Consider the following 57,671-nt stretch of genomic DNA (forward strand, 5'->3'; position numbering starts at 1 on the left):
CACCAGAGACTCTCTGGGGCTTTCCTCCGGGCGCTTCCCTTCGGTGTTTCCAACCTTACCAGATTCTTTTTCCGTTCCGTTTCCGGTTCGGATTCCGTTTCCAGTGGCCGTTGGAGGGCCTTTGCCTTTCGGCTGCCTTTCGACCGGACCGACTTTATCAGAGATTCTGAGTCGGTATTTCCGGTCCTCCGAGGACCCTCGTTGGCACACGGATGTGCCGGGTTCCCGGTCAGGCGGAGCCGTAAACGTACTGGAGCGGGGCGCCCCGATGCAAATCGAGGTGCCCCGCTCCAGGTCGGGCCCGACGGAGCGTCAGACCTCGACGACCACAGGCAGGATCATCGGGCGACGGCGGTAGGTGTCGGAGACCCACTTGCCGACGGTGCGGCGGATCAGCTGCTGGAGCTGGTGGGGCTCGGCGACGCCGTCGGCGGCCGAACGGGCCAGGGCTTCGGCGATCTTGGGGATCACCGCGTCGAACGCGTTGTCCTCGATGCCCGAGCCGCGGGCGTGGATGTTCGGTCCGCCGGTGATCTTGCCGGTGGTGGAGTCGACCACCACGAAGACCGAGATGATGCCCTCTTCGCCGAGGATCCGACGGTCCTTGAGGTGGACCTCGGTGACGTCGCCGACCGACAGCCCGTCGACGTACACGTAACCCGCCTGGACCTTGCCGACGATCCGGGCGCGGCCCTCGACCAGGTCGACCACGACGCCGTCCTCGGCGATGACGATGTGGTCCTTGGGGACACCCGTCAGCGCGCCGAGCTCGGCGTTGGCGCGCAGGTGGCGCCATTCGCCGTGGACCGGCATCAGGTTGCGCGGCTTGCAGATGTTGTAGAAGTACAGCAGCTCGCCGGCCGAGGCGTGGCCCGAGACGTGGACCTTGGCGTTGCCCTTGTGGACGACGTTGGCGCCCCAGCGGGTGAGGCCGTTGATCACGCGGTAGACCGCGTTCTCGTTGCCCGGGATGAGGGACGACGCCAGGATCACCGTGTCGCCCTGGACGATGCGGATCTGGTGGTCCCGGTTGGCCATGCGGGACAGGGCCGCCATCGGCTCGCCCTGGGAACCCGTACACACCAGCACGACCTCGTGGTCGGGGAGGTCGTCGAGGGTCCTGACGTCGACGACCAGACCCGGCGGGACGCGCAGGTAGCCCAGGTCGCGGGCGATGCCCATGTTGCGGACCATCGACCGGCCGACGAAGGCGACGCGGCGGCCGTACTCGTGGGCCGCGTCGAGGATCTGCTGGATGCGGTGGACGTGGCTGGCGAAGCTCGCCACGATGATGCGCTTCTGGGCGCCCGCGAAGACCGAGCGCATGACATTGGAGATGTCGCGCTCGGGCGGGACGAAGCCCGGGACCTCGGCATTCGTGGAGTCCGACAGCAGGAGGTCGATGCCCTCCTCGCTAAGCCGGGCGAAGGCGTGCAGGTCCGTGAGGCGGTTGTCCAGCGGGAGCTGGTCCATCTTGAAGTCGCCGGTGTGCACCACCATGCCCGCGGGGGTGCGGATGGCGACGGCCAGGGCGTCCGGGATGGAGTGGTTGACCGCGATGAACTCGCAGTCGAACGGGCCCAGCCGCTCGCGGTTCCCCTCGACGACCTCGAGGGTGTACGGGCGGATGCGGTGCTCCTGGAGCTTGGCCTCGATCAGGGCGAGGGTCAGCTTGGAGCCGATCAGCGGGATGTCCGGCTTCAGCCGGAGCAGGAAGGGGACGCCACCGATGTGGTCCTCGTGGCCGTGCGTGAGGACGATGCCCTCGATGTCGTCGAGGCGGTCCCGGATGGTGGTGAAGTCCGGCAGGATCAGGTCGATGCCGGGCTGCTCCTCCTCGGGGAACAGGACACCGCAGTCGACGATCAGCAGCCGGCCGTCGTACTCGAACACGGTCATGTTCCGGCCGATCTCACCGAGACCGCCGAGCGGGGTGACGCGCAGGCCGCCCTTGGGCAGCTTCGGGGGCGCGCCCAGTTCAGGATGCGGATGACTCAAAAGACTCTCCTCACCACACGCGCCACGTACCGCTTGGGCACGTGGCGCGCGTGACATTCGTGCACTTGCTGTTGTCTGTTATTGATCTTGTGTTCAGTTGTTGGGCTATTCGGTTATGAAGTCTGTTGCTACAGCTGTACCCCGCCGGCAGCGAGATCGATCTTGAGCTGGGCGGTTTCCTCCGGGCTGAGCTCCACGAGCGGCAGGCGCAGCGGACCGGCCGGAAGGCCCTGGAGGGCGAGGGCGGCCTTGGTGGTGATCACGCCCTGCGTACGGAACATGCCGGTGAAGACCGGGAGCAGCTGCTGGTGGACCTCGGTCGCCTTCTGGACGTCACCGGTGAGGTACGCGTCGAGGAGGGCGCGGAGCTCCGGGGTGACGACGTGGCTGACGACGGAGACGAAGCCGCAGGCGCCGACGGAGAGCAGCGGGAGGTTGAGCATGTCGTCGCCGGAGTACCAGGCGAGGCCGGAGCGGGCGATGGCCCAGCTGGCGCGCCCGAGGTCGCCCTTGGCGTCCTTGTTGGCGACGATGCGCGGGTGGTCGGCGAGGCGGACGATCGTCTCGGTGTCGATCGGGACGCCGCTGCGGCCGGGGATGTCGTACAGCATCACCGGGAGGCCGGTGGCATCCGCGATGGCGGTGAAGTGGCGGAAGAGGCCCTCTTGCGGGGGCTTGTTGTAGTACGGGGTGACGGCGAGCAGGCCGTGTGCGCCGGCGCGCTCGGCGGCACGGGCGAGCTCGATGGAGTGGTGGGTGTCGTTGGTGCCGACGCCGGCGACGACGTGGGCGCGGTCTCCGACTGCTTCGAGCACGGCCCGTACGAGCTGCTCTTTCTCCGCGTCGCTGGTGGTCGGGGACTCACCGGTGGTGCCGCTGATGACCAGGCCGTCGTTGCCTGCGTCCACCAGGTGGGTGGCGAGCCGCTGTGCGCCTTCGAGGTCGAGTGCGCCGTCCGCCGTGAAGGGCGTGACCATAGCGGTGAGGACCCGCCCGAAGGGGGTCTGCGGAGTCGAGATCGGAGCCATGGGTAACACGCTACTCGTTGCTCAGCGCGTGGGGTCCCCTCGGGGGACGCTTGCGGAGGTGGAGCCCGGCACTGCCTGCTCGGGGGTTCAAGCAGTGCCGGGTCCGTTTGATCAGCCTAGATGAACTTCTCGGAACGCCGCAATACGGACACTTCGGGCGCCCTGTGCGCGGCTTCCCGGCCGGGGTACCCGCCCGCGGGCTCCGGGCCGCCGTTTACGGGGCGACGCGGCCGTTGGCGTTGAAGGCGGCGTACGTGAGCGGCATCAGGCGCGCCCAGTGCTCCTCCATCTTCTCGCCGACCATCTCGATCTCCCGCTGCGGGAAGGACGGCACCTTGGCCAGCTCGTGCTGGGTGCGCAGGCCGAGGAAGTGCATCAGCGAGCGGGCGTTGCAGGTGGCGTACATGGAGGAGAAGAGGCCGACCGGCAGGACCGAGCGGGCGACCTCGCGGGCGACGCCCGCCGCGAGCATCTCCTGGTACGCCTCGTACGCCTGGACGTAGGAGGACTCCATCGTGCGCTCGACGAGCGCCTGCTGCTCCTCGGTGCCCTCGACGAAGACGTACTTGCCCGGGCGGCCCTGCTGGACCAGCTTGCGCGAGGTGTCGGGGACGTAGAAGACCGGCTGGAGCTCGCGGTAGCGGCCGGACTCCTCGTTGTAGGACCAGCCGACGCGGTGGCGCATGAACTCGCGGAAGACGAAGATCGGGGCGCTGATGAAGAACGTCATCGAGTTGTGCTCGAAGGGGCTGCCGTGCCGGTCCCGCATCAGGTAGTTGATCAGACCCTTGGAGCGCTCCGGGTCCTTCTGCAGCTCGTCCAGGGACTGCTCGCCGGCCGTGGAGACGCGGGCCGCCCACAGGACGTCGGAGTCGGCGGCGCTGTGCTTGACCAGCTCGACGGTCACATCGCTGCGGAAGCTGGGCTTGAGGTCTTCGGCGGGGGTGTCGCTCACCGGCGGGGGTCCTTCCAATCGCGTCGCTCGGGCGGCGCCCACTCTACGTCGCGGCACCGACAGCACATGAATCCCTGGAATTCGGGCACCGAAAGGGGCACCAAACCGCTGCCTCGTGCGTCTGACCCGGTAGCAGTGTCCGTCACGAGTTTCAAGGAGGGTTCTCACACATGTTCGGCCGGCGTGAGGCAGTCCCGTTCGCCTTCGTCGCGGAGGCCGAGCGCTTCCGCAGTAACGTCACTCCTCCGCCCCGCGAGCGTCCCAGCCTGTCCGAGGTCGCCGGTCGTACGCTGATCGGGCTGACCGTCGCGGCCGGGCTGATGGGATCGCTCCTCTTCGGGATGCCCGCACTGGAGAGCGGCCCCTCGGCGGGTCACACGCAGCAGTCCGAGGCCTCCCAGGGCCGGTGAATCCCTGCGGCCACCCTGCGGTGGCCGGTCCGGAAGGTGCTGGGTAGCCTCACCGGGCACAGCCCCATCGAGCGTGTGTATGAGTGAGGATCCGTCGTGCCCCTGCCCTTCCTGACGGCCGACCGTGCTTTCGACACCGGCGAGGACGTCGCCCTTCCCTACGAGGACCACGACCAGTGGCGCCGTCCGTACCGGCCGGGGCCCTGGCGGGTGGGGGCCGCGGCACTGGCGCTGCTGCTCGCCTCGTTCGTCCTGCTGGCGTCGATGATCATCGCCTTCGCCGGGGCGCTGCCCGGGGCGGCGGTCTGCCTGGGGATGGCCGTGCTGGTGATCGGCGCCGCGCTGCGGCTGCTGCGCATGGGTACGTGGGTGAGCCCCGCGGGCGTGCGCCGGGTGGGGTTCTTCCGGACGGTGACCGTGCCGTGGGGACGGATCTCCGCGGTGCGGACGGTGCAGCAGCCCGTGCGGTGGCTCGGGCTGCCGCGCACCGTGCAGGGGCAGGTCCTCGTGCTCGTACGGCAGGGAGGTGAGCAGCTGGCGCTGCTCACCGACCACAACGCGGACTTCCTGGCGCGGGTGGAGGCGTACGACCGGGCGGCGGCCCGGGTCATGGCGTGGAGCTCGGAGTACGCGCTCAGCGACTGACCGGGCGCCGGCCCTCGTGGAGGGCGATCGCGTGCTGCATCGCCTTGCGGGCGCGCGGGGTGTCGCGGGCGTCGTGGTAGGCGACCGCGAGGCGGAACCAGCAGCGCCAGTCGTCCGGGGAGTCCTCGGTCTCGGCACGGCGCCGCGCGAAGACGGCGTCGGCGGCGTCGCGGTCGACGCGGCCGCTCGGGGTGCGCTTGAGCTCGTCGGCCGGGAGGCCGCCCTCGGCTTCCAGTTCGGCGGCGAGGCGGTTGGCCTTGGTGACGAATCGGGTGTTCTTCCAGAGGAACCAGACGCCGATGACCGGCAGGATGAGCACCGCGCAGCCGAAGGTGACGGTGAGCGCGGTGCCCTGCTGGATCAGCATCACGCCACGGCTGCCGACCAGGACGAAGTAGACGACCAGGACGGCAGCCGTGAGGAAGTACGTGAGCTTGGCGCGCATCAGCCCAGGTCCAGGAAGTTTTCCAGGCCGAAGGTGAGGCCCGGGGTGGTGACCACGCGGCGGGCGCCGAGCAGGATGCCGGGCATGAAGCTGCTGTGGTGCAGCGAGTCGTGCCGGACCGTCAGCGTCTCGCCCTCGCCGCCGAGCAGCACCTCCTGGTGGGCCAGCAGGCCCCGCAGGCGTACCGCGTGGACGGGGACGCCGTCGACGTCCGCGCCGCGCGCGCCGTCCAGGGCCGTCGCGGTCGCGTCGGGCTGCGGGGCGCAGCCGGCCTCGGCGCGGGCGGCGGCGATCAGCTGGGCGGTGCGGGTGGCGGTGCCGCTGGGGGCGTCCACCTTGTTGGGGTGGTGGAGCTCGACGACCTCGACGGACTCGAAGTAGGGCGCCGCGATCTGCGCGAACTTCATGGTGAGGACCGCGCCGATGGAGAAGTTCGGGGCGATGAGGACGCCCGTGTCGGGCGACTCCTCCAGCCAGCCGGACAGCCGGGCGAGGCGCTCCTCGGTCCAGCCGGTGGTGCCGACGACGGCGTGGATGCCGTGGCGTACGCAGAAGTCGAGGTTGTCCATGACCGAGTCGGGGGTGGTGAGCTCCACCGCCACCTGGGTGCCGGTCTCGGCGAGGGTCTCCAGCTTGTCGCCCCGGCCGAGGGCCGCGACCAGCTCCATGTCCTCGGCGGCCTCGACGGCGCGTACGGCCTCGGAGCCGATGCGGCCCTTGGCGCCGATGACCGCGACGCGCAGCTTGCTGCTCATGCTCGTACTTCTTCCTTCGGTTCCATGGCGGATGTGCGGTTACGCGACCACGTCGTGGAGGCGGTCGGCCTGCTTGTCCTTCAGGGGGCCGATCACGGACAGCGACGGGCGCTGTCCGAGGAGCTCGGCGGCCACGTCCCGTACGTCGTCGGGGGTGACGGCGGCCATCTGGGCGAGCATGTCGTCGACCGACATCTGGTCGCCCCAGCACAGCTCGCTCTTGCCGATGCGGTTCATCAGGGCGCCGGTGTCCTCCAGGCCGAGGACGGTGGAGCCCTTGAGCTGGCCGATGGCGCGCTCGATCTCGTCGTCGCTCAGACCCTCGTGCGCGACCCGGTCGAGCTCGTCCCGGCAGATCCTGAGGACGTCGTGGACCTGGCTGGGGCGGCAGCCCGCGTACACGCCGAACAGGCCGCAGTCGGCGAAGGCCGAGGTGTACGAGTAGACGCTGTAGGCCAGGCCGCGCTTCTCCCGGACCTCCTGGAAGAGGCGCGAGGACATGCCGCCGCCGAGAGCGGTGTTCAGGACGCCCAGGGCCCAGCGACGGTCGTCGGTGCGGGCGATGCCCGGCATGCCGAGGACGACGTGGGCCTGCTCGGTGCGGCGGCTGACGACGTCGACGCGGCCCGCGGTGCGGATGGCCCGCCGGCCGTCACGGGGGGCGACGGGGGCGGCGTCGGTGCGGGTGAGGGCGCCGGCCTTCTCGAAGGCGCGGCGGACCTGGCGTACGACCGTGGCGTGGTCGACGTTGCCCGCGGCGGCGACGACCAGGTGGGTGGGGTCGTAGTGCTTCTTGTAGAAGCGGCGGATGCGGTCCGCGGTGAGCGCCTCGATGGTGTCGACGGTGCCGAGGACCGGGCGGCCCAGCGGGGTCTCGCCGAACATCGTCTTGGCGAACAGGTCGTGGACGACGTCGCCCGGGTCGTCCTCGGTCATGGCGATCTCTTCGAGGATCACGCCGCGCTCCGCGTCGACGTCGTCCTGGAGGATCAGCGAGCCGGTGAGCATGTCGCACACCACGTCGATGGCGAGCGGCAGGTCGGTGTCGAGCACGCGCGCGTAGTAGCAGGTGTACTCCTTCGCCGTGAAGGCGTTCATCTCGCCGCCGACCGCGTCGATGGCGGAGGAGATGTCGAGGGCGGACCGCGTGCGGGTGCCCTTGAAGAGGAGGTGCTCCAGGTAGTGCGTGGCGCCGTTGAGGGCGGGCGTCTCGTCGCGGGAGCCGACGTGCGCCCAGATGCCGAAGGTGGCGGAGCGTACGGAGGGCAGGGTCTCGGTGACGATGCGCAGGCCGCCGGGGAGGGTGGTGCGGCGGACGGTGCCGATGCCGTCCTTGCCCGGCAGAAGCGTTTGGGTACGGGCGACGGCCCGCGCCTCCGAGGAGGTGCGGGCCGTCGTCTTCGGACTACGGGACGTCACTGGTCGGTGTCGTCCTTCGTCTCGCCCTCGGAGGCGGCGTCCTCGTCCGCCATCACGGGGACCAGGGAGAGCTTGCCGCGCTGGTCGATCTCGGCGATCTCGACCTGCACCTTGGCGCCGACCGCGAGCACGTCCTCGACGTTCTCCACGCGCTTGCCACCGGCGAGCTTGCGGATCTGCGAGATGTGCAGCAGGCCGTCCTTGCCGGGCATCAGGGAGACGAACGCGCCGAAGGTGGTGGTCTTGACGACCGTACCCAGGTAGCGCTCGCCGACCTCCGGCATGGTCGGGTTGGCGATGCCGTTGATCGTGGCACGGGCGGCCTCGGCCTGCGAACCGACCTGGGCACCGATGTAGATGGTGCCGTCGTCCTCGATCGTGATCTCGGCGCCGGTGTCCTCCTGGATCTGGTTGATCATCTTGCCCTTGGGGCCGATGACCTCGCCGATCTTGTCCACGGGGATCTTGACGGTGATGATCCGCGGGGCGTTGGGGGACATCTCGTCCGGGCGGTCGATCGCTTCCATCATCACGTCGAGGATATGGAGGCGGGCGTCGCGGGCCTGCTTGAGGGCCGCGGCCAGGACGGAGGCCGGGATGCCGTCCAGCTTGGTGTCAAGCTGGAGGGCGGTGACGAACTCCTTCGTACCGGCGACCTTGAAGTCCATGTCGCCGAAGGCGTCCTCCGCACCGAGGATGTCGGTGAGGGCGACGTAGTGCGTCTCGCCGTCGATCTCCTGGGAGATCAGACCCATGGCGATGCCGGCGACGGGGGCCTTGAGCGGCACACCGGCGTTCAGCAGCGACATGGTGGAGGCGCAGACCGAGCCCATGGACGTCGAGCCGTTGGAGCCGAGGGCCTCGGACACCTGGCGGATCGCGTAGGGGAACTCCTCGCGCGACGGGAGCACCGGCACGATCGCGCGCTCGGCGAGCGCGCCGTGGCCGATCTCGCGGCGCTTCGGGGAGCCGACGCGGCCGGTCTCGCCGACGGAGTACGGCGGGAAGTTGTAGTTGTGCATGTAGCGCTTGCGGGTCACCGGGGAGAGGGTGTCCAGCTGCTGCTCCATGCGGAGCATGTTGAGGGTGGTGACGCCCAGGATCTGGGTCTCGCCACGCTCGAACAGCGCGGAGCCGTGCACGCGCGGGATGGCCTCGACCTCGGCGGCGAGGGTACGGATGTCCGTGATCCCGCGGCCGTCGATGCGGACCTTGTCCTTGATGACGCGCTCGCGGACCAGCTTCTTGGTCAGCGCGCGGTACGCGGCGGAGATCTCCTTCTCGCGGCCCTCGAACTGCGGGAGCAGCTTCTCGGCGGCGATCTCCTTGACGCGGTCCAGCTCGTTCTCGCGCTCCTGCTTGCCGGCGATGGTGAGCGCCTGGGAGAGCTCGGTCTTGACCGCGGCGGTGAGCGCCTCCAGGACGTCGTCCTGGTACTCGAGGAAGACCGGGAACTCGCCGACCGGCTTGGCGGCCTTGGCGGCCAGGTCGGCCTGGGCCTTGCAGAGGACCTTGATGAACGGCTTCGCGGCCTCGAGACCGGCGGCGACGACCTCCTCGGTGGGGGCCTCGGCACCGCCCTTGACGAGCTCGATCGTCTTCTCGGTGGCCTCGGCCTCGACCATCATGATCGCGACGTCGCCGTCCTCCAGGACGCGGCCCGCGACGACCATGTCGAAGACGGCGTCCTCGAGCTCGGTGTGCGTCGGGAAGGCGACCCACTGGCCCTTGATCAGGGCGACACGGGTGCCGCCGATCGGGCCGGAGAAGGGCAGGCCGGCCAGCTGCGTGGAGCAGGAGGCGGCGTTGATCGCGACCACGTCGTACAGGTGGTCGGGGTTGAGCGCCATGATCGTCTCGACGATCTGGATCTCGTTGCGCAGGCCCTTCTTGAAGGAGGGGCGCAGCGGCCGGTCGATCAGGCGGCAGGTGAGGATGGCGTCCTCGGAGGGGCGGCCCTCCCGGCGGAAGAAGGAGCCGGGGATCTTGCCGGCCGCGTACATCCGCTCCTCGACGTCGACCGTCAGGGGGAAGAAGTCGAGCTGGTCCTTGGGCTTCTTGGAGGCCGTGGTGGCCGACAGCACCATGGTGTCGTCGTCCAGGTACGCCACGGCGGAGCCGGCGGCCTGCTTGGCCAGGCGGCCCGTCTCGAAGCGGATGGTGCGGGTGCCGAAGGTGCCGTTGTCGATGACGGCCTCGGCGTAGTGGGTCTCGTTCTCCACTAGCGATTTCTCCGTTTGCTTGTCGTCTTTGCGTCCCCGGAACGCCCGTGTGGCGGGGGACGGGGCGGAGATGCGCGCCTTGTGTGCGGGCCGGTCTTCGATCGAAGCACCCGGGATGTCCCTCCCGGGGGCCACTACCGAGGACCGGCGACGGCGAGGGGCGCCTCTCCCAGCCAGCCTTGGTGGCTCTTATGGCGTTTTCGTTATTGCGTTGTGCGACCAGATTACTGAGCTTTGGCTCAGGTTGGCATTCCCACTCACAGCGCGTACAGGCCTGGGAGGCCGTACGCCGCTTACAGCAACAGCAAAGGGAGCGGCCCCATCAGCGTGGGAACCGCTCCCTTCACGGCGACTTACTTGGCGCCGCCGGCCGCACCGCGGCGGATGCCCAGGCGGTCGACCAGCGCACGGAAGCGCTGGATGTCCTTCTTGGCCAGGTACTGCAGCAGGCGGCGGCGCTGGCCGACCAGGATCAGCAGACCCCGGCGGGAGTGGTGGTCGTGCTTGTGGGTCTTGAGGTGCTCGGTCAGGTCCGAGATGCGGCGGGAGAGCATCGCGACCTGGACCTCGGGGGAGCCGGTGTCGCCCTCCTTGGTGCCGAACTCGGCCATGATCTGCTTCTTCGTAGCGGCGTCGAGAGACACTCGGTACTCCTCATTGGTGTTCGATGCGCCTGCGAGTGCCCCTGGTCTTGGTCTCAGGGGAGCTTCCGTGACTCGGAGGCGAAGGCACGATGGGCGCTGCACTCCAGAGAGAGCGGGCTCTCCGGGTGCGCGTACACAAACGGCCGTTACACAGCGTACCAGGCCCGGTCAGGACGTCAGCGCACGGATGGAGTGGTAGACGTCGAAGACCGCCAGGCACAGCGGTACGAGGGTGAGGAGCACGAAGGACTCCGCGATCTCCAGGAACCGGCCCCAGAAGGGCGTGACGCCCTTGCGCGGCACGATCAGCCCGATCGAGACGATCAGCGCGGCCACGGCGGCGACCGCCGCGGTGAGCCAGATCGTACGGATGTCCAGCGCGGTGCCGTCGCCCCGCAGGGCGTCGCGGATCAGGGTCGCCGGCGGGTTGAGGCACAGCCCCAGGCCCAGCAGTACGAGTGAGCCGAGGCCGGCGGCGAGCGCGCAGCCGACCTGGGCGGTGTACCGGAAGAGGTGGGCGCGCATCAGCATCGCGACGCCCGTGGCGAGGGCCAGCAGCTGCCCCCACACGTTGTCCGAGAAGCCGAGGACCGCCGAGGCGCCGACGGCCAGCAGCGCGCAGCCGCCGACGAGCCCGACCAGCAGCTCGTGGCCGCGCCGGGCCTGGGCGGCGATGCGCTCGGCGTCGACGGGGCCCTGGTTCTCCGGCTCGGCCCCGTAACCGCCGACGGAGGTGCGGGGCGGGTCGAAGCCGATGGGGAGGCGGGCGAAGCGGGTGGACAGCCCCGGCAGGAAGGCGAGCGCGCCCACGGCGAGCGGGGCGCAGACGGCGGCGGTCTCGGCGGGCGTGATTTCGGTGGTGATGGCGACGAAGGTCACCAGCAGGCCGACGGCCGAGGCGAAGACGAACGCGACGAAGGGGCCGTCGCCGCCGGGGGCCACGATCGTCAGGATCACGGAGACGACCAGGACGGCGGCGCAGGCCAGCAGGAACTGCAGTTTGCCGATGCCCTGCCCGGCGGCGAGCGGCAGCAGGCCGGCTCCGCCGACCGCGGCGTTCGCCATGGCGCCGATGCCCAGCGCGATGGCCGAGCCGCGGTCGTCGTAGACCCGGGCGCGCACGCCGGCGAGCGCGAGCAGCAGGACGCCGGTGATGCCGGCGAGGATGCCCGGCAGGCCGTTCATGTCGTGCCGCGGGTCGGCCGTCCACAGGACGAAGGCGACCAGCACCAGCAGCACCGAGCCGCCGAAGAGGCCGGCGCCGCGCATCAGGGCGTCGGACCACAGGGTGCGGTCGCGGGCCACCGCGGAGGCGACCGCGTCGGCGACGTCGTCGAAGACCGCCGGGGGCAGCGACTCGGCGAAGGGGCGCAGCGAGAGCAGCTCCCCGTCGAGGATGCGCTGCGCGGCCAGCGAGCGCGCGCTGTCGAGCACGGTGCCGTCGCGGCGCACCAGGTGGTAGCCGACGGGGGCTCCGGGCGCGGGGCTCTGGCCGGACAGCCTGAGGACCTCGGGGTAGAGGTCGGCGACCGGGATGTCCTCGGGCAGTGCCACGTCGACGCGGCCGTCGGGCGCGACGACCGTGACGCGGCAGAATCCCGTTCCGCCGCCGGACGGTGTCGCGGGAGCCGGGTGACCCGTTCCGGTGGCCGCGGCTGGGGCCGTCATACTCACCTGCTGCTTCCCCTCGTGGATGTCGTGCGTCGATCGTCGTCGAGGCGTCGGAGACGACCTCGGGCGTCGAGGCGTCGGGAACGGCCTCGGACGTCGAGGCGTCCGAAACGACCTCGGACGCCGAGGTGTCGGAGACGACCCCGGACGTCGAGCGTCGCCCAAGTCGTCGAAGTCCTGCCGTGGCGCTCCGAATGACCCATTTGTTTGCGGAGGTTCACGGGTGCGCCACCATTTCGCGCCACCCTACCGCCCGCCCGTAACCCCCCTCACAAGTAGGATCCCTCCCCGCGGACGGAACCCGTCGCCACGGGGGCGCCGATAGGAACGTTTCCGTCCGCCAAGGGAATTGGTGAGCTGTGAGTCAAATCATCGTCAAGCGCCCACCACGGGCCCTGCCGTCCGAAGTACCCGGCGAGCAGGTGCAACTGCAACCCCCTCCCGAGCTGCCCAGAGGGCAGCAGGAGGGCGTGCTCATGCAGTTGCTGCCAACGCTCGGCATGGGTGGTTCGGTCGTCTTCTTCTTCATGACCCCGAACCCGGTCATGCGGATCATGGGCATGGTGATGATCGCCTCGACGGTCGCCATGGCCATCGCGATGATGGTGCGCTACCGGCGCGGCACCCAGGGGCAGCTCGCCGACCTGCGCCGTGACTACCTCAAGTACCTGACGCAGACCCGCCGTGCGGTGCTGCGGACCGCGCGCCTCCAGCGCGACGCCCAGTTCTACCTGCACCCCTCCCCCGAGCAGCTGTGGGCGCTGGTCGCCGAGGGCAGCCGCGTGTGGGAGCGGCGCGTCGCGGACGACGACTTCGCGCAGGTGCGCATCGGGCTGGGCAGCCAGCAGCTCGCCACCCCGCTCATCGCCCCGGACACGGCGCCCGTCGACGAGCTGGAGCCGCTCACGGCCGGCGCGATGCAGCAGTTCATCAACGCCCACAGCACCCTGGAGGGCCTGCCCATCGCCGTGTCGCTGCGCGCCTTCTACCACCTGACGGTGAGCGGCGAGGCGGAGTCGGCGCGGTCGGCGGCGCGCGCGATGGTCGGCTCGCTGGCCTCGCTGCACTCCCCCGAGGACCTGGTCATCGCCCTCGCCGTGGGCCGCGAGAGCGCCGGCCACTGGGAGTTCGCCAAGTGGTTCCCGCACGTCCAGGCTCCCGGGGCCGGTGACGGCGCGGGCTCGCGGCGGCTGATCACCACCGACGCGCGCGAGCTCGACGAGCTGCTCGGCGCGCGGCTGGAGGGCCGTCCGCGCTTCGGCGGCAACCCGCTGCTGGACCAGCCGCACGTCGTGGTCGTCCTCGACGGCCAGTCCATCCCCTCCGTGTCGGCGCTCGCCACGCCGGAGGGCCTGCAGGGCGTGACGATCATCGAGGTCGTGGCCGGTGAGATCACCGGTCCCCGCGGTGGCCTGTCGGTCGTGGTGCACCCGGACTCGCTGCGCCTGGAGTCGGCGCACGGCATGGTGTATGAGGGCGCCCCGGACCGGCTGAGCCTGGAGGCCGCCGAGACGCTGGCGCGCCAGCTCGCGCCGCTGCGGGTCGGCTCCGGGTCGGACGACGACGAGCCGCTGCTGGCGAACCTGGACTTCACGGACCTGCTGAACCTCGGCGACGCGGCGTCCGTCGACGTCAGCCGCACCTGGCGGCCGCGCTCGCAGTCGGAGCGGCTGCGCGTGCCGATCGGTGTGGGCGAGGACGGCACGCCGGTCATGCTGGACCTGAAGGAGGCGGCCCAGGAGGGCATGGGCCCGCACGGCCTGTGCGTGGGCGCCACCGGTTCCGGAAAGTCGGAGCTGCTGCGTACGCTCGTACTCGGTCTGGCCGTGACGCACTCCTCGGAGACGCTGAACTTCGTCCTCGCGGACTTCAAGGGCGGCGCCACCTTCGCCGGCATGTCGCAGATGCCGCACGTGGCGGCCGTCATCACCAACCTGGCGGACGACCTGACGCTGGTGGACCGCATGGGCGACTCCATCCGCGGTGAGCTCAACCGCCGCCAGGAGATGCTGCGCGACGCGGGCAACTACGCCAACATCCACGACTACGAGAAGGCGCGTGCCGCCGGAGCCCCGCTCCAGCCCATCCCCTCCCTCGTGCTCGTCATCGACGAGTTCAGCGAGCTGCTCTCCGCCAAGCCGGACTTCATCGAGATGTTCGTGCAGATCGGCCGTATCGGCCGGTCGCTCGGTGTGCACCTGCTGCTCGCCTCGCAGCGCCTGGAGGAGGGCCGGCTGCGCGGCCTGGAGACGTACCTGTCGTACCGGATCGGTCTGCGGACCTTCTCGGCGGCCGAGTCTCGCGCGGCGCTCGGTGTGCCCGACGCCTACGAGCTGCCGAACGTGCCCGGCTCCGGCTTCCTGAAGTTCGGTACGGACGAGATGGTCCGGTTCAAGGCGGCGTACGTCTCCGGTGTGTACCGCGAGAACGCGCACGCCGCCGTGCCGGGCGGGCCCCTGCCGGTGGACCGCCGTCCGGCGCTGTTCACGGCCGCGCCGGTGCCGGTGCACTACGTCCAGCCGACCGCGCAGGCGCAGGTGCCCGAGCAGCGCGCGGCCGAGGACGACGCGCTCGCCGACTCCGTACTCGACGTGATCGTGCGGCGCCTGGAGGGGCGGGGCGCGGAGGCGCACCAGGTGTGGCTGCCGCCGCTGGACAACCCGCCGCCGCTGGACGAGCTGCTGCCCGGTCTGACCGGTGTGCAGGGACGCGGGCTGACGCAGCCCGGGTACGAGGGGGCGGGGCGGCTCGTCGTGCCGCTCGGTGTGGTCGACAAGCCCTTCGAGCAGCGCCGCGACACGCTGTACCGGGACTTCTCCGGTGCGGCGGGCCACATGCAGATCATCGGTGGCCCGCAGTCCGGCAAGTCGACGCTGCTGCGGACGATCATCTCGGCGTTCGCGCTGACGCACACGCCGCACGAGGTCCAGTTCTACGGTCTGGACTTCGGTGGTGGCGGTATGGCGTCCATCGCCGGCCTGCCGCACGTGGGCGGGGTCGCCTCGCGCCTCGACCCGGAGAAGGTGCGGCGTACGGTCGCCGAGGTGTACGGCATCCTGTCGCGCCGCGAGGAGTACTTCCGCAGCGCGGGCGTCGACTCCATCGCCACGTACCGCAGGCTGCGGGCGCGCGGCGACATCTCGGTGACGGAGCAGCCGTGGGGTGACGTCTTCCTCGTCATCGACGGCTGGGGCAACTTCCGTACCGACTACGAGAACCTCGAGCACGCGGTCCTCGACATCGCGGCGCGCGGTCTGGGCTACGGCATCCACGTGATCCTCACCGCCTCGCGGTCGATGGAGGTCCGGGCGAACCTCAAGGACCACCTGATGAACCGCCTGGAGCTGCGGCTCGGCGACACCATGGACTCGGAGCTGGACCGCAAGGCGGCCGTGAACGTGCCCACGGGTGTGCCGGGGCGCGGTCTGACCCCGGAGAAGCTGCACTTCATGGCGGCGGTGCCGCGCATCGACGGCATCAACTCCGACACCGAGCTGTCGGAGGCCGCCGCCGCGATGGCGCAGGAGGTCGCCCGGCACTGGACGGCGCCGGGCGCACCGCAGGTGCGGCTGCTGCCACGCGAGCTGCCGGCGCAGCAGCTGCCGGCGGGCTTCGTGGAGCCGAAGCGGGGCGTCGCCTTCGCCATCGACGAGAACAACCTGGAGCCGGTCTACGTCAACTTCGACCGCGACCCGTTCTTCCTGGTGTTCGGCGAGAGCGAGACGGGCAAGTCGAACCTGCTGCGGCTGCTGATCAAGCAGCTGAGCGAGCGGTACGACGGGGACTCCTGCAAGTTCTTCGTGGTCGACAACCGGCGCGCGCTGCTGGACGTCACCCCCGCCTCGCACCTGGCGGAGTACGTGCCCATGTCCAACAACATGGACCACCACGTGGACGCGCTGGCCGACCTGATGCAGCGCCGTACGCCGTCGGCCGACGTCACGGCGCAGCAGCTGCGGGACCGCAGCTGGTGGCGGGGCCCGTCGGTGTACGTCGTGGTCGACGACTACGACCTGGTGTCGACGTCGAGCGGCAACCCGCTGGCCAAGCTGACGGAACACCTGCCGTTCGCGCGGGACGTGGGCGTGCGCTTCATCATCGCCCGCAGCGCGGCGGGCGCGAGCCGCGCCTCCTACGAGCCGTTCCTCCAGCGGATGATGGAGCTGGGCGCCCAGGGTGTCCTGCTCTCGGGCGACCCGCAGGAGGGCGACGTCCTGGGCGGCGTCCGGATGCGTCCCATGCCGGCGGGCCGCGGCATCTTCGTCTCCCGTCAGCGGGGGAACCCGCTGGTGCAGACGGGGCTGATGCCGGAGCTGCTCGCATGATCGGGTTGATCGTCTTCGTCTCGTCGTTCGCGGTGCTGTTCCTCCTCGCAGCGATCTTCGACGTGCCGCGCAGGCTCTGGTGGCGCTTCAAGGCCCCTCACTTCGACAACCCGGAGGCGCACGAGCCGCCGGACTCGGCCTTCAGGTGGCGGCGGATCGGCCTGGTGGTGCTCGCGGGGTTCTTCGTGTGGCAGGTGGTGGTGTTGCTGCGGGCCGCGGGTGTTTTCGACTCGGGGCCGGATCACGCCGAGACGCTCAAGCGGGTGAGGTACGCGGCCGCGAATCTGGAGACCGATGAGGGCCGGGGCCGCTCCAAGGGGCTGGGGAACTCGTGGGACGAGTTCATCAACCTTCGGCTGCGCGGTCCCGGTGACGACCCCCACGTACGACTCGTCAAGAAAGACGGGGACGTGGAGAAATACGAGGTCGCCGGCATTTGTCTGACGGTGACGGCGACACCCTTGCCGGGACAGTCGGAAGTGACGCACGCCGTGGGCGTCAACCTCTTGTACAGCATCAAAACCGACGTCCAGGACAGTCCTTGCAAGTAGTCGCAAGGGCTCAATAGGTTCATGCCACATGAGGCGCGCGGCAGGCGCGGGGGAAGGAGCCCGGACGATGGCTTGGGACGAGTGGGAGCAGCTGAAGGAATCGGCTGCCGAGCGGCAGTCGACCGGAATGCGGTTGAACGGACTGCCGCCCGAGGACAGGCCCAACGCGGGCGGGCCCACGGGCGATCTCCAGGTTTCCCAGAAGGACCTCGCCGCGATCGGTGACGAGGCCTTCAAGCTCTACAACCGCATGTGGAAAGAGGCTCGGGTCGCCGAGACCGACGCGTCCGGAACCGCCTTGTCCAAGGAGGGCTTCGCGCTGGGCGGGGCCTTGAAGCACGTGGCCGCCCGCTGGGACAGGCAGCTGGGCAGTCTCATGGACGCCTGTGCCCTCATCTCGAACCACATGGACTTCACGACGAAGGCACACCAGGGCGACGAAATTTACATCGAGCGTCACGTGAGCAGCATCGCCACGCTCGATGCCGGCTTCGACGAGTCCTACGCACCGCCGGGCAAGGACAACGCAGTGCACGGTGAGAAGAAGGACAACGAGAAGGACAAGAAGGACTAGGGGGATGAGCCGGTGAACTTCGAAGATCTGCACTCCGCGAATTTCAAGCCGCTCGACGACACGGTCAGCGACTGGACGACCATGCTGACCAAACTGCAGCAGCTGGCGACGGACGCGAAGGACGGGCTCGTCGGCAAGGCCAACAAGGCGAACTGGGCCGGTTACAACGCCGCGGTCTCCCGGCAGTTCATCGTGAAGACCGCCGGTGAATTCTCCGACGCGCACACGCAGGCCACGTCCATCCTCAACATCCTCCGCGACTCGCGCGACGAGCTGAAGACACAGCAGCGGCTACTCAAGGAGGCCATCGAGCGGGGGCGGACGAAGCAGCTCACGGTCACTGTCAGCGGTAGCAGCTTCAAGGTCGCAGCGAACCCCGAGGCTAAGGAGGTGACGCAGAAGGACATCGACGGCCTGCGCGACGAGCTCCAGGGCATCCTCGACAAGGCGAGCGAGATCGACGACTCCGCCGCCACCACTCTGCAGGCGCTGGTCGACCTGACCGACTACGGCTTCTCGGAGGCGAAGTACAAGGACCGCGACGCTGCGGCCGCCGCTCTCAAGGAGGCGGAGGAGCTGGCCAAGCTGGCCAAGAAGAAGCCCGAGGACCTGACCCCGAGCGACTTCGACCGGCTCAACGCCGGCCTGCAGAAGCGCTCCGGGGACCCGCTGTTCGCCGAGCGCTTCGCGGAGCAGCTGGGACCGAAGGGCACGCTCGAGTTCTGGGCGGGCATCACCGACATGTCGCGGAACTACGACCTCCTCCACGACCGCCGCGAACAGTACGACGACCTCCAGAAGAACCTCAGCCTCACGCTGGCCACCGCCTCGCACGCCGACACCCCCGAGATGTCGCAGTGGAAGTACGACATGGTCGACCTCGGCGGCCAGCCCGTCAACAAGCACACCGGCGCGTACGGCTTCCAGGTGATGAGCAACCTGATGCGCTGGGGCGACTTCGATGACGGCTTCCTCAAGGACTACGGCACCAAGTTGATGCAGGTCGAGAAGGAGGCCAGCAACAACGGCCGCGAAGAGGCCTGGCGATCATTTCCGGGCGCCCCCCAACTCAACAAGACTGGAACCGATTCGGGTTCCGACCCTCTGGTCGGCTTTTTGAAGGCCCTGTCCAACAGCCCGGGTGCTGGACCCGACTTCTTCAATCAGCAATTCCTGTCGAAGGACGACGACCACGAGTTCTTGTACGACAGCGACGACGACAACGAGCACAAGGGCCGGAAGGAACTCAGCAACTTCCAGTACCTCTTCGAGGAGCGCCATTGGCCACCGGAGATGGACAGCAAGGGCGAGGACAGCATCGAGGGACGTAATAACCTCGCCCTCGCTTTGGAGGCCGCAGCCACCGGCCACCGGGCTGGGGAGATGCCCACCGCCGACACTCCGGCTCACAACGCCGCGCAGGCCAAGTTGGTGGAGGACATCTTCGCTTCGGTTTCCGAGGTTCCCGAGCGCGTCACAAAGTACGGCTATATGTCCGACAGCCTGGGTCAGATCGCGGCCGAATATTTGCCGGACATTAATCGGGCCATGTCGGACGACCCACACGGGAACTCGAAAAACCTTTTTCCGATTGCCGGATCGGCAGCCGAGTTGAGCCACATGGACGTCACGCGGTTCCTCGTCACCGTGGGCCAGAACCCCGAAGGCAACGCCGCCATCGAAGTGGGTCAGGCCGCCTACATGGCCAATCTCATGGATTACCACATGAACCCTGACCTCCCTGCCGATCAGCGCTATCCACACCCGCTGGAAGACACCGTCAAGGAGATCTCGCGCAAGAATGCCGAGGTCAGTGGAACTCTTGCCATCGGCCGCCAGGAGGCCATCCTCGGCCCCGCAGGCGCGGAGGCGAAGGATTTCGCGGACTCCGTGGCGCAGCAGAAGAACGCCTGGTCTGGAGCGATCGGCACCGGCATCGGCGTAGGAGTCAGCTTCATCGCCACACCGGTCGGCGGCGCCGTGGCGGCAGGCGTGGCGGGCACGGCCAGCAGCCTCGTACTTGAACACGTCTTCCAGCAGGCAGAGACAGATGTACTGAAGGAGGCCGGCAAGGACGCGGCGCGTTTGTGGGAAGGGAGCCGGGACAAAACCGTGGAGGTCGGCCAGTTGGCGGCGATCAATGCTGCCAAGGCTCACAACTCCCCCCACGCGGACCAGATCGCGGATTGGATCCGCACCGGGGTGGAAGATGGTTTCTCCGACGCCTCGGACAACTCGCAGCAGATGGCCGACGAACTCGAGAGCGAGATCCAGCCCGGTTGATCGTACGTTGGGCCGGGACGCCATCTGAGCTCCTCACCATGCCCAAACGATGATCAATGGAGGAAATTTGAACTGCTTCAGCACGGACGAGTCCGGGGTACGAGCTCTTGCGGCAGGGGCTGCACTGCTGGCGATCGTGACCGTCTCCGGGTGTTCGGGACAGGAACCGAAGAGGAACTTCGAAACGCCCACTGCCCTGTGCGATACGCCCATCGAGCCAAGCCTGTTGGACCCTGCTCTTCCCCGTAGCGGAGACAAGATCTCCATGCAAACGGCCGGCGTCATCGGATGGGACCGGTGCCTCGTCTCCGTGGACGACGAGGAAGTGATGTCCGCGAGCTTCGAGTGGTTCGAGAAGGGCACCAAACCGGTCAAGGTCGCCAAGTCCCAGAGAAACCTTGTCCTCAACGATCACCTCAGTGACGATGGGCGATACGCATGGAGCGACAGGGGTGCGGTAAGCCAGGTCGCATGCGCCCACCCGAAAGTGAGGTCACGCCAAGGAAAGTACGAACTGTTCGCGAGCGTCTACGTCAAGGATCCCGTGAAGGAGGAGGCCATGAAGCAGCTGGTTCTCGGCTTCGCGGAGGCACTGTCGAAGTCCGACGAGTGCTCGGGATGAAACCGCTCGCGTCCAGGAGGAGCAAGATCTCGTTCGGCGCGGCCCGCCAGTCAGAAGGACCGCCAGGCGTTGACCGACCTCACTGTGGGCGCGACGCAGTACGCGCCCACAGCGCGGTCGGATGGGATCTGCCCTCCCCGGCTAAGGGGCCGAAGATCGGCGCCGATGGGTAACCGACACTCGCAGTCCAACAACACAGGGGAAGTCCGATGAAGGCGCTACGACGGTGGGCTCTCTGGGTCGCGGTACCCCTTGCGCTAGCCACCCTCGCGGGATACGGCTGGTACCAGCTCGGTGACACCGGCAAGCGGTGGCGGTACGAGAGCAAGCTCGAGACGTACTGCGGTGGCGTCCTGCCGTATGAGGAGACCGTCTCCCTCGCCGGGCCGGACCAAGAGCGCGGACTGCGCAACGACATCCGTCACGGTCGGGACGAGCAGGGCTATGACTTCTGCTGGGTCGGGGACGTGTACGTCACGGTCAGTCGCCTGCCGGCTCACGACCTCCTCAGTGAAAACGACTGGAAGTACTACCTCCCCAAGAACAACGCCAAGGCGCTGCCCATGCCCCTGGGTGGCGGCTGGCGTGGCTTCACCGACTTACGGAACACGGCTGTCGTCCTCCCTTGCCGTAACAAGGGCATCATGTTGGTGGTCACAGCGGTCGAGGACGAGTCACGCAGGCCCGGGAAGATCGCCAAGTTCGTGACCGCCACGGCGGCGAAGGCCGCCGACCGTTGGGACTGCGACGCCACGCTCGGCGGGCCGTTGCCGCCCCTACCGCGGGCGGGAGGTGACACGGCCCCGAGCACGGCCCAAGGGACCTGTGCGGGCTTGCCGTTCACCCGAGAGGAGCTGATCTCGGGGGTGGTGGAAACACCAACGAGTGGTGACGCGCCGCTCGAGGTCTGCGTCGTCCTCGACGACGCGAACTTCATGAGGCGTCAAGAGCTCTACTACCTGGAGGCCGCCTTTGGCCCGTACGCGGCTCATCGACACGCGCGGGCTCCGTACATGGCGGAGGAGCCGGCGGGCGGCTCCGAGGAGAGCTACTGGGCGAGCGCTCGCTGTCCCGACGACGGTTTCCGTGCGACCTTCCGCATCCAGCCGCAAACGGACACGACCAACAACCCGGGGTTCGCGAAGGCCGCTCTCATCGCGTTCGCCAAGCGGGCCGCTCAGCAACACGGCTGCACGGATCTGAAACTGCCGCGCTAAGGCCGCGCAGCTGCGTGACTTTGCCGCGGCTCCGGCCGCTCCCCTCGCGCGCCCGGTGGATCGCTCCGCCGGTCTGCCTGGTCTCCGGACCGGGCGAGGGCTCGGGGCTGCAGGCTCGGCCGACAGGCGCTAGCAGCCCACCTCTGTGCCGCTGTTCACGAACGAGTTGATGTCGATCGAGTAGCCGGCTCCCGTTGTGAGGTCGGGCCGGCTTCCGTAACCGTCCTCCGCGAGGCGCTCGGCGGTGAGGAAGACGATCTGCAGGGCCGTCTTCTCCCTGACGAAGCACAGGTCCTCGGGCGAGGCTTCGGGGTGCAGAGTCCATCCGTCCCGCACCGCCGCCGTCCGGTAGTACGCGGCCACTTCGGCCTGCGTGCCGGGGAAGGCGTAGGTCCGGCTCGCGTACACCGAGACGTCGCCGCTGTCCGCCCAGCAGCCGGCGTCCACCTTCTCGAAGCCCTGGGCGACGGTGGCCCCTGCGGGCCGGGAGTCGAGGATGTCGAGCGCCGCCAGCTTCTTCACCTGGTCGTGAGTCCCGTCGCAGTCCTCGGCGAGTTGCAGCAGGGTGCAGCCGGTGAGTCCTGCCGTGAGCGCTGTGGTCGACAGGAGCAGGGATATCGGGCGGGTGATACCTGACCGCAGAGGCACAGCGGGCTCCAGAGCGAAGGCCGGGGCGGTCGGAGGAAGCGGCCGCCGGACGGGATGGTCATCCGTGCCAGCTCCTCAGCGGGCACCGCCCAGTTCTACCAGGCGGCCCTCGGCTTCCCCTCGTTCCCGAAGGAAGCCGGTCACTTTGACGACAGCGCCTCGGCTGCACCACACAAAAGAGTGAGGGTGGGCATCTCCCGCGCATGCCCACCCTGCTACTCGTCCTGCGTGCCGCTCAGGCCCTCACCGGGCCCTTGGGACTTAGAAGTGGCTCGCGGCCTTGCGGTCGCCAGCCTGGTACGCCGGGCCGGCCTCGCGGACGGCCTTGGCGATGCCCTTGAGGGCGTTGTGGATCGCGCGCGTCTCCTGGTCCCACTTGGCGTGGGCGCCGTCCGCGGCGGTCTTGGCCTCACCCTCGAAGGTGTTGGAAATGCTCTTGATCTTGTTCTGGATGGCCTCGAGAGACGCGTCCAGGCGGGCAGCCTGGGCCTCGATGGTCGATGCCGCCTGCTCGAGCGAGGCGTAGGTGACGACCATCACGCCGTCGTTGGACTGTGCCACGGTTCCTCCAAATACCGATTGAGGCGTGTGTTCTCTGTGCTGATCGCGGTCGCGGTCGCGGGATGACGACCTGTGCGCTTAGTAGCTGGCGATGTTCGACGTCGCGCGGCGCTCCGCACCCGCGTCGCCCGAGAAACCGCCGGTCACGTCAACGCCGCGCAGGGCCTGCTCCACCTCGTCATCGGTGTTGCCGGCGGTCGTGCGGGTGACCTGGATCGCTTCCTGGAAGTTCAGCAGCATCTTCGCGATACGAACCATGCCCTGGTTGATCTCGTTCTGCTTGACGTCGAAGGCGCCGGCGCCGATGCCCTTCCAGTTGCCTTCGAGGCTGTCGATGACACCCTGGAGGTTCTTCAGCTGCGCCTTGACGTCGTCGAAGTTCCGGGTGATTTCGTCCTGGAAGTCCTTGAGACTTGCATCGCCGACCTTCTGGACTGCCATGTGTCGCTCTCCCTTTCTTGGGTTTCCATTGCACCGCGGACTGTCTGTTCAGCTGTCCGCGGAGATGGTCTTGTGGGTTACCCCTGTGGGGGCCTGACGCGGCCGCCGCGTCAGGCGGTACGCCGCCTACGGGCCACGAAGACGCCCGCGCCCGCGAGAACGGCCACGACGGCGACTCCGCCGATGATGAGGCCCAACTGGCCGTTGCCGTCTGCCTTCTTGCTCGAAGAGCTTGCCATGGCCGCGTCATCGGCAGGCTTGTCCTTTGCGGCCTGTGACGAAGCTGGTGCAGAAGGAGCCGACGAAGCGGACGAGCCGGGCTTGCCGCCGACCCGCTCGTTGGTCAACGGGCTGATGTTGGGGTCACCCGGCTTCCCGAGCCCCCGATTGAGGGCTGCGTTGGGGCGCACGACGCCGTGGCCGAGGTACGTGCTCACGGAGCCGGGCTTCCAGTCTTCGCCGCGCGCGGCGGACTCGAACATGACGCGCAGCACCTGGTTGCCGGTCCAGTCGGGGTGCTTGGACCAGATTAGGGCGGCGGTGGCGGAGGCGAGGGCGGTGGCGGAGCTGGTCCCGCCGTCGCCGTCGCAGTAGCTCGTGAAGGACTCGTCGCACCAGCCGGGGATGTCGTCGGCGGGAGCAGCGATGTCGACCCAGTCGCCGTGCTGGGAGTAATCGGACACCATGCCGTCGGGGCCGATGCCGGCGACAGCGATGGCCTCCGGGTAAGCAGCCGGGTACTGCTTCTTGTTGCCCTTCTTGGCGCTGTTGCCGGCACCGGCGAAGAGCAGCTTCCCCTTGCCCTGGGCATACTCGACCGCATCCCTGATGTCGGCGTTGTAGTAATCGCTGGCCATCGAGACATTGATGATCTGTGCATCGCTGTCCGCCGCTGCACGGATCGCCTGCCGCATGTCGAAGGCGTTGACCTTCTCCTTGTTCTGCAGTTCGGTATCGGATACGCGATACGGGATGATCTTGGCCCCTGGCGCAAGGCCCTTCATCCCGCCTCCCTTGCCCGTGCCGGCGATGAGTTCGGCGACCGACGTGCCATGCCCGTCGAGATCATCGGTCTCCTCACCCTTCACTCCGGTGAAGTCCACGCCTTCGAGTACCTGGCCTTTCAATGACGGCGTGGAGGGATTGACGCCACTGTCGACGACCGCGACCTTGATGCCTTCGCCGGTGGCCGTTTTCCAGATCTCATCGGCGTGCATCGAATCCAGGTACCACTGCCTCGACTGAGGATCGGTGATAGTCGCCGCCGTGGCGGTACCGCTGATCCCCACCGACCAAGCTCCAGCCACGGCCACGGCGCAGAGCAGGCCACGCCGCACGGTGTGCTTACGGACCTGACTCATCACTGGCGTCATCCTGACTTCCGAACCTTCCGAGTGCCTAGTCGATCACCGGTGGCACAGCATTGCGTCGCTTGGCTGCCCACGTCTCTTCGTCTTCCGTCAGGTAGTCCGGACGGGTGGAGTTGTTCCGCTCCTGCTCTTCGTCACGGGTCTGGCGCTGGCCACTGCGAGCGCCCATGGCCGCCCCGCCGGGCCGGGCCGCCGTCGCGCCGCCACGCGGCGTACCGACCACGCCGTTCACGCTGGGCGTGCCGCGTCCCGTGGCGCGGGCGGCGCCATTCGCCTGGTTGGCACCGATGACACCGGACTGGCTCGGCCTCGCGGTGGAGGGACGGCCCGTGGCCGCTGCCTCCCCACCGATGACTGTGCCCCTGGGAATGCGCGAGCCAGTGGTCCCGCCGGTAGCACGCTGCGGCGTGCCTCCGACGATGCCGCTCTGGCCCGCCCGGGGTGCGCCCGGGCCGCCTTGGCGGCCGGCCGCACCCTGCGCCGTCGTGGTCGGCCGGCCGGTCACCGGCGTCTGGCCGGGGCCACTGGTGCGACCCGTCTGACCTGCCGGCGTCCCCATGGGGCTGGGACGACCCATGGCCTGGCCGGAACGCCCGGTGGCCTGTGAAGGCGAACCGTGACCTGTTACAGGGGTGCCCATGGACCGACCGGGCGTTCCCGTGGCGCGCCCGGTCGAAGGACCAGGAGTACCGGTACGGCTGACCGTGTTGGGGCCCGGACCACCGCTGGTCCGAGGAACACCGGGCATCCCCGTGGCCCGCGGTGCCGTCGGCCGGACGGGCGGGCCGAAGCCCGGGAAGGGCGGGCCGCCGTTGGGCGGGCCAGGGTTGCCGGTGGCCGGGACGGTCGGAGTGGGCGTATTGGGTGTCGTCAGCGGCGGAAGCGTCTGGACGCTGTCGATCTCGGTGCGGGGGTTGGAGCCCACCACCTCGACCGGCTTGCCCGTGATTTCCGTACGTGGTGTGGCCTCGCCCCCACCGACTACTTCCCTGCGCGCTTCGCTCGGCTGGTTCGAGGTAGTCCCCGACAGATCACCTTGTGTGGTGGAGCCCGAGTCGAAACTACGGCCGGTGCCGACCCGACCGGATGGCGGCGGCACCGCCGAACTCCCCAGCGGCTTCGGCAGCCTCGGCGGGTCCTGCGACGCCAGCGTGCTTTCCGAGACCGCGTAGAAGGACGCCAGACGGTTCATCTGGTTGATGGCCTCCTGGCGGTCCTTCTCGACCTTCAAGGCCTTCTGGTAGTCCGGGTTGTCCTCCGTGCGCTCCGGCAGGGCGAAGTCGTCGGGCTTCTTCTGCACGAGCCGGCCGTCGCGCGGCGGCCTGGAGTTGCGCACGGAGCTGAGGCCGACGGCGGCCTCCTGCATCTGGGCGCCCGTCACGTTGGAGAACGCCCCCAGGTTGTAGGTGTACGTGACGAGTTCCTTGCCGTAGCGGCGGAACTCCTCAGCACCCTCACCCTTCCATTCCGTCTTGCTGACGAAGTTGTCGAGGTTCCTCGCCGCCTCGTTGAGCGCCGTGGTGGCGTCCTGCAGCTTCTTGCCGGCGCTGGTGAGGTCCGCGGGGTTGGCGCTCTCGAGCAGGTCCAGCATCGCGTTCAGCGGCGCGTTCTCGAAGCTCGTCTTGCCGAACAGGCTCGTGCCGGTGCCGCCGAACACACCGCTGAAGGTCTCCTGCACCTTCTGCGCCATGTCCGTGACGACACGCTGGCCCGTGATGGCCGTGTCGGTCGCCTGCTGCTGCTTGTGCTCCTGCTCGTACCGATCCTGGGGAGTCAGCGGCTTCTGCTCCGTGGGCTGCTTCTGCTCCGTGGGCTTCTTCTCTTCACTCATCAGTCATCACCCCAGGTCCTTGCCGACGCGGTTGCCATCCTGGTGGGACTTGCCAGTCTCGGGCTTCTGGTCCTGAGGCTGGTTCTTGTCCCGCTCCTCGTCCAGGCGAGCCAGGATCGCGTGGTACCGCTGCCGCTGCTCTTCCTCGACGTTGTCGTAACCCACGTCCGCCGCGTGGACCGCGATGCTGTAGAGCTCGATCTGGTCGCTCAGGTGCTTGGAGAGCTCGACGATCGCCTGGTGGACGCGGTTGTACTGGGTGTAGAAGCCGTCCGCCTCGGCGAACTGGATGCCCGTGCCGAGGGAGCCGCGGGTGACCCGCTCCTCGGCGATCTTGGAGCTGCCGCCGGCGCCGCCCTGGAGGTTCTCCAGGAGGGCGTTCACATCCCGCTGGAACGTCTTGAGCTCGTCAACCCCACGCTCGAGGTCACCTGCCATAGCCGCCCCCGTCAACCATTCCCTCGAGCACGATGCTCGTTCCTCCCCGTTTGCTTCTGCTGTTTGACTGCTTCACGTCACTGTAGTCACTGGGTATGACAGTCCCAAGCGCCTTACAGATCACGCCATTTCCCGCCCCTGCAGTTGCAACGACACGCGCCTCGCCCTGCGACGTGCGTCACGTAGGGCCACCGCGCCGCCCGAGATGGCCGCGACGAGGACGCCGCCGCCCACGACGACGTACGTCGCGAGGCGGGCGTTGCGCTCCTCCGGGGTTTCGCCGAGGTGGACCTCGGCCGGGGTCGGGGCCTCGGCGCGGGTGACGCCCTCGTGGGCGACCGGCTTGTCGATGGGCTTGTCGTCCTCCGTCAGGGCGCGGACCGGGTCGACGACGCCCCAGCCGACGAGGCGGTCGTGGCCGGCCACGGAGCGCTCGGCGGTCTGCTGGATCTGGGCGACGATCTGCGGGCGCGTCCAGTCCTTGTGCTTGGCCTTGATGAGCGCGGCCAGGCCCGCGACGTACGGGGCGGAGAAACTGGTGCCGTTGTCGGCGCAGTGGCCGCCGCCCGGCACCGTGGAGACCATGTCGACGCCCGGGGCGGCGACGCCCACGAAGTCGCCCGACTGGGAGAACTGCGCGCGCTCGTTGTTGCGGTCGGACGCGGCCACGGCCAGGACGCCCTCGTACGAGGCCGGGTAGGTGCGCTTGACGTTGCCGCCCAGGCCGTCGTTGCCCGCCGAGGCGACGACGACGATGTCCTTCTCCAGGGCGGCGTCCACGGCCTCCTTGAGCGCGGGCGCGGGCTCCACCGCGTTCGCCGTGTCCTGGGAGATGTTGATCACATCGGCCTTCTCGGCGATCGCGTGCCGGATGGCTGCGGCGAGGGTCTTGGCCGTGCCGTGGCCTTCCGCGTCGTTCTGCTGGATCGGGATGATCGTGGCGTCGGGCGCGAGGCCGACGAAGCCGGTGCCCTTGGCGGGGCGGGCGGCGATGATGCCGGCGACCTTGGTGCCGTGGCCGACCGTGTCGGTGGTGCCATCCTCCTTGCCGCGCTCGAGCTCCTTGCCCTGATCGTCCTTCTTGGGCAGCAGGTTGATGCCGCTGCCGGTGTCCACGGCCTTCGCCAGCTGCGGGTTCTTGACGTCCACGCCGGTGTCGATGACCGCGACGCGCACGCCCTTGCCGGTGGACTGCTTCCACAGTTCGTCCAGCAGGACGCGCTGCAGCGCCCAGGGCCGGCCCTCGTACTTCTTGCCGGGGAAGGTGCACTGCTGGAGGTCGTCGGCGGCCGCGGGCGGCGCGGGCAGGATCACGGCGGCGAGCGCGGTGGCGACGAGAGCGGGGGCGGCCGCGAGCAGGCGTCGGTGGGTGTAGGTCATGTTCGCCCCGGCCCTCAGGAGCCCTGCGGCTGGCGCGCGGCGCCGGTCGACAGCCGGGGGCCGGTCGGCAGGAAGACCGACCACTCCGCGGGTACGGGGACGGGGTCGACGTCCTTGTAGCCGAGCCGGTTCTGGGCCTGGGCGGCCTCCTGGGCCCGCGCCTTCTTCTCCTTCTCGTCACCGGAGGAGCCGATGCCGGAGTCGTCGGTGGCGGTGTCGCCGTTGGACTGCATGGCATAGCGCAGGCCGGTGTCGGTGACCAGGAAGAGGAAGCCGGTGCCGGTCTCCGAGCCCTTGAACTGCCGGAAGAGCTGGCCGGAGCCGGGGGTGACGTAGGCGCTGCTGGCGCCGGTGGGCAGCGGGGCGGGGAAGTCGGTGCCCGCCCAGGTGCTGAGGGTGGTGGCGCCGTTGTCGGTGTCGACCTCGCGCAGGACGTTGCAGACGGTGTTGCGGCTGCCCTCTTCCGTACCGGCGTCGTTGACGGGCTTCGGCGCGAGCCGCGGCCACTTCTTGTCCGCGCCGAACGCCTCGCCCGGCTGGAAGGCGCCGGCGCTCACCGAGGTGGCGCGGCCCGCCTGGTCGAGGTCGACCAACTGGCGGCTGTTCAGCAGCAGCTTGGCCGTGAAGTCGGAGATGGGGGCGACGCGGTCGCGGAGGACGACGTACTGCTGCTCCCGGGTGCCGTCGGTGGCCGTCAGCACCATGCCGATCCTGTTGACCTCGGGGTCGAGGTCGCCGGGGATGCCGGCGTCCGTCCCGACCTGGCCGGGGACGGTGGGGAACTCGATGGCGTCGCCCTTGTGCAGGGTCTCCAGCCACGCGGCGGACACCCGCTGGGCGGCGCGCCCCTGCCCGACGAGCTGGCGCAGGAGCAGCTCCTGGTCCTTCTCGGCGACGGGGTACGCGGTGCCCTGGGCGTCGACCACGTAGCGGGTCTTGTCGGGGCCCTCGACGTACAGCAGCTCGCCGCCGGTGAGGCGGTTCGCGCCCTCGGTCTTGCTCTCCTCGCGCTGTGCGAAGACGAACGCCGCCTTCTGGATGGCGCGGCCGCCCTCGCCGGGCCGCTCGCAGACCGCCCAGCGCTTGACCGCGCCCGCCTCCTTGGGGTCGGGCAGCCGGTCCGGGGCGTAGGGGATGCCGAGGGTGGCGCCGTGCGGGATCTTGCCGCTGTCGAGCACCGACTCGTCGACGTTGATGACCTTGCCCTTGTCGGGGTTGAGCAGCAGCTTGGCCGACGACATGTTGAGCACCGGGTGGAGCTGCTTCTTCTTGTCGGTCTCCAGCACCACGTACCGCGTGGTCGACTTGCTGGCGATGATCACGTTCTCGCCGGGGGTCGCCCAGCCCTGCGGCGCCACGGGCTTGAACATGCCCCAGGCCCCGAAGACCGCGAGGATCACCACGCCGACGATGACCCCCGGCAGCACCGCGCGCAGCGGCCGCGGCGCGCCCTCCTCCGACCCGGTCGCATTCGGCTGTACGAACTGCGCCACCAGCCTCCGCTTCGCAAAGGTGTAAGCGTTGAGTTCGTCCCGTCGTGATGCCATGTGTCCGTTGTCCCTCTCCCCGCTGAGCGACCAGGCTCCCACATGCGTCGAGCGGGACCTGTCGTCGGTGCCGGCCCCTACTATGCCTGCTGGCACCAGCGTTCCACCGCTCAGGTAGGGTGATCGCCCGGTCAACGCCCATGGGAATTCAGTAATTACGGACACGAGGGGGCAACGCGGCGATGGGTACGGCGACGCGCGCGCGAAATGGGCGTAACTCCGGTAGGGCCGCCCCCGAAACTTCCCGACGGCAACGAAGCAACGCCCCGGCCGAGCCGGCCGCGCGCGGCAACGCCGTCCCGGCTTCCACCACCCTGCGCCCCCTGTCCCGCACGAGCCGTGTGGGCCCCTTCCAGCTGCGCCAGCTGGTGCTGGTGGAACTGGCGCTCGCGCTGGCCGCGGTGGGGGTCGCGCTCGGCGGGTTCTGGCTGATCCCCGCCTGCGTGGTCGCGTTCCTGATGGTGGTGTTCGCCGTCGTCCGCCGCCGGGGGCAGGCGCTGCGGGACTGGCTGTCGGCGGCCATGGCCCTGCGCGCGCGCAACCGTCGCGCCGCGCCGGCGCCGGCGGACGTCGACCCCTCGCTGGCCGTCGTCGCGGAGGGCGTGCCGGGCTTCCGGCCCTATCCGTACGTCGACCGCAACCGCCGTACCGTCGGCATGCTCGGGGACGGCACGTTCCTGACCGCGGTCGTACGGATCGAGGCCAGCGGGAGTGCGCTGCGCCCGGCGTTCGGCGCCCGCGCGCTGCCGCTGTCCGTGCTGGGAAGCGCGCTGGAAGTCGACGACATCGTGCTGGAGTCGGTGCAGTTGGTGCAGCAGGTGCGCCCGGCGCCCGCGCCGCACCTGCCGGAGCAGTCGGTGGCCCGCCGCTCCTACGCGCCGCTGCAGGAGCGGACCGGCGCGCCCGCGCTGCGCATGACGTGGGTGGCGGTGAAGCTGGACCCTGAGCTGTGCGCGGAGGCGGTCGCGGCGCGCGGTGGCGGCGTCGAGGGCGCCCAGCGCTGTCTGGTGCGCGCGGCGGACCATGTGGCGAGCCGGATGACCGGCGCCGGCTTCCAGGCCGTGGTCCTGGACCAGGAGGAGCTCAACTCCACGGTGGCGATGGCGGCTTGCGCCAGCGCGCGGCTGACCGCCCGCGCGGGCCGGCCCGACGCGGCGCCGCAGCGGCGTACGGCGGAGACGTCGCGGGTGTGGCGGTGCGACGACCGCTGGCACACGACGTACGCGGTCGGCCGCTGGCCGGAGCTCGGGCGCGGCGCGACGCCCCTGCCGAAGCTGGTGTCCCTGCTGACCGCCGTGCCCGCGTACGCGACGACCGTGAGCTTCACGCTGCGGCGCGGGATGCGCCAGGGGACGATGGACGTACTCGGGCACGTCCGGATCACCGGCGGCTCCGACACTGAACTGATCGGCGTACGCAGGGCATTGGAGCAGGCCGGACGGTCGGCGAAGGTGGGCCTGCAGCGCCTGGACCGTGAGCAGTTGCCGGGCGTTCTGGCGACGCTGCCGCTGGGAGGTGCCCGCTGATGGCCCGTACCGGATCCGCATCCGCATCCGCATCCGTGCCCGTGTCCGTGTCCGTGTCCGCTTCCGGGCGGGGGCTCCGGGGCCTGTTCGGCCCGCGCTTCGCCGGCCACACCATGGCGGCGGACCATCTCGGCGCGCTGTCCCTGCCGGTCGGGGACGACGGGGTGGTCATCGGCGACGACGGCGAGGGCCGTCCGCAGATGATCGGCTTCCACCGCTCGACGCCGTACGACGTACTGCTGATCGGCGGCCTGTGGACGGCGCAGGTGCTGGCGCTGCGGGCGGCGGGCACGGGCGCGCGGGTCGCGGTGGAGACCGGGCGCGCGCAGGAGTGGGTCTCGCTCGCCCAGACCGCGGGCGCCGGCTTGGAGTGCGTCACCCTGCACGAGGTGGGCCGCGTTCCCCCGATGGGTGCGACGGTGAGCAGTCCGGTCGTGGTGGTGCGGGACTGCGGCATGCGGCCGCCGCGCGGGCGCGTGGTGTCGTCGCCGTGGCAGTCGGTCCTGACGCTGCTGCCGTATCTGAGCCCGGTGGCGCCCCGGTTGATGCGGGCGTCCACGCTCGTGGGAGTCCAGCGGGTCTCGCCGCAGGAGGCGCAGCAGATCGGGCGCATCCTGGGGCTCACCCAGGTCGAGACGGAGGCCCTGCCCACGCTGGCGGACGGGGTCACGCTCTGGTGTTCCGGGCGCGAGCGGAACTGGGTGATGACGGCCCCGACGGACGCGGAGTCGGGCCTGCTGGGCATGCCCCGGCGAATGGACTGAGCGCCCCCTGCGGGGTCCCCCACCTGGCCTAGGATGCGGGAGGGTGACGCGGAGCGACAGGTGCTTCACGCGCCGCCACAGGGCACTCGGGCCGGGCGGCGCGGCCACCGCGAGAGAAAGGAACCCCCGATGGGCAGCGCACAGGAGAAGGAAGAGCTGTACGCCCTCGACATCTCGGGCGTCGAGTGGCACGGCCCCCCTGGCACCAGCCCCGACGAGGAGCGGGTCGAGATCGCGTACCTGCCGGGGGGCGCGGTCGCGATGCGCTCGTCCCTGGACCCGGACACGGTGCTGCGGTACACCGAGGCCGAGTGGCGGGCTTTCGTCCTCGGGGCGCGGGACGGCGAGTTCGACATCACGTAGGGGCGGTTGGGGTCGATGAGGCCGCCGCGCAGGTCTGTGAGGGCTTCGCGAAGGCTTCGGCGGGATGTGGTGAGAGCCTCGCCGCGTGACAGTCGAGCGCTCCTGGTTCATGGGCAGTTGTACCGGTTTTCCCGGCCACGCATCTCACGCTCTGCCGCACTCACGTGACGAGTAGGCAGGGCGTGAGGTACGGGACAGAGGGTGGGCTCCGGGTGAGCCTGCCGGTACGGCATCGTTGACGATTAGGGTGGGTCGCAGAGCCGGGCCGATCGGAAGTCAACGGTGGCCCCACCCACCACGGCACAAGGGTGCTCGACCACACCAGGAGGCAAAGTGAACGGCGATCGGGACGACATCCACGGGAGCTGGAACCTTCCCGTCGACGAGTCCGACGCGGATCCCGCCGAGATGACGGGTGAGTTCACCATCGACTACACCCCGCCGGCCTGGTACACGCAGAACGCCGCGGACACGTCGTCGGGTGGTGCCGCCGGTGGCGCGGCGAGCGGCGGGTACACGCCGCCCCCGCCGCCGCCGAGCGGGGCGATGCCGGTCGCGGTGCCGGGGCTGCCCCCGGGCAGCGGTTTCGAGCCGAACTGGGCGACGCCGCCCGCGGCCCCCGTGCCCACGCCCGCCCCTGCGGCGCCTGCTCCAGCGGCGCCCGCTCCTGCTCCAGCGGTTCCTGCTCCGACTGAGGCCTCTGCGGCTGGTGGGGCACCGGGTGCTGCCGATGCCGCCGGGGCTTCCGGGGCTTCCGGGGCTTCCGGGGCGGAGGCTTCGGCGGGGGCTGCCCAGCCCGAGCCCGAGCAGCCCTTCGGGGGCGGTGACGTGGAGAGCGGCGCGACCATGCGCTTCTCGCCCGCCGCGCTGAAGCGCGAGATGGCCGAGATCGCCGCGCGCGAGGCGGCCGCGTCGGGTACGGCTCCATCGGCTGAGGCCCCGTCGGGTGCGGCTTCGCCGGACGAGGCCCCGTCGGCTGAGGCTTCGTCGGACGAGGCCGGAGCGCGTGCCGAGGAGCCGGCCGCGGCCGAGGCTGCGGAGCCGGCTGGGGCCGTGCCCGCTGAGGTCGTGCCCGCTGAGGCCGTTGAGGCTCCGGAGAACGCCGATGCCCCCGCGCCTTCGGCCTCCGACGACGCGGACGCGGACGCCGAGGAGAAGCCCGCGGCCGAGGCGCCTGCCGAGGTCGCCGCCCCGGCCGACGAGCGCCCCGCCGAAGAACGCCCCGCCGACGAGGGCGGCGACGAGCCGCGCGACCAGACCCCCGGGGACGCCGCCGCCCCGGCGGACGCCGAAGTGACCGACGCCGCACCGCAGGGCACCGCGCCGCAGGACACCCCGCCGCAGCACGCGGCGCCCGCCGACGCGCCGGCCCAGCCGTGGGCCCCCGCCCCGGGTACGCCGCAGGGCGCGGCGCTGCCGCCGCTGCCGCCGGCGTTCCAGCCGGCCGCGCCGACGGCGGCCCCGCAGTGGCCCGCCCCGGCGCCGACCGCCGCGCAGCCGAACCCCCCGGCGCCGCAAGGCGGTTACGGCTTCCCGCACCCGGCCCAGCCCGCCCAGCCGCAGCCGCAGCCGCAGGCCCCCGCGCCGCAGGGCGGTTACGGCTTCCCCCACCCCGCGCAGCCCGCCCAGCCCGTGCCGCAGCAGCCCGGGCCCTACGGCGCCCTGCCCCCGCAGGTCCCCGCGCCCGGCCAGCCCCAGCCCCAGCCCCAGCACCCGCAGGGCGGCTACGGCTTCCCCCACCCCGGTCAGCCCGCCCCGCAGCAGCCGCAGCAGCCCGCCCCCTCCGGCGCCCTGCCCCCGCAGGCACCCGCGCCCGGCCAGCCCCAGCCCCAGCCCCAGCACCCGCAGGGCGGCTACGGCTTCCCCCACCCCGGTCAGCCCGCCCCGCAGCAGCCGCAGCCCCAGCAGCAACAGCCGCAGCAGCCCCAGGGCGCCCCGTACGACCCGCGCACCGGCGGTGCGTGGCCCACACCGGTCACGCACGACCAGCGGGAGCGCTCGGTGCCGGGCGCGCCGCTCGGCTACACCGCGGCCGTCGAGCTGTCGTCCGACCGCCTCCTGCGCAACAACAAGCAGAAGGCCAAGTCCAGCCGCAACCCCTCCGCCGCCGCCCGCTTCAAGCTCGGCGGCAAGAAGGAGGAGCAGGAGCGGCAGCGCAAGCTCGACCTGATCCGTACGCCGGTGCTGTCCTGCTACCGGATCGCCGTCATCTCCCTCAAGGGCGGCGTCGGCAAGACGACCACGACCACCGCGCTGGGCGCCACGCTCGCCACCGAGCGGCAGGACAAGATCCTCGCCATCGACGCCAACCCGGACGCCGGTACGCTCGGCCGCCGCGTGCGCCGCGAGACCGGGGCCACCATCCGCGACCTGGTCCAGGCGATCCCGTACCTCAACTCGTACATGGACATCCGCCGCTTCACCTCGCAGGCGCCCTCCGGCCTGGAGATCATCGCCAACGACGTGGACCCGGCCGTCTCCACGACGTTCAACGACGAGGACTACCGGCGGGCGATCGAGGTCCTGGGCAAGCAGTACCCGGTCATCCTCACCGACTCCGGCACCGGTCTGCTCTACAGCGCCATGCGCGGGGTGCTCGACCTCGCGGACCAGCTGATCATCATCTCCACCCCGTCCGTGGACGGTGCCTCCAGCGCGTCGACGACGCTCGACTGGCTGTCGGCGCACGGGTACGCGGAGCTGGTGCAGCGGTCCATCACGGTGATCTCGGGTGTCCGCGAGACCGGCAAGATGATCAAGGTCGAGGACATCGTCCAGCACTTCGAGACGCGCTGCCGCGGGGTGATCGTGGTGCCGTTCGACGAGCACCTGGCGGCGGGCGCCGAGGTGGACCTCGACATGATGCGGCCGAAGACCCGGGAGGCGTACTTCAACCTCTCGGCGATGGTCGCCGAGGACTTTGCGCGGGCGCAGCAGGCGCAGGGCCTGTGGACCGGGGACGGGCAGGGCGGCATGCCGCCGCAGATGGCTCCGCCGGTGCCGGGCCAGCAGGCTCCCGGCGGCCAGCCGTACCCGCAGCAGGGCCAGCCCTATCCGCCGCAGGGCCAGCCGTACGCACCTCAGCAGCCCCAGCACCCCCAGCAGCCCGGCCCCGGCCAGCCGTACGCACCCCAGCAGCCGGCACCGGGGCAGACGTACCCCGCCCAGCCGCCGCAGCAGTGGCAGCAGCCCGCGCCCGGCCAGCCGTACGCACCCCAGCAGCCCCAGCAGCCCGGCCCCGGCCAGCCGTACGCACCGCAGCAGCCGGCACCGGGGCAGCCGTACCCGCCGCAGCACCAGGTGCCGCAGCAGCCCGGGCAGCAGCCTCCGCAGGCACCGCCGGCCCCTCAGCAGTAGAGCGGCAGAGGACTGGACCATTGAGGGCCCGCACCGTCGTGACGGTGCGGGCCCTCGGGTGTTCCTCAGGGACACAACGCGTGCTGACGCCTCGTTGACGCGGTCCTACGGCGCTGGTACACCTCGGTTCACCAGCCGGCGCCGCCACGCGCACCCGCATCCGACGCGAGGTCAGCTCATGGTCACCATGGCTCCGCACCGCCCCCTCCGCCTGCTTCTCGCCTCGGGCGTCGCCGTCACCGCCCTCCACGCGCCGCCGGCCCAGGCCGACGACGCGGCGAAGAAGGTCCTCACGATCGCCGTGTCCCAGAGCGTGGACTCCCTGAGCCCCTTCCTCGCCCAGCGGCTGGTCTCCACCACCCTCCACCGGCTCACCTACGAGAACCTGACCAACTACGACGTCAGGGACGGCCACCCCGTCCCGGGTCTGGCCACCGCCTGGACGCCGTCGCCGTCCAAGCTGACGTGGACGTACACCATCCGCTCCGACGCGACGTGGTCCGACGGCAGGCCGGTGACCGCCGACGACGCCGCCTGGACGTTCGGGCGGATGATGTCGGACCCGGACGCCGCCACCGCCAACGGCAGCTTCACCGCCAACTTCAAGAGGGTCTCCGCGCCCGACCCCCGCACCCTCGTCATCGAGCTGAAGAAGCCGCAGGCCACGATGACCGCGCTCGACGTCCCGATCGTGCCGAAGCACATCTGGGAGAAGGTGAAGGACTTCTCCACCTTCAACAACGACAAGAGCTTCCCCATCGTCGGCAACGGCCCGTACCTCATCACGGACTACAAGGTCGACCAGTACGTGAAGCTCACGCCGAACAAGGACTTCTGGCGCGGGGCGCCGAAGTTCGACGAGCTGGTGCTGAGGTACTACAAGGACGGCGACGCCGCCGTCGCCGCGCTGCGCAAGGGGGAGGTCTCCTTCGTACCGAACCTCACCCCCGCCCAGGCCGCGTCGCTGCGCTCCGCCCCGCACATCGAGGTGAACGACGCGCCCGGCCGCCGCTTCTACGCCCTGGCCACCAACCCGGGCGCCCGGGCGAAGAACGGCAAGAGGTTCGGCACCGGCCACCCGGCCCTGCTCGACCCGGCCGTCCGCAAGGCGCTCTTCCTCGCCGTCGACCGCCGGACGATCGTCGACAAGGTCTTCCAGGGCCACGCCGTCGAGGGCGAGGGCTACATCCCGCCCCGCTTCGCCCCGTACTTCTGGAAGCCCGAGGGCGCGCGGAAGCGCGCGTACGACCCCGCCCAGGCGGCCCGGATCCTCGACGCCGCCGGCTACCGGAAGAACGCCGCGGGCAAGCGCGCCGGCAAGGACGGCAGACCGCTCGACTTCCGGATCCTGTGCCACGCCACCGACCCCAACGACAAGGCGGTCGCCACCTACCTCCAGGAGTGGTGGTCCAAGCTGGGCATCGGACTGAAGGTGGACTGCCTCGACAATGTCTCCGACCCCTGGCTCAAGGGCGACTACGACCTCGCTTTCGACGGCTGGTCGGTCAATCCCGACCCCGACTTCGTCCTCTCCATCCACACCTGCGGGGCGCTCCCGGCGACCCCCGCCGACACCGGCGCCACCGACAACTTCATCTGCGACCGCGCGTACGACGAGCTGTACGCCCGCCAGACGGGCGAGTACGACCCCGCCAAGCGGGCGGAGCTGGTCAAGCAGGCGCAGGCACGGCTGTACGACACCGGGTACATGAACGTCATGGCGTATCCGAACGCGGTCGAGGCGTACCGCACCGACCACATCCGGTCGATCACGACGATGCCGGAGGCCGCCGGCAACATCTGGGGGCAGGACGGCTACTGGAGCTGGTGGTCCGCCGAACCGGCGTCGGCCGCGCGCCGGGCCGGCGGGGACTCGGGCGGGACGGCGGGGGTCTGGTTCGTGCTCGGCCCCGCCGCGCTCGTCCTCGCCGCCGTCGGTGCCTGGGCCGCCGTGCGCCGCCGCGCCACCGCCGACGAGCGTGAGTGACCCGTGACAACCGCGAGCGCGAGCGCCGGGGCGGAGGCGGTCGTACGGCGCTCCCGGACGGCCGTCTCGTCCTACCCCCGCCATCTGGCGGGCAAGCTGGGCGGCGCGGTGGTGTCGCTGTTCGCCGTGCTCGTCACCAGTTTCTTCCTCTTCCGGATCATCCCCGGCGACCCGGTCCGGGCCATGACCCACGGGCGGCCGACCTCCGCCGAGCAAATGGCCACGCTGCGCAGGCAGTTCGGGCTCGACCTGCCGGTGTGGCAGCAGTTCACGGAGTACTGCGCCAAGGCGCTGACGGGCGATCTCGGCATGTCGTACCAGTTCCGCGCCCCCGTCGGGGAGCTGATCGCGAGCAGGCTCCCCGCCACGCTGCTCCTCACCGGTGTCGCGGTCGTCGTCTACTCCGCGCTCGGGCTGTGGCTCGGCACCCGCGCGGCCTGGCGCCACGGCCGCCTCGCCGACCGGGTGCACACCGGGGTCGCGCTGACGCTGTGGTCCGTGCCGTCGTTCTGGCTCGGGCTGCTGCTCATCATCGTCTTCGCCGTCGGTGTCGGGCCCGTCCCGGGGCTCTTCCCCACCGGGGGCATGGAGTCCGGCGGCGGCGAGACGGGGTTCGCGTACGTCCTCGACGTCGCGCACCACATGGTGCTGCCGGTGCTGACGCTGGTCGCCGTCGGGTACGCGCAGACGCTGCTGGTGATGCGCTCCTCGCTGCTCGACGAGATGGGCGGCGACTATCTGGTGACCGCGCGGGCGAAGGGGCTCCGCGACGCCGTCGTACGCCGCCGGCACGCCGTGCCGAACGCGCTCCTGCCCACGGTGACCATGGTGTTCATCAACCTCGGCCATGTGGCAGCCGGTTCGATCCTCGTCGAGACCGTGTTCTCCTGGCCGGGGCTGGGCGGGTTGTTCTACCAGGCGCTGTCCGTGCCCGACCTGCCGCTCGTCCAGGGCCTGTTCGTCGTCTTCGCCGGGGCGATGATCGTGATGAACCTCCTCGCCGACCTGCTGTACCCGCTGCTGGACCCCCGGGTGGCCCGATGAGCTCCTCCTCGCTGACCTGGCTGCGCCGCCGCGACTCCCTGGCCCGCTTCTGGCGCCGTTACCGTACGCACCGGGCCGGGCTGTACGGGCTCGGTGCCCTCGCCGTGATCGGGCTCGTCGCGCTGGCCGCGCCGCTGCTCGTCGGCGGGGACGTGCGGAGCGTGACCCGCGCGCCGGGGATACCGCTGGAGGCGCCGAGTGCGCGGTTCCCGCTGGGCACCGACCAGTTCGGGCGGTCGCTGCTCGGGCTGCTGGTGCAGGGGGCGCGGGTGTCGCTGGCCGTCGGGTTGCTGGCGGCGGCGCTGTCCGTCGCGATCGGCACGCTCGTCGGGGTCGTCGCGGGGCATTACGGCGGCTGGTTCGCGACGGTGCTGATGCGCGTGACCGACTGGTTCCTGGTGATGCCGTCGCTGGTGCTCGCGATCGTGCTGGCCACGGTCCTGTCCCGGAGCGTGTGGACGGTGATCCTGGCGATCGGCGTCACCAGCTGGCCCACCACCGCCCGGCTGGTGCGCGCGCAGACCATCGCCGTCGAGTCGCGCCCGTACATCGAACGGGCCAGGGCGCTCGGCGGCGGGCACGCGCACGTGATGCGCCGGCACGTCCTGCCCAACGTGATGCCGCTGGTGCTGGCCCAGACGACGCTGGGCATCTCCACCGCCATCCTGACCGAGGCGACGCTCGCCTTCCTCGGGCTCGGCGACCCGACCGTCGTCTCCTGGGGCGGCATGCTCCAGGACGCGCGGGAGGCGGGCGCGGTCTCGTCCGGGCACTGGTGGTACCTGGCGCCGCCGGGCGTCGCCATCGCGGCCGTGGCGCTCGCCTTCACGCTGTGCGGGCGGGCCATCGAATCGGTGCTCAATCCGCGGCTGGGGGTGGGGCGGTGAGCCTGCTCGACGTCAGGGACCTGACCGTCACCTACGACACGGGGACACCCGCCGTGCGCGGCGTCGGCCTCACCCTCCACGCGGGCGAGAAGCTCGGCATCGCGGGCGAGTCGGGCTGCGGCAAGTCCACGCTCGCGCTGGCCCTGCTGCGGCTGCTGCCCGCGTCGGCGCGGCTCGACGGGCGGATCCTGCTCGACGGCGAGGACGTCCTGACCATGGGGTGGGGCCGGCTGCGGGCGGTCCGCTGGGCGGGGGCGTCCCTCGTCTTCCAGGGCGCGATGCACGCGCTCAACGCGGTGCACCGCGTTGGCGACCAGATCGCCGAGCCCCTCCTCGTCCACCGCCTGGCGACGGCGGCGACGGCGCGCGAGCGCGTGGCCGAGCTGCTGGAGCAGGTGGGGCTGCCGGCCGCGCGGGCCACGGCGTACCCGCACGAGCTGTCCGGCGGTCAGCGGCAGCGCGTGATGATCGCCATGGCGCTGGCCTGCCGGCCCCGGCTGATCGTCGCCGACGAGCCGACCACAGCGCTCGACGTGATGATCCAGGCGCAGATCCTGCGGCTGATCGAGCGGCTCGTCGCCGAGCAGGGCATCAGCCTGGTGATGATCAGCCATGACCTGTCGGTACTGGCCGACACCTGCGACCGGCTCGCGGTGATGTACGCGGGCCGCGTCGTCGAGGAGGGCCCGGCGCGCGCGGTGTACGCGGCGGCCCGGCATCCGTACGCCCGCGCGCTGTCCGCCGCCTTCCCCCGCGTCGGCGACCCGGCCTCCCGGCTCGCCCCGCGCGGCCTGCCGGGCGACCCGCCGGACCCGGCCGCGCTGCCGCCGGGGTGCGCCTTCCGCCCGCGCTGCCCGGTGGCCGTGGAGGCGTGCGCGACCCATGAGCCGCCGCTGGTCGAGGTGGTACCCGGCCACCGCTCGGCCTGCCTCTTCCCCGTCGGGAGCCCCGCGTGAAGCCCCGCATGAAGCCCCGCGTGGACACCCTGCTGTCCGCCCACGGTCTGCGCGTCACCTTCCCGGCGCGGCGGCGCGGCGGCGCGCCCGCCCGTGCGGTGGACGGGGTCGACCTGGAGATCGGCGCCGGCGAGATCGTCGCGCTCGTCGGCGAGTCCGGCTGCGGCAAGACGACGCTGGCGCGCTCCCTGCTCGGCCTGGTGCGGCCGGCGTCCGGCTCCGTCACCTTCGCCGGAGCACCGCTGGAGTACCACGGCGCGGCCCTCAAGGCGTACCGGCGCCGCGTCCAGCTGGTCCTCCAGGACCCGAGCGGCTCCCTCAACCCCCGGCACACGGTGTACGAGGCGGTCGCCGAGGGCCTGCGGATCCACGGGTACGGCGGTGACGAGCGGGCCGCCGTCGCCTCGGCGCTCGCCCGGGCCGGGCTGCGGCCGCCGGAGCGGTTCTTCCTGCGCTACCCGCACGAGCTGTCCGGCGGTCAGCGGCAGCGCGTGGTCATCGCCGGGGCGCTGGTCCTGGAGCCCGAGCTCATCGTCGCCGACGAGCCGGTCGCCTCGCTCGACGCCTCGGTACGCGGGGAGATCCTGGCGCTGCTGCTGCGCCTCCGGGACGAGCTGGGCCTCTCCGCGCTCGTCGTCACGCACGACCTGGGGCTGGCGTGGAACATCGCGGACCGGGTGGCGGTGATGTACCTGGGGCGTGTCGTCGAGACGGGCCCGGTCGAGGAGGTGCTGTCGGCCCCTCGCCACCCCTACACCCGCGCCCTGCTGTCCGTCCTGCCGGAGTCCCCCGGCGAGCCGGTGCTCCTCACGGGCGAGCCCCCGGACCCCGCCCGCATCCCGCCCGGCTGCCGCTTCCACGCCCGCTGCCCGGTCCTGGCCTCACCGGAGGCCGCCCGCCCCGGCCTCGCGGACGCCTGCCGGACCCGGGACCTGCCGGTCCTGCCGGGGCGCGGGCGGGGGGCGGCGTGCCACTGGGCGGCCGACGACTGACGGCCCGGGCCGCGCGCAGTGCTACGCGGCCGGGGCGCCGTCGTGCGCCGACGTCAGTTCGCGGCAGCGCTCCACGTCCGCCGCGATGGCCTCCAGCAGCTCCTCGATGGAGCCGAACTTCTCCTGGCCGCGCACGTACGCCAGGAAGTCGACGGCCACGTGGAGCCCGTACAGGTCCAGGCCGACGCGGTCGATCGCGTACGCCTCGACCGTCCGCTCCGTGCCGTTGAACTGGGGGTTCGTGCCGACGGAGATCGCCGCCGGCATGCGCTCCTCCCCCACGACGAGCCAGCCGGCGTAGACGCCGTCGGCGGGGATCGCGGTGTGCGGCAGGGTCTCGACGTTGGCGGTGGGGTAGCCGAGCTCCCGCCCGCGCTGGGCGCCGCGCACCACCACGCCCTCGACGCGGTGCGGGCGGCCGAGGATCTCGGCGGTGCCCTCGATGTCGCCGGCGGCGATCAGGCGGCGCGCCAGCGTGGAGGAGAACGGCTCGCCGCCGCCCGCCTCGCCACTGACGAACAGGTCGACGACCTCGACCTCGTAGTCGTACGTGGAGCCCAGCTCGGCGAGGTAGGCGACGTCGCCGGCGGCCCGGTGCCCGAAGCGGAAGTTCGGGCCCTCGATGACCGCGCGGGCGTGCAGTTTGTCGACGAGGACCTTCACGATGAAGTCGGCCGGCGACAGCTGCGAGAACTCGGCCGTGAACGGCAGGACGAGTACGGCGTCGACGCCGAGCCCCTCCACCAGTTCGGCGCGCCGGTGGTGCGGCGCGAGCAGCGGCGGGTGGCTGCCGGGGCGGACGACCTCGGAGGGGTGCGGGTCGAAGGTGACCACGACGGACGGGACGCCGAGCTCGCGCGCCCGCTCGACCGCCCGCCCGATGATCAGCTGGTGCCCGCGGTGGACCCCGTCGTAGGAGCCGATGGTGACGACGCTGCGCCCCCAGTCCTGGGGGATGTCCTCCAAGCCACGCCAGCGCTGCACTGTGACCGCTCCTCGCCCGAACCTGTGTACGTCATTGACGGATTACGCAGGTCTAAGACTGCCATGCCGATGGCTTCCCGCCCGCATCGGCATCGGGGTGACGAGCCCTTCGACCATGCGCCGCGCGCTCGGCCCCACCAGGAACACCCACTCCTCCGGGTCCCGGGCCAGCCATCCCGCGACCAGCGCCGCGAAGCCGGGCACTTGGCGGGCGAGCTGGACGAGGTGCCCGTCGAAGCGGGTCGCGCCCTCGGGGGTACGCACCGAGAGGGCGCCCGCGCGCCGCACCAGCTCGCGCACGCGCTCCTCCGGCCACCGCTCCGCGCCCAGCGCGGCGGCTCGCAGCAGCGCCTCCGGTTCGCCCGGCAGGCCCGGCCCGCGCGGCTCGCGTGTCAGCAGGTCGAGGGCCGCCTCGTGGAGGGCGGGGTCGCCGGGGCGGGCGAGCAGCGCGAGGGCGGCGTACCGCAGCAGCTCGCGGTCGGCGGCGGCGGTGGCGTGCGCGGCGACGAGCCGGCCGTACGTGGCGGCGGCGGCGCGGCGGGCGGGGCGGGCGTCGTCGTGGGCCCAGCGGTCGACGGCGCGGCACAGCGCGGACGGCTCGTCCTCGGCGAGGGCGGCGAGCAGCTGTCGGGCTCGCGGGTGGGCGGTGGTGACGAGCGCCTCGCACAGGTCGTCGACGGCCGGGCCCCGGTGCGCGTACAGCAGCGCCTGCGCGGCCCCGGCGACGGTGAGCCGCACGGACCGCGTCCGGGAGCCGGGCTCGGCGGGCAGGGGCCGCTCGTCGGTGAACCAGCGGCAGAGCAGCGGCTGCACGCCCCGCGGGTCGGCCACGAGCCGCGCGGCGGCGGCGTCGAGGAACCGCGGGCCCCCCGGCCCTCCGGGCGGGCCGTCCGCCGGGACCAGGCGCCGCAGCAGGTCGAGGCGCTCGTCCTCACCGATCCGCAGCCGCACCCAGAAGTCGGGCCCGAACGCGGTGGCTGCCTCGCCAGGCGCGTCGCCGATCCGGTCCGCCAGCTCCCGCAGCGCCCCCAGGTACCCCCGCGCGTCCGGAAGCGCGAGCAGGGCCCGCGCCGCCAGGCCCGCCGTACGGGCCTCGCCGTCGGGCGCCCGCAGCGCCGCGTCCAGGTCCAGGTGCGCGGCCCGGAGCCACTCCCCCAGCTCCTCGTGGCCGAAGCGGTAGCCGGACCCCACGGGGACGAGGAGGCCTTCGGCGAGGACCGCGGACGCCCAGCCGCCCTTCCAGGGGAACAGCTCCTCGAACACCGCCCGGTCCACCTCCGGGTCCGGGCAGCGCCGCGCCACCTCGTGGACCCGCCCCGCCACCCGCGCCGCGAGCCGCCGCACCCCGGTTCCGCGCACCGGCGGCCGGGAGGCGTCCGCGACCCGGACCGCGACGCGCAGGCACACCAGGTCGAGGTACGCGGCGAAGATCTCGTCCCGCCGGGCCCCCGCGACCGCGCCGCCACCCATCGCCTCCCGCACCTCGGCGAGCAGCCGCAGCGCCAGCGGGTGCCGGGCGTCGCCGTCCGCGACGGCGTCCGCGGGCAGCCCGTACCGGGCGCGCGCCCAGCGCGCCTCCCGCTCGGTCAGGTCGCCGAGGCGCACGCACCGCGCCTCCCCCGCCGGGTAGGGCGCACGGACGTGCTCCCACTGCTCGGGGCGGCAGGCGACCGCGAGCCGGGCGCCGTGCGCACGCAGCCACGCCGCCGTCCCCTCGGTCCAGGCGGGCGTCGGCTCGTCGGGGGTGTCCAGGAGGACGAGCAGGGGGTGGCCCGCCGCGCGGGCGAGCCCCGCCACCCGCTCGGGCGTGGCGGCGGCGGAGTCGTCCCACAGGCCCGGCCGCCCGCTCGCGGCGACGGCGCGGGCGGCGCGCCGCAGGGCCCGCGCCAGCCCGTCCCCCACCGAGGTGTCGTCCGGCCGCAGGTCGGCGGCGCGCACCCACAGGCTGGGCGCGGGCTCGGCGCCGCGGGCGCGGCGCGCGGCCAGGGCCGCGAGTTCGGTGGTGCGCCCGCTGCCGGGCTCGCCGACCAGCCCCAGCAGCAGCGCGTCCGGCGAGGCGGCGAAGAGCTCGTACGCCCGGGCGGCCCCGGCCCGCTCGACCGGCTCCGGCCAGGCGCTGCCGCCGGAGTCCGGGTCTCCGGAGGCGGCGGCCAGCTCCAGCACGCCCGCCGGGTTGAGGTCGCGGCCGTACGCCGGGACGGTGGCGGCGCTGCGCCGCAGCAGGGCGGCGAGCGGCCCCGCGGGGTCGCGGGCGGCCATCGCCGCCAGGGGGACGGCGAAGCCGGCCGCGCGCCGCTCGGCGTGGAGCGCGGTGGCCAGGACGCCGAGGACGGCGCCGGTCGCCGCGTCGAGGACGGGCCCACCCGCGGCCTCGCCGCCCCGGCGCAGCGCCTCGCTGCCCTCGGTGCCGACGGCGAGCTCCAGGACGCCGCCGAGCCGGTGGAACCGGTCGGTGGCGGTGTAGGTGACGTCGGCGGGCCCGAGGACCCGCGCCTGGCGCCAGCCGCCCGCGGCGATCCGTACGTACGTGCCGGGCTCGACAGCCGGGCGCTCGGCCAGCGGCAGGGGGCGCGCGCCGAGCCCCGCGCCGCGTACGAGGGCGAGCGCGGCGCCCGGCAGCGGCGTGATGGCGTCGGCCTCGGCGACGCACGTCCGGCCGCCGGGCCCGAGCAGCACGACCCGCCGCAGGCCGTCGACGGCCTCATGGCTGGTCACGACCGTGCCCAGGTCGTCCGCGACGAAGCCGGTGCCGCGTGGCCGGCCTCCCGCGTCACAGATGTGTACGAGCGTCGCACCGTCCCCGCGTTCCATGGCTCGACGGTAGGACGGCGATGATCACCTCGAGAAGAACGCGCGGCAAACGCGCCCCCGGGTGCTCCCCGTGTTCACTTCGAGCGCCTCGCCAAGTGGGTGAAACACCGGGGGCGAGGGTGTCAGGCGAAGACCGCGAGGCTCTTCGCCTTGCCGCCCTTCTCCTCCACCAGCGCGAGGAACCGGCCGTCGGGCCCGAACACCGCCACCGGGGCCGCCTCGAACGCCGGCATGTCGATCCGTACGCCGTTGAGCAGCAGCTTCGCCCGCCGCTCGTCCACGTCCCAGCGCGGGAACGCCGCGGCCGCCGCCTCGGCGATCGGCATCACCGTCAGCTCCTCCTGGAGCTGGTCGAGCGTGCGCGCCGTGTCCAGCTTGTACGGGCCCACGCGGGTGCGCCGCAGCGCGGTGAGGTGGCCGCCGACGCCGAGCCCGGCGCCCAGGTCGCGGGCGAGGGCGCGGATGTACGTACCGGAGGAGCAGACGACGGAGACGACGAGGTCCACGACGGCCGTGCCGTCCTCGGCGACGGCCTCGCGCACGTCGTACACCTGGAAGGAGGAGACCGTCACCGGCCGGGCCGGGATGTCGAACTCCTCGCCGCTGCGCACGCGCGCGTACGACCGCTTGCCGTCGATCTTGATGGCGCTGACCTTGGACGGCACCTGCATGATGGCGCCGGTCAGCTTGGCCACCTCGGCGTCGACGGCCTCGCGGGTGACGGTGGACGCGTCGGTGGACGAGGTGATCTCGCCCTCCGCGTCGTCGGTGATGGTGTTCTGCCCGAGGCGGATGGTGCCCAGGTACTCCTTCTCGGTCAGCGCGAGGTGACCGAGGAGCTTGGTGGCCTTCTGGACGCCGAGGACGAGGACCCCGGTGGCCATCGGGTCGAGCGTCCCCGCGTGTCCGACGCGGCGGGTCTTGGCGATCCCGCGCATCTTGGCGACGACGTCGTGCGAAGTGAAGCCGGACGGCTTGTCGACGATGACAAGGCCGTCCGGCGTCGTGGTGTGCTGGCTCATTCGGCGGCGGCGTCCTCGTCCTCGTCGTCGCCCGGCTTGCGGTAGGGGTCCGCCTCGCCCGCGTACGCGGCGCCGGAGGCCGCCTCGCGTACCGCGGCGTCCGAGGCGCGGGCCACCTCCAGCAGGTCCTCGATGGTCTTGGCGGTCTCGGGGAGGGCGTCCGCCACGAAGGTCAGCGTGGGCGTGAACTTGGTGCCCGCCGCCGCGCCGACGGCGGACCGCAGGACGCCCTTGGCGCTCTCCAGACCCGCGGCGGCGGCCTTGCGCTCCTCTTCGTCGCCGTACACGGTGTAGAAGACGGTCGCCTCCCGCAGGTCCCCCGTGACCCGGGTGTCGGTGATGGTCACGTGCGTTCCGAGCCGCGGGTCCTTGATCCCGCGCTGGAGCTTCTGTGCCACCACCTCCCGGATCAGGTCCGCCAGCTTCTTCGCCCGCGCGTTGTCGGCCACTGGTCCGTCTCCTCTTTCTTGCGCCGTACGGTGTCGTCCCGCACGTCTGGCGCCCTTTGCACGATCAGTCTTCGTCGGTGTGCAGCCGCCGCCGTACGGACAGCAGCTCCACCTCGGGCCGGGCGGCGACCAAGCGCTCGCACCGGTCCAGTACCTCCGTGAGATGCCCGACGTCCCCGGAGACCATCGCCAGGCCGATCTCGGCCCTGCGGTGGAGGTTCTGGCCCCCGGTCTCGGCCACGCTCACCGCGTACTTGCGCTGGAGCTCGGCGACGATCGGGCGGACGACGGAGCGCTTCTCCTTCAACGACCGTACGTCGCCGAGGAGCAGGTCGAAGGACAGAGTCCCCACATACATGTATGTCCGGATGTCCCGCCGGTTCGGGTTCGATGGCCCTGCCGTCCAGTTGTCACTTGGCAGGGACACAAGAACCGTACACGGAACGGCCGGGGCCGATCGACGGATATTCCTCCGCCGACCGGCCCCGGCTCACCGCTCCTGTGATCAGGCGCGCGGCTTCTCGCGCATCTCGTACGTCGCGATGACGTCGTCGACCTTGATGTCGTTGAAGTTTCCGAGGTTGATACCGCCCTCGAAGCCTTCGCGGATCTCGGTGACGTCGTCCTTGAAGCGACGCAGACCCTCGATGTTGAGGTTCTCCGCGATGACCTTGCCGTCGCGGATGAGGCGCGCCTTGGTGTTGCGCTTGACCTCGCCGGAGCGGATGAGGACACCCGCGATGTTGCCCAGCTTGGACGAGCGGAAGACCTCGCGGATCTCCGCCGTACCGAGCTCGACCTCTTCGTACTCCGGCTTGAGCATGCCCTTGAGGGCCGCCTCGATCTCCTCGATGGCCTGGTAGATCACCGAGTAGTACCGGACGTCGACGCCCTCGCGCTCCGCCATCTGCGCGGCACGGCCGGCCGCGCGGACGTTGAAGCCGATGACGATGGCGTCCGAGCCCATGGCCAGGTCGATGTCCGACTCCGTGACCGCACCGACACCGCGGTGCAGGACGCGGATGTCGACCTCTTCGCCGACGTCCAGCTGGAGCAGGGACGACTCGAGCGCCTCGACCGAACCGGAAGCGTCACCCTTGATGATGAGGTTGAGCTCCTGGATCTGGCCGGCCTTGAGCACCTTGTCGAGGTCCTCGAGGGACACCCGGCGGGTGCGCTTGGCGAAGGCGGCGTTGCGCTCACGCGCCGCGCGCTTCTCGGCGATCTGGCGGGCCGTGCGGTCCTCGTCGACGACGAGGAAGTTGTCGCCGGCACCCGGGACGTTGGTGAGACCCAGGACCAGGACGGGGGTCGACGGACCCGCTTCCTCGACGTTGTTGCCCTTGTCGTCGAGCATCGCCCGGACGCGGCCGTACGCGTCGCCGACCACCATGGTGTCGCCGACCCGCAGGGTGCCGCGCTGGACCAGGACGGTCGCGACGGCGCCGCGGCCACGGTCGAGGTGCGACTCGATGGCGATGCCCTGCGCGTCCTGCTCCGGGTTGGCCCGCAGGTCGAGCGAGGCGTCGGCCGTGAGGATCACGGCCTCCAGCAGCGAGTCGATGTGCAGACCCTGCTTGGCGGAGATGTCGACGAACATGGTGTCGCCGCCGTACTCCTCGGCCACCAGGCCGTACTCGGTCAGCTGACCGCGCACCTTGACCGGGTCCGCGCCCTCGACGTCGATCTTGTTGACCGCGACCACGATCGGCACGTCGGCCGCCTTGGCGTGGTTCAGCGCCTCGATCGTCTGGGGCATCACACCGTCGTTCGCCGCCACCACGAGGATCGCGATGTCGGTGGACTTGGCACCACGGGCACGCATGGCGGTGAACGCCTCGTGACCGGGGGTGTCGATGAAGGTGATCTTGCGCTCTTCGTCGTTGACCTGGGTCGCGACCTGGTACGCACCGATGTGCTGGGTGATACCGCCGGCCTCGCCCGCGACGACGTTCGTCTTGCGGATCGCGTCCAGCAGTCGCGTCTTACCGTGGTCGACGTGACCCATGACGGTCACGACCGGCGGACGCGGCGCGAGGTACTCCTCGCCACCCTCGTCCTCGCCCCACTCGAGGTCGAAGGACTCGAGCAGCTCGCGGTCCTCCTCCTCCGGGGAGACGATCTGAACCGTGTAGTTCATCTCGTCGCCGAGGAGCTGCAGCGTCTCGTCGGAGACGGACTGCGTGGCGGTGACCATCTCGCCGAGGTTCATCATGACCGCGACGAGCGACGCCGGGTTGGCGTTGATCTTCTCCGCGAAGTCGGTGAGGGACGCACCGCGCGACAGGCGAACGGTCTCGCCGTTGCCGCGAGGCAGCATCACGCCGCCGACCGACGGGGCCTGCATGGCCTCGTACTCCTGGCGCCTCTGCCGCTTCGACTTGCGACCGCGACGCGCGGGACCGCCGGGGCGGCCGAAGGCGCCCTGCGTGCCACCACGGCCACCGGGACCGCCGGGACGACCGGCGAAGCCGGGACGGCCACCGCCGCCACCGAAGCCGCCGCCACCCGGACCGCCGGGACGACCGCCGCCGCCACCGCCACCGGGACGGCCGGCGAAGCCGCCGCCGCCACCACCGGGACCGGCGGGACGACCGGCGAAGCCGGGACGACCGCCGCCGCCGCCCGGACGGGCACCGCCCGCGGGACCGCGACCGGCGCCACCGGGGCCCGGACGCGGGCCGGCGGCCGGACGCTGCGGCATCATGCCCGGGTTCGGGCGGTTACCGGCGGGGCCGCCACCCGGGCGCGGGGCCTGGGGACGCGGCATGGAGCCGGGCGTGGGACGCGGGCCACCGGGACCGGCCTGCGGACGGGGACCGCCCTGACCGGCGCCCTGCGGACGCGGACCACCGGCGCCGGGCGCACCGGCACCCGGACGCGGGGCACCACCGGGACGGGGCGCCTGCGGGCGCGCCATGCCGGTCGAGCCGCCGGAGGTGAAGGGGTTGTTGCCCGGACGCGGACCCGCGGGACGGGCACCGCCCGGACGCGGGGCCTGGCGCTCGCCACCGGGGCGCGGGGCGCCGGGACGGGAGCCGCCCTGACCGGAGCCCTGGCCGGGCCGTGCGGCCGGACGGGGACCGGGGGTGGCGCCACCGGGACGCTGACCGGCGGCCGGAGCCGACGGGGGCGCGGTGAACTCCGGGTTGGACGGAGCCGGGGACGCGGGCGCCGGCTTGGGCGCCGCGGGGGCCGGCTTCGGGCCCGGGGTGGGACGCGGGCCGGGGGCCGGCGTCGAGGGCTTCTCGGCCGCCGCGGGCTTCGGCGCGGGGGCGCCGGGCTTCGGGGCAGCGGGACGAGCCGCCTGCGCCGGGGAGGGCGCGGGGGCGGCGGAGGCGCCTTCGGTGCGGCTCGGCGCCGCGGGGGAAGGCTTGGCAGGCGCGGCCTTGCGGGGCGCGCCGGGCTTGGCTGCGGACTTGCCGGCGTTGCCGCCGGGCCCCTGCAGCGCGTCAGTCAACTTGCGTACAACCGGCGCTTCGATGGTCGAAGACGCCGAACGGACGAATTCACCGAGTTCCTGGAGCTTGGCCATGACGACCTTGCTCTCTACACCGAACTCCTTGGCGAGTTCGTATACCCGGACCTTAGCCACTTCGCTCCTTTTAGGTCCGGGTTACCGCCGGACCGTCGCTACTTCATGGGCGTACTCATCGCGTACTCATCGAGTGCTCATCGCAATCTCGACCTACTTCCAGACTCGCGAGGTACCTGACCGCACGGGGTTCCGTGCCGTACTTCTTTCTTACGGTGCCGACTGCTCGACGTACCGGCGGACGTCGTCCGTTTCGAGCGGTCCCTGGACCTTGAAGGCCCTGGGGAACGCCCTTCGGCGGACCGCCAGGTCGAGACAGACCGAGGCGGGATGCACGTATGCACCCCGGCCGGGCAGCGTACCGCGTGGATCGGGGGCGCAGGCGCCCTCGATCACCACGATGCGCAGCAGTTCACGCTTGGCCGCCCGCTCCCGGCATCCCACGCAGGTTCGCTCAGGGCATGCGCGGGCATGCGTCCGGCCAGACACGCTTAAGTCTACCTCCCCGCACCGACCTCACCCCTTTGGGGCAAAAATCGAACGGTTGTTGTCGTGATCTCGCTGTGGCACAACGTGACCACGGCGCGATCTATTCCCTGGGAGTCCGAGCCGGGGCTCAGCCCTGCTCAGTCCTGCTCGGGGGTCTGCTCCGTGTCGGGGCGGATGTCGATGCGCCAGCCGGTGAGGCGGGCGGCGAGGCGGGCGTTCTGCCCCTCCTTGCCGATCGCCAGGGACAGCTGGTAGTCGGGCACGGTCACCCGCGCGGAGCGGGCGGCCATGTCGACGACCTCCACCTTGGAGACCCGCGCCGGCGAGAGTGCGTTCGCCACCATCTCGGCCGGGTCGTCCGACCAGTCGACGATGTCGATCTTCTCGCCGAGCAGCTCGGCCATGACGTTGCGCACCCGGCTGCCCATCGGGCCGATGCAGGCGCCCTTGGCGTTCAGACCCGAACGGGTGGACCGCACGGCGATCTTCGTACGGTGACCGGCCTCACGGGCGATCGCGGCGATCTCGACGGAACCGTCGGCGATCTCCGGGACCTCCAGCGCGAAGAGCTTCTTCACCAGATTGGGGTGCGTACGCGAAAGGGTGACGGACGGACCGCGCACGCCCTTGGCGACGCGGACGACGTACGTGCGCAGCCGCAGGCCGTGCGTGTACTCCTCGCCCGGCACCTGCTCCTGCACCGGAAGGATGGCTTCCAGCTTGTCGTCCAGCTTGACCAGGACGTTCTTGGGGTCCTTGCCCTGCTGCACCATGCCGGCGACGATGTCGCCCTCGCGGCGGGCGTACTCGCCGAACGTCACGTCGTTCTCGGCGTCGCGCAGGCGCTGCTGGATGACCTGGCGGGCGGTGCTCGCCGCGATGCGGCCGAAGTCCGACGGGGTGTCGTCGAACTCCTTGGGCTCCTGCCCCTCCTCCAGGTCGGCCGGGTCCTCCTTCGCCCACACCGTCACGTGACCGGTCTGCCGGTCGAGCACGGCACGGGCGTGGCGGCGGGCTCCCTCGGTGCGGTGGTAGGCGATGAGGAGGGCCGACTCGATCGCCTCGACCAGCAGGTCGAAGGGAATCTCCTTCTCCTGTGCCAAGCCCCTCAGGAGCTTCACGTCGATGTCCACGGCTACGCCTCCTCTTCCTTCTTGTCCTTGCGGTTGAACTCGATCTCCACGCGCGCCTTCGCGATGTCCGGGAACTCCACGCGGCGGGCGGTGGGCTTGCGCCCCTTCACACCCGGCACCTCGAGATCGAGGCCCTCGTCGTCCACGGAGAGGATGCGGGCCACCAGGTCGCCACCCTCGTGCAGCTGGAGTCTGACCAGGCGCCCGGTGGCGCGTAGGTAGTGGCGGTGCTCGGTCAGCGGGCGGTCGGCGCCCGGCGAGCTCACTTCGAGGACGTACTCCTCGTCGCCCATCGCGTCCGTCTCGTCGAGCTTGTCGGAGATGGAGCGGCTCAGTTCGGCGCAGGCGTCGAGCTCCACGCCCTCGTCCGAGTCCACGACGATCCGGAGCATCCGGCGGCGGCCGGCCCGGGACACCTCGATCTCTTCCAGATCCAGACCCTGGGCGCTGACGAGCGGTTCCAGCAGCCCGCGCAGCCTTTCGCTCTGGGTGGTGCTCATCCGGGTGACTCCTCGGCCGCGTGTGCTGTTGTGGGATCGTCGCGTGTCAGAGCAAAGGGTATCCGGTCGCGGGGGGTGTTGCCGTCCACCTCGCGGGACCCGCGGGTACGCTCGCCTGCGATGATCTTCGCCGGCGGCCGATGGGAGAGACGCGTGGGGCGCAGGGGTACGACACGCAGGCGTGCGCTCATCGCGACGGGCGCGGCGGTCACGGCGGGGCTGTGGACGGCCGGTTGCTCGTCCGACGACGGCGGCTCCGGCCGTTCGGCGTCGGCGGCCGACCGCGCGGCGCGCGAGGAGGCACGGCTGCGCGCCCGCTCCTCCGCGGTGAGCGCCGCGCTGCTCGGGCGGTACGACGCGGTCCTCGCCGCGCACCCCTCGCTGGGCCCCCGGCTGTTCCCGCTGCGGGCGGCGGTCGCCGCGCACACGGCCGCGCTCGCGGAGGACGGCACGCGCCGGGCCGCGTCCCCGACACCGGGCACCGAGGCCGCGGCCCCGCCCGCGGCCTCCACCGCCGCCGCGCCGAGCCCCTCGCGGACGCCGGTGCCGGAGGATCCCGGCGCCGCGCTGGCGGAGCTGGCCGCGGCCGCCCGCCGCGCCGCGGACGCGCACACCGCCGCGCTGCCGGACGCCCCGCCGGAGTACGCGCGGCTGCTCGCGTCCGTCGCCGCGGCGGCCGCCGCGCACGCCTACCTGCTGACCGCCGGCGCCTAGCCGCGGGGCACGAGAGGAGCCGATCATGAGCGCCCTGGACGCCGTCCAGGCGGCACTCGCCGCCGAGCACGCGGCGGTGTACGGGTACGGGGTCGTCGGCGCCCGGGTCGGCGAGGAGCGCCGGGCCGAGGCGACCGCCGCGTACGCCGCGCACCGCGCCCGCCGCGACGCGCTGGCGCGTACCGTACGCGACCTGGGCGGGAAGCCCGCCGCCGCGGCCGCGGGGTACGCCCTGCCGTTCCCGGTGCCGGACGCGGCCGCGGCCGTACGGCTCGCCGCCGAGCTGGAGGACCGGGTGGCGGGCGTCTACGCGGACCTGGTGCGGGCCTCCGAGGGCCCGCTGCGGCGCGAGGCGGCGGGCGCGCTGCGGGAGGCGGCGGTGCGGGCGGTGCGGTGGCGAGGGAGCGGCGTAGCCTTTCCCGGTCTCGCCGAGCGCGCGACCGAGCAGCTGAGCTGAGCTGCAGCGGAGGGTAGGGGTCGCCCGAGGTACGAGGGCGGCACCTGCCCGCAGCGGTAGCGAAGCGGAACGCGACCAAAGAGACCGAGCAGCTGAGCTGAGCTGCAGCGGAGGGTAGGGGTCGCCCGAGGTACGAGGGCGGCACCTGCCCACAGCGGTAGCGAAGCGGAACGCGACCAAAGAGACCGAGCAGCTGAGCTGAGCGGTAGCGAAGCGGAACGCGACCAAAGAGACAGTGAGTCGGGGTTGGGTGAAGGGGAACAACGCACGCATGGCTTTCGAACCGCCGCAGCGACTGGTGCGGGCGCTCGGCGAGGTGTACGGGGACGCGGCCGCGCGGGACTGGCTGGACCGGGTCCCGGGGATCGTGGCGGACGCGTTGGCCCGGCGGGAGCTGGCGGCCGAGCGGGTCGTCGTCCCGGGCGGGCGCAGCGGCGTCGTCGTCCTCGTACGGCAGCGGTCCGGGGAACCGGCCGCGCTCAAGGTCGCGCCGCCGTTCGCCGCGCCGGAGCTGGAGGGGGCCGCGCTCGCGCACTGGAACGGCTTCGGTGCGGTCCGGCTCCTGGACGCCGAGGGGCCCGGGCTGCTGCTGGAGCGGTTGCACACGGAGGTGTCGCTGCGTTCGCTGCCGGAGGCCAAGGCGCTGCTGGAGGCCGCGGGCACGGTCCGGCGGCTGTGGGTGGAGCCGCCCGCCGGGCACGGTTTCGAGTCCGTGGCCGAGCGGACGGCGCGGCAGGCGGAGGCCATGCGGGCGGGCGGGGACGCGGAGTCCGCCGGGCTGGTGGCGGCCGCGCTCGACGCCCGCGAGGAGCTGGTGGCGGCCCCGCCCGAGGAGCTGCTGCTGCACGGGGCGTTCCGGCAGGGCAAGGTGCTGGGCGGGGAGCGGGCGCCGTGGCTGGCGGTGGGGCCGGATCCCGTGGTGGGCGAGCGGGCGTACGACCTGGCGCGGCTGGCGCGGGACCGGGTGGAGGACCTCGTGGCGACGGCCTCGGGCGCCTCGGCGGCGCGCCGCCGGGTGAGCAGGCTGGCCGACTCGCTGGACGTGGACCGCGAGCGGCTGCGTGGCTGGACGCTCTTCCGGGCCGTGGAGTCGGGCACGCGGGCGCTGGCTGCGGGGCGGCGGCAGGACGGGGAGCTGCTGATGGAGTTCGCGGGCTGGCTGTGACACCCTTCCGGGCTCCCCCGGCGCCCCCTTTGGTGCGATATTGGGCTTAACGCACCCGTAAGGGGGTTGTTGTCATGGTCGAGGAACTGCTGACGGTGGCCGCGGCGGCGGGGTCCGCGGGGGCGGTGTACCTGGCGGCCGCGGCGAGGGTGGTGAAGCAGTACGAGAGGGGGGTCGTGCTGCGGTTCGGCCGGCTGCGCAGTGGAGTCCGGCCGCCCGGGTTCACCATGATCGTGCCGTTCGTCGACCGGCTGAACAAGGTGAACATGCAGATCGTGACCCTGCCGGTGCCGGCCCAGGAGGGCATCACCCGGGACAACGTCACGGTCCGGGTGGACGCGGTCGTGTACTTCAAGGTGGTGGACCCCGCCGCCGCGATCATCCGCGTCGAGGACTACCGCTTCGCGGTCTCGCAGATCGCACAGACCTCGCTGCGGTCGATCATCGGCAAGAGCGACCTCGACGACCTGCTGTCGAACCGCGAGAAGCTCAACCAGGGACTCGAACTCATGATCGACAACCCGGCCGTGGAGTGGGGCGTCACCATCGACCGCGTCGAGATCAAGGACGTCTCGCTGCCGGAGACGATGAAGCGTTCGATGGCCCGGCAGGCCGAGGCCGACCGCGAGCGGCGCGCCCGCGTCATCAACGCGGACGCCGAGCTCCAGGCGTCGAAGAAGCTCGCGGAGGCGGCGGGGGTGATGTCGCAGACGCCCTCCGCGCTCCAGCTGCGGCTGCTGCAGACGATCGTGGCGGTGGCCGCCGAGAAGAACTCGACGCTGGTGCTGCCCTTCCCGGTCGAGTTGCTGCGCTTCCTGGAGCGGGCCGCGCAGAACCCGCCCGAGGCACCCGCGCACCCGCAGGGCCTCCACGTCCACGACCCGCACGCGCACGAGTCGCACCCGCACGCGCACGAGTCGCACCCGCACGAGCCGCTGCCGCCCGAGGCGTACGACCACGAGCGGACACGCGAACCGGCGCCGGCCCCGCCGCACGTACACGACGTGCGGGAGGACGACACCGGTACCGCGGGCTGTATGTGACGCGGGCGAGCCCTGCTTACGCGGAGAGGCGGGCGATCGCCTCGTCGACCGTGAGCTCCTCGCGCTCGCCCGTGCGGCGGTCCTTCAGCTCCAGGACCCCCTCGCCGGAGCGGCGGCCCGCCACGAGGATCTTCGGTACGCCGATGAGCTCGGCGTCCGTGAACTTCACGCCCGGCGAGACGCCGGCCCGGTCGTCGACCAGGACCCGCAGGCCCGCCTCGCCGAGCTTCGCGGCGACGTCGAGCGCGAGCTCCGTCTGGAGGGCCTTGCCCGCCGCGACGACGTGGACGTCGGCCGGGGCGACCTCGCGGGGCCAGCACAGGCCCTGCTCGTCGGCGTGCTGCTCGGCGAGGGCGGCGACGGCGCGGGAGACGCCGATGCCGTACGAGCCCATCGTGACGCGGACGGGCTTGCCGTTCTGGCCGAGGACGTCGAGCTGGAGGGCGTCGGCGTACTTGCGGCCGAGCTGGAAGATGTGGCCGATCTCGATGGCGCGGTCCATCTTCAGGCCGGTGCCGCAGTTGGGGCACGGGTCGCCGTCCTCGACCTCGACGACGTCCAGGTACTGGTCGACCTCGAAGTCGCGGCCCACGACGACGTTCCGCGCGTGCTTGCCGGGCTTGTTGGCGCCGGTGATCCAGGCGGTGCCGGGGGCCACGCGCGGGTCGGCGATGTAGCGGACCTTGTCGAGGCCCTGCGGGCCGATGTAGCCGCGGACGAGCTCGGGGCGGCCGGTGAAGTCCTCGGCGGTGACGAGCTCGACGGTGGCCGGGGCGAGGTGGTCCTCCAGCTTGCCGAGGTCGACGTCGCGGTTGCCGGGGACGCCCACGGCGACGATCTCGCCGTCGACCTTGACCAGCAGGTTCTTCAGCGTCGCGGCGGCCGGGACGTCCAGGTGCGCGGCGAGCGTCTCGATGGTCGGCGTGTCGGGGGTGTCCATCTCCTCCAGCGGGCCGTGCGCCGAACCGTCGACGGGCGTCAGCGGGTGCGTGACGGCCTCGGTGTTGGCGGCGTAGTCGCAGGAGGGGCAGTAGACGAAGGTGTCCTCACCGGCGGCGGCCGGGGCCAGGAACTCCTCGGAGGCGGAGCCGCCCATGGCGCCCGAGACCGCCGAGACGATCTTGTGCTCCAGGCCGAGGCGCGTGAAGATCTTGATGTACGCCTCGCGGTGCAGCCGGTACGACTCGGCCAGGCCCTCGTCGGTGGTGTCGAAGGAGTACGAGTCCTTCATCTGGAACTCGCGGCCGCGCAGGATGCCGGAGCGCGGACGCGCCTCGTCGCGGTACTTCGTCTGGATCTGGTACAGGATCACCGGCAGGTCCTTGTAGGACGTGCACTGGTCCTTGACGAGGAGCGTGAAGATCTCCTCGTGCGTCGGGCCGAGCAGGTAGTCGCCGCCCTTGCGGTCCTTGAGGCGGAACAGCTCCGCGCCGTACTCGTTCCAGCGGCCCGTCGCCTCGTAGGGCTCCTTGGGCAGCAGGGCCGGCAGGAGCACCTCCTGGCCGCCGATCGC

48 protein-coding genes (1 of these 48 running past the window's edge) are annotated in these 57,671 nt (G+C 71.4%); 21 read left to right on the top strand and 27 right to left on the bottom strand.

Going from position 1 to position 57,671, the window contains the following annotated elements:
* Nucleotides 1–312 precede the first annotated feature (312 nt).
* From AC07FJ_RS09040 to thyX, 3 genes are all read right to left on the bottom strand, one after another.
* Nucleotides 313–1,998: a ribonuclease J gene (locus tag AC07FJ_RS09040; protein WP_479046965.1), complete on the bottom strand. Its 1,686-nt coding sequence runs from the start codon at nucleotides 1,996–1,998 to the stop codon at nucleotides 313–315.
* Nucleotides 1,999–2,126: 128 nt separating this feature from the next.
* A complete protein-coding gene (dapA, locus tag AC07FJ_RS09045) occupies nucleotides 2,127–3,026 on the bottom strand; it encodes a 4-hydroxy-tetrahydrodipicolinate synthase (RefSeq protein ID WP_479046967.1) in 900 nt (299 codons plus the stop codon).
* A 214-nt stretch (nucleotides 3,027–3,240) separates the two neighbouring features.
* Complete coding sequence (thyX, locus tag AC07FJ_RS09050) at nucleotides 3,241–3,981, bottom strand: FAD-dependent thymidylate synthase (RefSeq protein ID WP_361429051.1); 741 nt, start codon at nucleotides 3,979–3,981, stop codon at nucleotides 3,241–3,243.
* 170 nt (nucleotides 3,982–4,151) lie between these two features.
* Between thyX and AC07FJ_RS09055 the strand changes: the two genes are divergently transcribed.
* On the top strand, nucleotides 4,152–4,391 hold the full coding sequence (locus tag AC07FJ_RS09055) for a hypothetical protein (RefSeq protein ID WP_361429053.1): 240 nt from the start codon (nucleotides 4,152–4,154) through the stop codon (nucleotides 4,389–4,391).
* 96 nt (nucleotides 4,392–4,487) lie between these two features.
* Nucleotides 4,488–5,036 (top strand): hypothetical protein, encoded by a 549-nt coding sequence (locus tag AC07FJ_RS09060; RefSeq protein ID WP_479046969.1) that lies wholly within the window; start codon nucleotides 4,488–4,490, stop codon nucleotides 5,034–5,036.
* Here AC07FJ_RS09060 and AC07FJ_RS09065 read toward each other — a convergent pair.
* From AC07FJ_RS09065 to eccD, 6 genes are all read right to left on the bottom strand, one after another.
* The gene (locus AC07FJ_RS09065) at nucleotides 5,026–5,481 is read right to left on the bottom strand and encodes a tetratricopeptide repeat protein (protein WP_361429057.1); all 456 of its coding nucleotides are present in this window, start codon (nucleotides 5,479–5,481) and stop codon (nucleotides 5,026–5,028) included. The two genes, AC07FJ_RS09060 and AC07FJ_RS09065, sit on opposite strands and share 11 nt — an antisense overlap.
* Entirely contained in the window at nucleotides 5,481–6,236 is a 756-nt protein-coding gene (dapB, locus tag AC07FJ_RS09070) for a 4-hydroxy-tetrahydrodipicolinate reductase (protein WP_361429059.1), read from the bottom strand. Before dapB ends, AC07FJ_RS09065 begins: the two co-directional genes overlap by 1 nt.
* 39 nt (nucleotides 6,237–6,275) lie before the next feature.
* On the bottom strand, nucleotides 6,276–7,655 hold the full coding sequence (locus AC07FJ_RS09075; RefSeq protein WP_479046970.1) for a M16 family metallopeptidase: 1,380 nt from the start codon (nucleotides 7,653–7,655) through the stop codon (nucleotides 6,276–6,278).
* Nucleotides 7,652–9,877 (bottom strand): polyribonucleotide nucleotidyltransferase, encoded by a 2,226-nt coding sequence (locus tag AC07FJ_RS09080; RefSeq protein ID WP_479046973.1) that lies wholly within the window; start codon nucleotides 9,875–9,877, stop codon nucleotides 7,652–7,654. Before AC07FJ_RS09080 ends, AC07FJ_RS09075 begins: the two co-directional genes overlap by 4 nt.
* Before the next feature lie 353 nt (nucleotides 9,878–10,230).
* Nucleotides 10,231–10,521, bottom strand: coding sequence for a 30S ribosomal protein S15 (rpsO, locus tag AC07FJ_RS09085; protein ID WP_003958228.1), 291 nt, complete (start codon nucleotides 10,519–10,521; stop codon nucleotides 10,231–10,233).
* 168 nt (nucleotides 10,522–10,689) lie between these two features.
* On the bottom strand, nucleotides 10,690–12,189 hold the full coding sequence (gene eccD / locus AC07FJ_RS09090) for a type VII secretion integral membrane protein EccD (protein WP_479046975.1): 1,500 nt from the start codon (nucleotides 12,187–12,189) through the stop codon (nucleotides 10,690–10,692).
* Nucleotides 12,190–12,551: 362 nt separating this feature from the next.
* Here eccD and eccCa point away from each other — a divergent pair, with 362 nt between their 5' ends.
* From eccCa to AC07FJ_RS09120, 6 genes are all read left to right on the top strand, one after another.
* Nucleotides 12,552–16,517 carry a type VII secretion protein EccCa gene (eccCa, locus tag AC07FJ_RS09095; protein ID WP_479046977.1) on the top strand — a complete coding sequence of 1,322 codons (3,966 nt, stop codon included), beginning with the start codon at nucleotides 12,552–12,554 and terminating at the stop codon, nucleotides 16,515–16,517.
* Nucleotides 16,514–17,068 carry a hypothetical protein gene (locus AC07FJ_RS09100; protein WP_479046979.1) on the top strand — a complete coding sequence of 185 codons (555 nt, stop codon included), beginning with the start codon at nucleotides 16,514–16,516 and terminating at the stop codon, nucleotides 17,066–17,068. Before eccCa ends, AC07FJ_RS09100 begins: the two co-directional genes overlap by 4 nt.
* A 67-nt stretch (nucleotides 17,069–17,135) precedes the next feature.
* The gene (locus AC07FJ_RS09105; protein ID WP_479046980.1) at nucleotides 17,136–17,642 is read left to right on the top strand and encodes a hypothetical protein; all 507 of its coding nucleotides are present in this window, start codon (nucleotides 17,136–17,138) and stop codon (nucleotides 17,640–17,642) included.
* 12 nt (nucleotides 17,643–17,654) lie between these two features.
* Nucleotides 17,655–19,925 carry a hypothetical protein gene (locus tag AC07FJ_RS09110; protein ID WP_479046982.1) on the top strand — a complete coding sequence of 757 codons (2,271 nt, stop codon included), beginning with the start codon at nucleotides 17,655–17,657 and terminating at the stop codon, nucleotides 19,923–19,925.
* A 67-nt stretch (nucleotides 19,926–19,992) separates the two neighbouring features.
* Complete coding sequence (locus tag AC07FJ_RS09115) at nucleotides 19,993–20,547, top strand: hypothetical protein (protein ID WP_479046985.1); 555 nt, start codon at nucleotides 19,993–19,995, stop codon at nucleotides 20,545–20,547.
* A 209-nt stretch (nucleotides 20,548–20,756) separates the two neighbouring features.
* Nucleotides 20,757–21,764, top strand: a complete 1,008-nt coding sequence (locus AC07FJ_RS09120; RefSeq protein WP_479046986.1) for a hypothetical protein — start codon at nucleotides 20,757–20,759, stop codon at nucleotides 21,762–21,764.
* Nucleotides 21,765–21,893: 129 nt separating this feature from the next.
* Here AC07FJ_RS09120 and AC07FJ_RS09125 read toward each other — a convergent pair whose 3' ends face one another.
* From AC07FJ_RS09125 to eccB, 8 genes are all read right to left on the bottom strand, one after another.
* Complete coding sequence (locus tag AC07FJ_RS09125) at nucleotides 21,894–22,412, bottom strand: hypothetical protein (RefSeq protein WP_479046988.1); 519 nt, start codon at nucleotides 22,410–22,412, stop codon at nucleotides 21,894–21,896.
* 261 nt (nucleotides 22,413–22,673) lie between these two features.
* Nucleotides 22,674–22,973, bottom strand: coding sequence for a WXG100 family type VII secretion target (locus AC07FJ_RS09130; RefSeq protein ID WP_355356058.1), 300 nt, complete (start codon nucleotides 22,971–22,973; stop codon nucleotides 22,674–22,676).
* Between the two features lie 78 nt (nucleotides 22,974–23,051).
* Nucleotides 23,052–23,414: a WXG100 family type VII secretion target gene (locus AC07FJ_RS09135; RefSeq protein ID WP_361429086.1), complete on the bottom strand. Its 363-nt coding sequence runs from the start codon at nucleotides 23,412–23,414 to the stop codon at nucleotides 23,052–23,054.
* Nucleotides 23,415–23,524: 110 nt separating this feature from the next.
* Complete coding sequence (locus AC07FJ_RS09140; RefSeq protein ID WP_479046990.1) at nucleotides 23,525–24,775, bottom strand: S8 family serine peptidase; 1,251 nt, start codon at nucleotides 24,773–24,775, stop codon at nucleotides 23,525–23,527.
* Nucleotides 24,776–24,812: 37 nt separating this feature from the next.
* Nucleotides 24,813–26,615: a hypothetical protein gene (locus tag AC07FJ_RS09145; protein WP_479046992.1), complete on the bottom strand. Its 1,803-nt coding sequence runs from the start codon at nucleotides 26,613–26,615 to the stop codon at nucleotides 24,813–24,815.
* A gap of 6 nt (nucleotides 26,616–26,621) precedes the next feature.
* The gene (locus AC07FJ_RS09150) at nucleotides 26,622–27,053 is read right to left on the bottom strand and encodes a hypothetical protein (RefSeq protein WP_479046994.1); all 432 of its coding nucleotides are present in this window, start codon (nucleotides 27,051–27,053) and stop codon (nucleotides 26,622–26,624) included.
* Between the two features lie 120 nt (nucleotides 27,054–27,173).
* Nucleotides 27,174–28,433 (bottom strand): type VII secretion-associated serine protease mycosin, encoded by a 1,260-nt coding sequence (mycP, locus tag AC07FJ_RS09155; RefSeq protein WP_479046995.1) that lies wholly within the window; start codon nucleotides 28,431–28,433, stop codon nucleotides 27,174–27,176.
* A 14-nt stretch (nucleotides 28,434–28,447) separates the two neighbouring features.
* Nucleotides 28,448–29,980, bottom strand: a complete 1,533-nt coding sequence (eccB, locus tag AC07FJ_RS09160; RefSeq protein ID WP_479046997.1) for a type VII secretion protein EccB — start codon at nucleotides 29,978–29,980, stop codon at nucleotides 28,448–28,450.
* 182 nt (nucleotides 29,981–30,162) lie between these two features.
* Between eccB and eccE the strand changes: the two genes are divergently transcribed.
* From eccE to AC07FJ_RS09205, 9 genes are all read left to right on the top strand, one after another.
* Nucleotides 30,163–31,506 (top strand): type VII secretion protein EccE, encoded by a 1,344-nt coding sequence (eccE, locus tag AC07FJ_RS09165; protein WP_479046999.1) that lies wholly within the window; start codon nucleotides 30,163–30,165, stop codon nucleotides 31,504–31,506.
* A gap of 113 nt (nucleotides 31,507–31,619) precedes the next feature.
* Complete coding sequence (locus AC07FJ_RS09170; RefSeq protein WP_479048267.1) at nucleotides 31,620–32,270, top strand: hypothetical protein; 651 nt, start codon at nucleotides 31,620–31,622, stop codon at nucleotides 32,268–32,270.
* Between the two features lie 129 nt (nucleotides 32,271–32,399).
* Nucleotides 32,400–32,633: a DUF397 domain-containing protein gene (locus tag AC07FJ_RS09175; protein WP_361429100.1), complete on the top strand. Its 234-nt coding sequence runs from the start codon at nucleotides 32,400–32,402 to the stop codon at nucleotides 32,631–32,633.
* A gap of 333 nt (nucleotides 32,634–32,966) precedes the next feature.
* A complete protein-coding gene (locus AC07FJ_RS09180; RefSeq protein ID WP_479047002.1) occupies nucleotides 32,967–35,990 on the top strand; it encodes an SCO5717 family growth-regulating ATPase in 3,024 nt (1,007 codons plus the stop codon).
* Between the two features lie 178 nt (nucleotides 35,991–36,168).
* Nucleotides 36,169–37,977, top strand: a complete 1,809-nt coding sequence (locus AC07FJ_RS09185; protein WP_479047003.1) for an ABC transporter substrate-binding protein — start codon at nucleotides 36,169–36,171, stop codon at nucleotides 37,975–37,977.
* An 84-nt stretch (nucleotides 37,978–38,061) separates the two neighbouring features.
* On the top strand, nucleotides 38,062–39,021 hold the full coding sequence (locus AC07FJ_RS09190; protein ID WP_479048269.1) for an ABC transporter permease: 960 nt from the start codon (nucleotides 38,062–38,064) through the stop codon (nucleotides 39,019–39,021).
* Nucleotides 39,018–39,908 carry an ABC transporter permease gene (locus AC07FJ_RS09195; RefSeq protein WP_479047006.1) on the top strand — a complete coding sequence of 297 codons (891 nt, stop codon included), beginning with the start codon at nucleotides 39,018–39,020 and terminating at the stop codon, nucleotides 39,906–39,908. Before AC07FJ_RS09190 ends, AC07FJ_RS09195 begins: the two co-directional genes overlap by 4 nt.
* Nucleotides 39,905–40,864, top strand: a complete 960-nt coding sequence (locus AC07FJ_RS09200; protein ID WP_479047007.1) for an ABC transporter ATP-binding protein — start codon at nucleotides 39,905–39,907, stop codon at nucleotides 40,862–40,864. The genes AC07FJ_RS09195 and AC07FJ_RS09200 overlap by 4 nt, the downstream gene beginning before the upstream one ends.
* An 8-nt stretch (nucleotides 40,865–40,872) precedes the next feature.
* Complete coding sequence (locus AC07FJ_RS09205) at nucleotides 40,873–41,856, top strand: ABC transporter ATP-binding protein (protein ID WP_479048272.1); 984 nt, start codon at nucleotides 40,873–40,875, stop codon at nucleotides 41,854–41,856.
* 21 nt (nucleotides 41,857–41,877) lie between these two features.
* On the opposite strand, the gene AC07FJ_RS09210 is transcribed toward AC07FJ_RS09205, so the two are convergent.
* The 9 genes from AC07FJ_RS09210 to rimP all read right to left on the bottom strand — a co-directional run bounded on the left by AC07FJ_RS09210 (nucleotide 41,878) and on the right by rimP (nucleotide 52,779).
* The gene (locus tag AC07FJ_RS09210; protein WP_479047010.1) at nucleotides 41,878–42,840 is read right to left on the bottom strand and encodes a bifunctional riboflavin kinase/FAD synthetase; all 963 of its coding nucleotides are present in this window, start codon (nucleotides 42,838–42,840) and stop codon (nucleotides 41,878–41,880) included.
* Nucleotides 42,841–42,882: 42 nt separating this feature from the next.
* A complete protein-coding gene (locus tag AC07FJ_RS09215) occupies nucleotides 42,883–45,651 on the bottom strand; it encodes a serine protease (protein ID WP_479047012.1) in 2,769 nt (922 codons plus the stop codon).
* A gap of 122 nt (nucleotides 45,652–45,773) precedes the next feature.
* Nucleotides 45,774–46,673, bottom strand: a complete 900-nt coding sequence (truB, locus tag AC07FJ_RS09220) for a tRNA pseudouridine(55) synthase TruB (RefSeq protein WP_479047014.1) — start codon at nucleotides 46,671–46,673, stop codon at nucleotides 45,774–45,776.
* Entirely contained in the window at nucleotides 46,670–47,122 is a 453-nt protein-coding gene (rbfA, locus tag AC07FJ_RS09225) for a 30S ribosome-binding factor RbfA (RefSeq protein WP_361429129.1), read from the bottom strand. The genes truB and rbfA overlap by 4 nt, the downstream gene beginning before the upstream one ends.
* A 64-nt stretch (nucleotides 47,123–47,186) precedes the next feature.
* Nucleotides 47,187–47,480, bottom strand: coding sequence for a DUF503 domain-containing protein (locus AC07FJ_RS09230; protein WP_361429131.1), 294 nt, complete (start codon nucleotides 47,478–47,480; stop codon nucleotides 47,187–47,189).
* Between the two features lie 147 nt (nucleotides 47,481–47,627).
* Nucleotides 47,628–50,717, bottom strand: coding sequence for a translation initiation factor IF-2 (infB, locus tag AC07FJ_RS09235; protein ID WP_361429133.1), 3,090 nt, complete (start codon nucleotides 50,715–50,717; stop codon nucleotides 47,628–47,630).
* 150 nt (nucleotides 50,718–50,867) lie between these two features.
* A complete protein-coding gene (locus AC07FJ_RS09240) occupies nucleotides 50,868–51,146 on the bottom strand; it encodes a YlxR family protein (protein WP_479047016.1) in 279 nt (92 codons plus the stop codon).
* 137 nt (nucleotides 51,147–51,283) lie between these two features.
* Nucleotides 51,284–52,279: a transcription termination factor NusA gene (gene nusA / locus AC07FJ_RS09245; RefSeq protein ID WP_361429137.1), complete on the bottom strand. Its 996-nt coding sequence runs from the start codon at nucleotides 52,277–52,279 to the stop codon at nucleotides 51,284–51,286.
* 2 nt (nucleotides 52,280–52,281) lie between these two features.
* The gene (rimP, locus tag AC07FJ_RS09250; protein ID WP_479047019.1) at nucleotides 52,282–52,779 is read right to left on the bottom strand and encodes a ribosome maturation factor RimP; all 498 of its coding nucleotides are present in this window, start codon (nucleotides 52,777–52,779) and stop codon (nucleotides 52,282–52,284) included.
* A 153-nt stretch (nucleotides 52,780–52,932) separates the two neighbouring features.
* Between rimP and AC07FJ_RS09255 the strand changes: the two genes are divergently transcribed.
* From AC07FJ_RS09255 to AC07FJ_RS09270, 4 genes are all read left to right on the top strand, one after another.
* Nucleotides 52,933–53,493 carry a hypothetical protein gene (locus AC07FJ_RS09255; RefSeq protein WP_479047022.1) on the top strand — a complete coding sequence of 187 codons (561 nt, stop codon included), beginning with the start codon at nucleotides 52,933–52,935 and terminating at the stop codon, nucleotides 53,491–53,493.
* Nucleotides 53,494–53,518: 25 nt separating this feature from the next.
* Nucleotides 53,519–53,950 carry a ferritin-like domain-containing protein gene (locus tag AC07FJ_RS09260; protein WP_479047023.1) on the top strand — a complete coding sequence of 144 codons (432 nt, stop codon included), beginning with the start codon at nucleotides 53,519–53,521 and terminating at the stop codon, nucleotides 53,948–53,950.
* Nucleotides 53,951–54,221: 271 nt separating this feature from the next.
* Entirely contained in the window at nucleotides 54,222–55,115 is an 894-nt protein-coding gene (locus AC07FJ_RS09265; RefSeq protein WP_479047025.1) for an aminoglycoside phosphotransferase family protein, read from the top strand.
* Between the two features lie 74 nt (nucleotides 55,116–55,189).
* On the top strand, nucleotides 55,190–56,158 hold the full coding sequence (locus AC07FJ_RS09270; RefSeq protein WP_479047027.1) for a slipin family protein: 969 nt from the start codon (nucleotides 55,190–55,192) through the stop codon (nucleotides 56,156–56,158).
* A gap of 16 nt (nucleotides 56,159–56,174) precedes the next feature.
* Here the strand turns inward: AC07FJ_RS09270 and AC07FJ_RS09275 are convergent, their stop codons facing one another.
* Nucleotides 56,175–57,671, bottom strand: the 3' portion of a protein-coding gene (locus tag AC07FJ_RS09275; RefSeq protein WP_479047030.1) for a proline--tRNA ligase. The gene runs 198 nt beyond the window's last position; 1,497 of the gene's 1,695 nt are visible here — the last part of the coding sequence; the start codon falls outside the window, past its right edge — the gene reads right to left on this strand; the stop codon is at nucleotides 56,175–56,177.

This window comes from Streptomyces sp. NPDC045998, assembly GCF_056430285.1.

Bases quoted from the DNA above. Each gene is read 5' to 3' on its own strand.
- mycP (WP_479046995.1), bottom strand. From the start codon at position 28,433: ATGACCTACACCCACCGACGCCTGCTCGCGGCCGCCCCCGCTCTCGTC.
- dapA (WP_479046967.1), bottom strand. From the start codon at position 3,026: ATGGCTCCGATCTCGACTCCGCAGACCCCCTTCGGGCGGGTCCTCACC.
- AC07FJ_RS09100 (WP_479046979.1), top strand. From the start codon at position 16,514: ATGATCGGGTTGATCGTCTTCGTCTCGTCGTTCGCGGTGCTGTTCCTC.
- AC07FJ_RS09150 (WP_479046994.1), bottom strand. From the start codon at position 27,053: ATGGCAGGTGACCTCGAGCGTGGGGTTGACGAGCTCAAGACGTTCCAG.
- AC07FJ_RS09105 (WP_479046980.1), top strand. From the start codon at position 17,136: ATGGCTTGGGACGAGTGGGAGCAGCTGAAGGAATCGGCTGCCGAGCGG.
- AC07FJ_RS09055 (WP_361429053.1), top strand. From the start codon at position 4,152: ATGTTCGGCCGGCGTGAGGCAGTCCCGTTCGCCTTCGTCGCGGAGGCC.
- dapB (WP_361429059.1), bottom strand. From the start codon at position 6,236: ATGAGCAGCAAGCTGCGCGTCGCGGTCATCGGCGCCAAGGGCCGCATC.
- AC07FJ_RS09140 (WP_479046990.1), bottom strand. From the start codon at position 24,775: ATGAGTCAGGTCCGTAAGCACACCGTGCGGCGTGGCCTGCTCTGCGCC.
- AC07FJ_RS09065 (WP_361429057.1), bottom strand. From the start codon at position 5,481: ATGCGCGCCAAGCTCACGTACTTCCTCACGGCTGCCGTCCTGGTCGTC.
- eccD (WP_479046975.1), bottom strand. From the start codon at position 12,189: ATGACGGCCCCAGCCGCGGCCACCGGAACGGGTCACCCGGCTCCCGCG.
- AC07FJ_RS09260 (WP_479047023.1), top strand. From the start codon at position 53,519: ATGAGCGCCCTGGACGCCGTCCAGGCGGCACTCGCCGCCGAGCACGCG.
- AC07FJ_RS09185 (WP_479047003.1), top strand. From the start codon at position 36,169: ATGGTCACCATGGCTCCGCACCGCCCCCTCCGCCTGCTTCTCGCCTCG.
- eccB (WP_479046997.1), bottom strand. From the start codon at position 29,980: ATGGCATCACGACGGGACGAACTCAACGCTTACACCTTTGCGAAGCGG.
- AC07FJ_RS09215 (WP_479047012.1), bottom strand. From the start codon at position 45,651: ATGGAACGCGGGGACGGTGCGACGCTCGTACACATCTGTGACGCGGGA.
- rimP (WP_479047019.1), bottom strand. From the start codon at position 52,779: ATGAGCACCACCCAGAGCGAAAGGCTGCGCGGGCTGCTGGAACCGCTC.
- AC07FJ_RS09120 (WP_479046986.1), top strand. From the start codon at position 20,757: ATGAAGGCGCTACGACGGTGGGCTCTCTGGGTCGCGGTACCCCTTGCG.
- eccE (WP_479046999.1), top strand. From the start codon at position 30,163: ATGGGTACGGCGACGCGCGCGCGAAATGGGCGTAACTCCGGTAGGGCC.
- truB (WP_479047014.1), bottom strand. From the start codon at position 46,673: ATGAGCCAGCACACCACGACGCCGGACGGCCTTGTCATCGTCGACAAG.
- AC07FJ_RS09270 (WP_479047027.1), top strand. From the start codon at position 55,190: ATGGTCGAGGAACTGCTGACGGTGGCCGCGGCGGCGGGGTCCGCGGGG.
- AC07FJ_RS09265 (WP_479047025.1), top strand. From the start codon at position 54,222: ATGGCTTTCGAACCGCCGCAGCGACTGGTGCGGGCGCTCGGCGAGGTG.
- AC07FJ_RS09170 (WP_479048267.1), top strand. From the start codon at position 31,620: ATGGCGGCGGACCATCTCGGCGCGCTGTCCCTGCCGGTCGGGGACGAC.
- AC07FJ_RS09205 (WP_479048272.1), top strand. From the start codon at position 40,873: ATGAAGCCCCGCGTGGACACCCTGCTGTCCGCCCACGGTCTGCGCGTC.
- AC07FJ_RS09195 (WP_479047006.1), top strand. From the start codon at position 39,018: ATGAGCTCCTCCTCGCTGACCTGGCTGCGCCGCCGCGACTCCCTGGCC.
- AC07FJ_RS09135 (WP_361429086.1), bottom strand. From the start codon at position 23,414: ATGGCAGTCCAGAAGGTCGGCGATGCAAGTCTCAAGGACTTCCAGGAC.
- AC07FJ_RS09230 (WP_361429131.1), bottom strand. From the start codon at position 47,480: ATGTATGTGGGGACTCTGTCCTTCGACCTGCTCCTCGGCGACGTACGG.
- AC07FJ_RS09175 (WP_361429100.1), top strand. From the start codon at position 32,400: ATGGGCAGCGCACAGGAGAAGGAAGAGCTGTACGCCCTCGACATCTCG.
- AC07FJ_RS09145 (WP_479046992.1), bottom strand. From the start codon at position 26,615: ATGAGTGAAGAGAAGAAGCCCACGGAGCAGAAGCAGCCCACGGAGCAG.